This window comes from Thalassospira indica (assembly GCF_003403095.1).
Taxonomy (GTDB): Bacteria; Pseudomonadota; Alphaproteobacteria; order Rhodospirillales; family Thalassospiraceae; genus Thalassospira; species Thalassospira indica.
The window spans coordinates 1,033,774-1,090,672 of record NZ_CP031555.1 but is presented as its reverse complement, the minus strand read 5'-3'; the positions used below and the strand labels follow the sequence as shown (position 1 = coordinate 1,090,672).

Annotated in this window: 56 protein-coding genes and 1 tRNA gene (2 of these 57 running past the window's edge); 34 read left to right on the top strand and 23 right to left on the bottom strand. The window is 53.1% G+C overall.

Annotation, left to right across the window (positions count from 1 at the left end; all coding sequences use genetic code 11):
• The 3 genes from DY252_RS05205 to DY252_RS05195 form a co-directional block, all read right to left on the bottom strand.
• Positions 1–620, bottom strand: the start of a protein-coding gene (locus DY252_RS05205; RefSeq protein ID WP_231959610.1) for an ATP-binding protein. The gene continues 715 nt to the left of window position 1, outside the view; only the first 620 of its 1,335 coding nucleotides appear in the window; it begins with the start codon at positions 618–620; its stop codon lies beyond the left edge, outside the window.
• A gap of 45 nt (positions 621–665) precedes the next feature.
• Positions 666–1,394, bottom strand: coding sequence for a response regulator (locus DY252_RS05200; protein ID WP_064787377.1), 729 nt, complete (start codon positions 1,392–1,394; stop codon positions 666–668).
• A 104-nt stretch (positions 1,395–1,498) separates the two neighbouring features.
• The gene (locus DY252_RS05195) at positions 1,499–2,014 is read right to left on the bottom strand and encodes a MarR family winged helix-turn-helix transcriptional regulator (RefSeq protein WP_008889456.1); all 516 of its coding nucleotides are present in this window, start codon (positions 2,012–2,014) and stop codon (positions 1,499–1,501) included.
• 113 nt (positions 2,015–2,127) lie between these two features.
• Here DY252_RS05195 and DY252_RS05190 point away from each other — a divergent pair, with 113 nt between their 5' ends.
• The 3 genes from DY252_RS05190 (at position 2,128) to DY252_RS05180 (ending at position 5,039) form a co-directional block, all read left to right on the top strand.
• On the top strand, positions 2,128–3,024 hold the full coding sequence (locus DY252_RS05190; protein WP_064787378.1) for a branched-chain amino acid aminotransferase: 897 nt from the start codon (positions 2,128–2,130) through the stop codon (positions 3,022–3,024).
• 186 nt (positions 3,025–3,210) lie between these two features.
• Positions 3,211–4,164 carry a hypothetical protein gene (locus DY252_RS05185; RefSeq protein ID WP_064787379.1) on the top strand — a complete coding sequence of 318 codons (954 nt, stop codon included), beginning with the start codon at positions 3,211–3,213 and terminating at the stop codon, positions 4,162–4,164.
• A 314-nt stretch (positions 4,165–4,478) separates the two neighbouring features.
• Complete coding sequence (locus tag DY252_RS05180) at positions 4,479–5,039, top strand: type 1 glutamine amidotransferase domain-containing protein (RefSeq protein WP_064788224.1); 561 nt, start codon at positions 4,479–4,481, stop codon at positions 5,037–5,039.
• A gap of 101 nt (positions 5,040–5,140) precedes the next feature.
• Here the strand turns inward: DY252_RS05180 and DY252_RS05175 are convergent, their stop codons facing one another.
• Together DY252_RS05175 and betC are read right to left on the bottom strand one after the other, a co-directional pair.
• Positions 5,141–6,790, bottom strand: a complete 1,650-nt coding sequence (locus DY252_RS05175; protein ID WP_064787380.1) for a BCCT family transporter — start codon at positions 6,788–6,790, stop codon at positions 5,141–5,143.
• Between the two features lie 224 nt (positions 6,791–7,014).
• Positions 7,015–8,529 carry a choline-sulfatase gene (betC, locus tag DY252_RS05170; RefSeq protein ID WP_064787381.1) on the bottom strand — a complete coding sequence of 505 codons (1,515 nt, stop codon included), beginning with the start codon at positions 8,527–8,529 and terminating at the stop codon, positions 7,015–7,017.
• 508 nt (positions 8,530–9,037) lie between these two features.
• Here betC and DY252_RS05165 point away from each other — a divergent pair.
• From DY252_RS05165 to DY252_RS05145, 5 genes are all read left to right on the top strand, one after another.
• On the top strand, positions 9,038–9,922 hold the full coding sequence (locus tag DY252_RS05165) for a choline sulfate utilization transcriptional regulator (RefSeq protein WP_082923326.1): 885 nt from the start codon (positions 9,038–9,040) through the stop codon (positions 9,920–9,922).
• Between the two features lie 237 nt (positions 9,923–10,159).
• On the top strand, positions 10,160–13,267 hold the full coding sequence (locus DY252_RS05160; RefSeq protein ID WP_064787383.1) for an SIR2 family NAD-dependent protein deacylase: 3,108 nt from the start codon (positions 10,160–10,162) through the stop codon (positions 13,265–13,267).
• A 119-nt stretch (positions 13,268–13,386) separates the two neighbouring features.
• The gene (speB, locus tag DY252_RS05155; RefSeq protein WP_064787384.1) at positions 13,387–14,340 is read left to right on the top strand and encodes an agmatinase; all 954 of its coding nucleotides are present in this window, start codon (positions 13,387–13,389) and stop codon (positions 14,338–14,340) included.
• Positions 14,341–14,447: 107 nt separating this feature from the next.
• Entirely contained in the window at positions 14,448–14,699 is a 252-nt protein-coding gene (locus DY252_RS05150; RefSeq protein ID WP_064787385.1) for an antitoxin, read from the top strand.
• A complete protein-coding gene (locus DY252_RS05145; protein ID WP_064787386.1) occupies positions 14,696–15,004 on the top strand; it encodes a type II toxin-antitoxin system RelE/ParE family toxin in 309 nt (102 codons plus the stop codon). The genes DY252_RS05150 and DY252_RS05145 overlap by 4 nt, the downstream gene beginning before the upstream one ends.
• Before the next feature lie 118 nt (positions 15,005–15,122).
• Here the strand turns inward: DY252_RS05145 and hemF are convergent, their stop codons facing one another.
• Together hemF and DY252_RS05135 are read right to left on the bottom strand one after the other, a co-directional pair.
• A complete protein-coding gene (gene hemF, locus DY252_RS05140; RefSeq protein WP_064788225.1) occupies positions 15,123–16,001 on the bottom strand; it encodes an oxygen-dependent coproporphyrinogen oxidase in 879 nt (292 codons plus the stop codon).
• 37 nt (positions 16,002–16,038) lie between these two features.
• On the bottom strand, positions 16,039–16,527 hold the full coding sequence (locus tag DY252_RS05135) for a tRNA (cytidine(34)-2'-O)-methyltransferase (protein WP_064787387.1): 489 nt from the start codon (positions 16,525–16,527) through the stop codon (positions 16,039–16,041).
• Positions 16,528–16,919: 392 nt separating this feature from the next.
• Here DY252_RS05135 and petA point away from each other — a divergent pair, with 392 nt between their 5' ends.
• Genes petA through DY252_RS05120 form a run of 3 tightly spaced genes read left to right on the top strand, consistent with a single transcriptional unit; the run spans position 16,920 to position 19,520 of the window.
• On the top strand, positions 16,920–17,471 hold the full coding sequence (gene petA / locus DY252_RS05130) for a ubiquinol-cytochrome c reductase iron-sulfur subunit (RefSeq protein WP_008889443.1): 552 nt from the start codon (positions 16,920–16,922) through the stop codon (positions 17,469–17,471).
• 11 nt (positions 17,472–17,482) lie between these two features.
• Entirely contained in the window at positions 17,483–18,751 is a 1,269-nt protein-coding gene (locus tag DY252_RS05125; protein ID WP_063088700.1) for a cytochrome b, read from the top strand.
• The gene (locus tag DY252_RS05120; protein WP_064787388.1) at positions 18,744–19,520 is read left to right on the top strand and encodes a cytochrome c1; all 777 of its coding nucleotides are present in this window, start codon (positions 18,744–18,746) and stop codon (positions 19,518–19,520) included. Before DY252_RS05125 ends, DY252_RS05120 begins: the two co-directional genes overlap by 8 nt.
• A gap of 99 nt (positions 19,521–19,619) precedes the next feature.
• On the opposite strand, the gene DY252_RS05115 is transcribed toward DY252_RS05120, so the two are convergent.
• Together DY252_RS05115 and DY252_RS05110 are read right to left on the bottom strand one after the other, a co-directional pair.
• Positions 19,620–20,459 (bottom strand): substrate-binding periplasmic protein, encoded by an 840-nt coding sequence (locus DY252_RS05115; protein ID WP_064787389.1) that lies wholly within the window; start codon positions 20,457–20,459, stop codon positions 19,620–19,622.
• Between the two features lie 76 nt (positions 20,460–20,535).
• Positions 20,536–21,366, bottom strand: coding sequence for a methyltransferase domain-containing protein (locus tag DY252_RS05110; RefSeq protein ID WP_064787390.1), 831 nt, complete (start codon positions 21,364–21,366; stop codon positions 20,536–20,538).
• 378 nt (positions 21,367–21,744) lie between these two features.
• Here DY252_RS05110 and gloB point away from each other — a divergent pair, with 378 nt between their 5' ends.
• Positions 21,745–22,515 (top strand): hydroxyacylglutathione hydrolase, encoded by a 771-nt coding sequence (gene gloB / locus DY252_RS05105; RefSeq protein ID WP_064787391.1) that lies wholly within the window; start codon positions 21,745–21,747, stop codon positions 22,513–22,515.
• Between the two features lie 12 nt (positions 22,516–22,527).
• Here gloB and DY252_RS05100 read toward each other — a convergent pair whose 3' ends face one another.
• Entirely contained in the window at positions 22,528–23,775 is a 1,248-nt protein-coding gene (locus tag DY252_RS05100; protein ID WP_008889437.1) for an ROK family transcriptional regulator, read from the bottom strand.
• A gap of 226 nt (positions 23,776–24,001) precedes the next feature.
• Here DY252_RS05100 and DY252_RS05095 point away from each other — a divergent pair, with 226 nt between their 5' ends.
• The 4 genes from DY252_RS05095 to DY252_RS05080 all read left to right on the top strand — a co-directional run bounded on the left by DY252_RS05095 (position 24,002) and on the right by DY252_RS05080 (position 27,741).
• On the top strand, positions 24,002–25,030 hold the full coding sequence (locus tag DY252_RS05095; RefSeq protein ID WP_064787392.1) for a sugar ABC transporter substrate-binding protein: 1,029 nt from the start codon (positions 24,002–24,004) through the stop codon (positions 25,028–25,030).
• A gap of 173 nt (positions 25,031–25,203) precedes the next feature.
• Positions 25,204–26,286 (top strand): ABC transporter permease, encoded by a 1,083-nt coding sequence (locus DY252_RS05090; protein ID WP_064787393.1) that lies wholly within the window; start codon positions 25,204–25,206, stop codon positions 26,284–26,286.
• Positions 26,283–27,077: an ATP-binding cassette domain-containing protein gene (locus DY252_RS05085; RefSeq protein ID WP_064787394.1), complete on the top strand. Its 795-nt coding sequence runs from the start codon at positions 26,283–26,285 to the stop codon at positions 27,075–27,077. The genes DY252_RS05090 and DY252_RS05085 overlap by 4 nt, the downstream gene beginning before the upstream one ends.
• Positions 27,078–27,111: 34 nt before the next feature.
• Positions 27,112–27,741 carry a nucleoside triphosphate hydrolase gene (locus DY252_RS05080; protein WP_064787395.1) on the top strand — a complete coding sequence of 210 codons (630 nt, stop codon included), beginning with the start codon at positions 27,112–27,114 and terminating at the stop codon, positions 27,739–27,741.
• Here DY252_RS05080 and DY252_RS05075 read toward each other — a convergent pair.
• On the bottom strand, positions 27,728–28,612 hold the full coding sequence (locus DY252_RS05075; protein ID WP_064787396.1) for a LysR family transcriptional regulator: 885 nt from the start codon (positions 28,610–28,612) through the stop codon (positions 27,728–27,730). The two genes, DY252_RS05080 and DY252_RS05075, sit on opposite strands and share 14 nt — an antisense overlap.
• A gap of 114 nt (positions 28,613–28,726) precedes the next feature.
• Here DY252_RS05075 and DY252_RS05070 point away from each other — a divergent pair, with 114 nt between their 5' ends.
• A complete protein-coding gene (locus DY252_RS05070; RefSeq protein WP_064787397.1) occupies positions 28,727–29,320 on the top strand; it encodes a cysteine hydrolase family protein in 594 nt (197 codons plus the stop codon).
• 76 nt (positions 29,321–29,396) lie between these two features.
• Here DY252_RS05070 and phbB read toward each other — a convergent pair whose 3' ends face one another.
• The 6 genes from phbB to DY252_RS05040 form a co-directional block, all read right to left on the bottom strand.
• Complete coding sequence (phbB, locus tag DY252_RS05065; RefSeq protein ID WP_008889427.1) at positions 29,397–30,119, bottom strand: acetoacetyl-CoA reductase; 723 nt, start codon at positions 30,117–30,119, stop codon at positions 29,397–29,399.
• Between the two features lie 247 nt (positions 30,120–30,366).
• Positions 30,367–31,539 carry an acetyl-CoA C-acetyltransferase gene (locus DY252_RS05060; protein WP_008889426.1) on the bottom strand — a complete coding sequence of 391 codons (1,173 nt, stop codon included), beginning with the start codon at positions 31,537–31,539 and terminating at the stop codon, positions 30,367–30,369.
• 312 nt (positions 31,540–31,851) lie between these two features.
• On the bottom strand, positions 31,852–32,292 hold the full coding sequence (locus DY252_RS05055) for a DUF411 domain-containing protein (RefSeq protein ID WP_008889425.1): 441 nt from the start codon (positions 32,290–32,292) through the stop codon (positions 31,852–31,854).
• Between the two features lie 41 nt (positions 32,293–32,333).
• The gene (locus DY252_RS05050) at positions 32,334–33,845 is read right to left on the bottom strand and encodes a multicopper oxidase family protein (protein ID WP_008889424.1); all 1,512 of its coding nucleotides are present in this window, start codon (positions 33,843–33,845) and stop codon (positions 32,334–32,336) included.
• Between the two features lie 130 nt (positions 33,846–33,975).
• The gene (locus DY252_RS05045) at positions 33,976–34,206 is read right to left on the bottom strand and encodes a hypothetical protein (RefSeq protein ID WP_040822757.1); all 231 of its coding nucleotides are present in this window, start codon (positions 34,204–34,206) and stop codon (positions 33,976–33,978) included.
• Between the two features lie 195 nt (positions 34,207–34,401).
• Positions 34,402–34,863, bottom strand: a complete 462-nt coding sequence (locus tag DY252_RS05040) for an Lrp/AsnC family transcriptional regulator (protein WP_064788226.1) — start codon at positions 34,861–34,863, stop codon at positions 34,402–34,404.
• Between the two features lie 185 nt (positions 34,864–35,048).
• On the opposite strand from DY252_RS05040, the gene DY252_RS05035 reads away from it, so the two are divergent.
• The gene (locus DY252_RS05035; RefSeq protein WP_064787398.1) at positions 35,049–36,023 is read left to right on the top strand and encodes a nucleoside recognition domain-containing protein; all 975 of its coding nucleotides are present in this window, start codon (positions 35,049–35,051) and stop codon (positions 36,021–36,023) included.
• A 10-nt stretch (positions 36,024–36,033) separates the two neighbouring features.
• Here the strand turns inward: DY252_RS05035 and DY252_RS05030 are convergent, their stop codons facing one another.
• Positions 36,034–37,227, bottom strand: a complete 1,194-nt coding sequence (locus DY252_RS05030; RefSeq protein ID WP_231959612.1) for an alpha/beta fold hydrolase — start codon at positions 37,225–37,227, stop codon at positions 36,034–36,036.
• Entirely contained in the window at positions 37,124–37,939 is an 816-nt protein-coding gene (locus tag DY252_RS05025; protein WP_082923329.1) for a hypothetical protein, read from the bottom strand. Before DY252_RS05025 ends, DY252_RS05030 begins: the two co-directional genes overlap by 104 nt.
• A gap of 341 nt (positions 37,940–38,280) precedes the next feature.
• Here DY252_RS05025 and phaR point away from each other — a divergent pair, with 341 nt between their 5' ends.
• The 3 genes from phaR to DY252_RS05010 all read left to right on the top strand — a co-directional run bounded on the left by phaR (position 38,281) and on the right by DY252_RS05010 (position 40,110).
• Positions 38,281–38,898 carry a polyhydroxyalkanoate synthesis repressor PhaR gene (phaR, locus tag DY252_RS05020; protein WP_008889414.1) on the top strand — a complete coding sequence of 206 codons (618 nt, stop codon included), beginning with the start codon at positions 38,281–38,283 and terminating at the stop codon, positions 38,896–38,898.
• Between the two features lie 290 nt (positions 38,899–39,188).
• Positions 39,189–39,533 (top strand): hypothetical protein, encoded by a 345-nt coding sequence (locus DY252_RS05015; RefSeq protein ID WP_064787400.1) that lies wholly within the window; start codon positions 39,189–39,191, stop codon positions 39,531–39,533.
• Positions 39,534–39,714: 181 nt separating this feature from the next.
• Positions 39,715–40,110 carry a helix-turn-helix domain-containing protein gene (locus tag DY252_RS05010; RefSeq protein ID WP_008889412.1) on the top strand — a complete coding sequence of 132 codons (396 nt, stop codon included), beginning with the start codon at positions 39,715–39,717 and terminating at the stop codon, positions 40,108–40,110.
• Between the two features lie 147 nt (positions 40,111–40,257).
• Here the strand turns inward: DY252_RS05010 and proB are convergent, their stop codons facing one another.
• From proB to rplU, 4 genes are all read right to left on the bottom strand, one after another.
• Complete coding sequence (gene proB, locus DY252_RS05005) at positions 40,258–41,382, bottom strand: glutamate 5-kinase (protein WP_008889411.1); 1,125 nt, start codon at positions 41,380–41,382, stop codon at positions 40,258–40,260.
• Positions 41,379–42,416, bottom strand: a complete 1,038-nt coding sequence (obgE, locus tag DY252_RS05000; RefSeq protein ID WP_064787401.1) for a GTPase ObgE — start codon at positions 42,414–42,416, stop codon at positions 41,379–41,381. Before obgE ends, proB begins: the two co-directional genes overlap by 4 nt.
• A 167-nt stretch (positions 42,417–42,583) precedes the next feature.
• Entirely contained in the window at positions 42,584–42,844 is a 261-nt protein-coding gene (rpmA, locus tag DY252_RS04995) for a 50S ribosomal protein L27 (RefSeq protein ID WP_008889409.1), read from the bottom strand.
• Positions 42,845–42,879: 35 nt separating this feature from the next.
• On the bottom strand, positions 42,880–43,191 hold the full coding sequence (gene rplU / locus DY252_RS04990; protein ID WP_008889408.1) for a 50S ribosomal protein L21: 312 nt from the start codon (positions 43,189–43,191) through the stop codon (positions 42,880–42,882).
• A gap of 315 nt (positions 43,192–43,506) precedes the next feature.
• Here rplU and DY252_RS04985 point away from each other — a divergent pair.
• The 13 genes from DY252_RS04985 to asnB form a co-directional block, all read left to right on the top strand.
• Positions 43,507–43,596: transfer RNA gene (locus tag DY252_RS04985), tRNA-Ser, on the top strand.
• Positions 43,597–43,886: 290 nt separating this feature from the next.
• Complete coding sequence (locus tag DY252_RS22110; RefSeq protein WP_156518935.1) at positions 43,887–44,024, top strand: hypothetical protein; 138 nt, start codon at positions 43,887–43,889, stop codon at positions 44,022–44,024.
• A gap of 56 nt (positions 44,025–44,080) precedes the next feature.
• Complete coding sequence (locus tag DY252_RS04980; RefSeq protein WP_064787403.1) at positions 44,081–45,838, top strand: ABC transporter ATP-binding protein; 1,758 nt, start codon at positions 44,081–44,083, stop codon at positions 45,836–45,838.
• Positions 45,839–45,919: 81 nt separating this feature from the next.
• Entirely contained in the window at positions 45,920–47,020 is a 1,101-nt protein-coding gene (locus DY252_RS04975) for an N-acetylneuraminate synthase family protein (RefSeq protein WP_082923330.1), read from the top strand.
• 24 nt (positions 47,021–47,044) lie between these two features.
• Entirely contained in the window at positions 47,045–48,043 is a 999-nt protein-coding gene (locus DY252_RS04970) for an SDR family NAD(P)-dependent oxidoreductase (protein WP_064787404.1), read from the top strand.
• 50 nt (positions 48,044–48,093) lie between these two features.
• Positions 48,094–48,834 (top strand): hypothetical protein, encoded by a 741-nt coding sequence (locus DY252_RS04965; RefSeq protein WP_064787405.1) that lies wholly within the window; start codon positions 48,094–48,096, stop codon positions 48,832–48,834.
• On the top strand, positions 48,831–50,894 hold the full coding sequence (locus tag DY252_RS04960) for an aminotransferase class III-fold pyridoxal phosphate-dependent enzyme (protein WP_082923331.1): 2,064 nt from the start codon (positions 48,831–48,833) through the stop codon (positions 50,892–50,894). Before DY252_RS04965 ends, DY252_RS04960 begins: the two co-directional genes overlap by 4 nt.
• 99 nt (positions 50,895–50,993) lie before the next feature.
• Positions 50,994–51,749 (top strand): class I SAM-dependent methyltransferase, encoded by a 756-nt coding sequence (locus tag DY252_RS04955; RefSeq protein ID WP_165374895.1) that lies wholly within the window; start codon positions 50,994–50,996, stop codon positions 51,747–51,749.
• Positions 51,739–53,172 (top strand): hypothetical protein, encoded by a 1,434-nt coding sequence (locus DY252_RS04950; RefSeq protein ID WP_064787407.1) that lies wholly within the window; start codon positions 51,739–51,741, stop codon positions 53,170–53,172. Before DY252_RS04955 ends, DY252_RS04950 begins: the two co-directional genes overlap by 11 nt.
• An 88-nt stretch (positions 53,173–53,260) precedes the next feature.
• Positions 53,261–54,556: an O-antigen ligase family protein gene (locus DY252_RS04945; protein ID WP_165374894.1), complete on the top strand. Its 1,296-nt coding sequence runs from the start codon at positions 53,261–53,263 to the stop codon at positions 54,554–54,556.
• A gap of 367 nt (positions 54,557–54,923) precedes the next feature.
• Positions 54,924–55,148: a hypothetical protein gene (locus DY252_RS04940; protein ID WP_064787409.1), complete on the top strand. Its 225-nt coding sequence runs from the start codon at positions 54,924–54,926 to the stop codon at positions 55,146–55,148.
• A gap of 132 nt (positions 55,149–55,280) precedes the next feature.
• Positions 55,281–56,429, top strand: a complete 1,149-nt coding sequence (locus tag DY252_RS04935; RefSeq protein ID WP_064787410.1) for a glycosyltransferase — start codon at positions 55,281–55,283, stop codon at positions 56,427–56,429.
• Positions 56,430–56,432: 3 nt separating this feature from the next.
• Positions 56,433–56,899, top strand: the 5' portion of a protein-coding gene (asnB, locus tag DY252_RS04930) for an asparagine synthase (glutamine-hydrolyzing) (protein WP_064787411.1). It continues 1,405 nt past the right edge of the window; only the first 467 of its 1,872 coding nucleotides appear in the window; the start codon lies at positions 56,433–56,435; its stop codon lies off the right edge, out of view.

The window sequence follows — 56,899 nt, the reverse complement described above, 5'->3', positions numbered from 1 at the left end:
TCAACCCCGCGCCCGAACTGATCGGCGGCCTTTGCCAGACGTCGGATCGGCCGCACCTGATTGCGCATGAAGATCACCGCTACCCCATACAGGATCAATGCCGATCCCGCGATCCACATAAAGAAGATATAGGTGGTCGAATTGTACAGGCGCTTGCGCGGGGCGATGATCGACATCACCCCGTCTTTTAACTGTACGCGGATTTCAAGTTTGCGGTCATCAAGGTCAAGATCAAAGAAGAACGGCCGCTGCAGGCGTTCATCCAGCGCGACATACAATTCCTCGGACACCAATCCAAACGGCGGTTCCGTAATCTGGCGCTCAAGGATCGCGTCACGCTCGAAAAACAGGTCGAGCTCCATACGTGCGCGTGCCGTGTTCTGAATCCACTCGTAATGGTCCGGATCAGGATACTGGCCCAGATAGTCGATCACGAAAACAACATCACCGGCAAGCCCCCGGCTCAGTTGGCGGGCAACTGTGTCCCAGTGCCGTTCAAAGAAGATCAGCACCGTAACAATCTGCAACAGCAGCATCGGCGTCATCAGGATCAGAAGCGACCGGCCCAAAAGCCCCGTCGGCATCAATGACTTGATCCGTCCGTTCTGTTCGCTACCCACGCTGCTTATCCCTGTCCGTTTTCATGGTCGCTCATTTTGCGTTCCTCAATCCGTATACAGGACATAGCCCTGACCACGTACTGTCTGCAAGTATCTTGGTTGCTTCGGGTCTTCTTCGAATTTGCGCCTAAGGCGGGTGACCTGCACATCAATGCTGCGCGACGCGCTAGGATCAATGGCATTGCCGCTGATCATGTCCTGAAGTTGCTCGCGCGATGTGGTCTGACCGCGGCGTTTGATCAGGGCTACCAGCAAGGCCTGCTCAGCGGTCGTCAGATAGACATGCTCATCACCGCGTTGCAGGATCATGCGTGTCATATCAAACCGGAACGCGCCAAAGCATGCCATGGTATCATCAGGGTCTGGCGATGATGGGCTTTCGGGTTCAGGCAGTTCGCCATAGCGACGCAGGATTGCCTCAATGCGAAGCACCAGCTCGCGCGGCTCAAACGGCTTGGCCAGATAGTCATCCACGCCGGCTTCAAGACCTGCGATGCGGTCTTCGGTCTCGGACAGTGCGGTAAGCAGAAGGATCGGAACCTTTGATCCGCTTTCGCGCAGGCTGCGCGCCAGATCAACGCCCTTTTCGCCGGGCATCAGAACGTCAAGAACGATCAGATCAAACTGCAATCCCGCAAGACTGGCACGCGCAGTCGCAGCATCTCGTGCGGCAGATACGTTAAAGCCGTTCTCGCCCAGATAGCGGGTAAGAAGGTCACGCAAACGGTCATCATCATCGACCACAAGAACATGTGGCTGATCAGCACCGGTCATCGGATTTCCCTGGGTTCAGGATCGCTGGAGAACAATTTGGCTGCAAAGTCTTTCAAAAGCGTAAGCATGACGACGTCAAAATTATGACAGATCTCACAACCGCCTCATCCGGCACGGCGGCGCAGGCCACCGGGGCCATCATCCTCGAACCGCTTGCGGTCCTTTTCATCCATCATGCCCATCATGACCTTGCGGAACCCCTCGACCGATTCTGCCCCGGCCTCGCGATAGGCCGCCGCAATCAGGGCACGTTGCTGTTCGGTCAATTCGCGCTCAAGCGCCTCGCCCTTTTCAGTCAGGGTCAGCAAACGCTGACGGCGGTCCTGCACACCGGTCTTTTGTTCGATGAAACCTTCACGCACCAATTGACCCAGCACGCGCGACAAGGACTGCTTGGTGATCTTGAGAATCGACAACAGGTCACTGACCGTAATACCGGGGTTTCGGCTGACGAAATAGATGACCCGATGGTGGGCGCGACCAAAATTATATTGCGCAAGCATCTGGTCCGCGACTTCGGTAAAATCACGATAGGCATAGAACAGCAATTCAATGCCTTGCCTAAGCTCTTCTTCCCTCAGGAAAAGAGGGTTGACCTTGCGTGTAGAGATATCTGCCATGCTTATCCGTTATGTCAGTTATATTGACACATTAATCTATGAATGTTACCCCGACCAGACAAATAAGGACATAAAGTTACGTCCAGGAACGTTCTTGAAATGGAATTTGGCAAATGACAGCTCCGACCTTTGATAACCGTGATGGTTATATCTGGTATAATGGTGAACTTAAACCATGGCGTGAAAGCACTTTGCATGTGCTGAGCCACGCTGTCCATTACGGGAGTGCGGTTTTTGAGGGCGAACGTTCCTATAACGGCAAGGTCTTCAAGCTGGCCGAGCATGGTGAACGCCTGATCAAATCCGGCGAAATCCTGGACATGAAAATCCCCTATAGCGCCGCGGAACTCGATGATGCCGTCATCGAAACGCTGGCAGCGAACGACATTACCGATGGCTATATCCGCCGTATTGCCTGGCGCGGCAGCGAAATGATGGGCGTTTCGGCCCAGACCACGCGCATCAATGTGGCGATTGCCTGCTGGGAATGGCCGAGCTATTTCAAGCCCGAAGAACGCCTTAAGGGCATTCGTCTTGATCTGTCGAAATGGGCCCGCCCGGCCCCGAACACCGCACCGACCAATGCCAAGGCTGCCGGTCTTTACATGATCTGCACCCTGTCCAAGCACGAGGCAGAGCGCAAAGGCTATGCAGATGCCCTGATGCTTGATTACCGTGGTCAGGTTGCCGAGGCGACCGGTGCCAACGTCTTCTTCATCAAGGATGGCCAGATCCATACGCCGAAGCCAGATTGCTTCCTGGATGGCATTACCCGCCGTACTGTCATTGGCCTTGCCAAGGCGCGCGGCTATGAGGTGATTGAACGCGCGATCATGCCAGAGGAAATGGAAGGCTTTGAAGAATGCTTCCTGACCGGTACCGCGGCCGAGGTCACGCCGGTGGCGGAAATCGGGCAATATAGCTTCACCCCGGGTCAGGTCTGCAAGACCATGATGGAAGACTATATGGCGCTGGTACGCGGCGAAAATACCGCGGTTGCCGCTGAGTGATTTTTTTTGAATAATCAGATCGATTATTCACATTTTTTGAAGAATACCCCGGTCATCATGGCCGGGGTATTTTTGTTGGGATTTTTGTTTCGTGTTAAAAATTTCACCTCACAAAGGATGAAATCACATGTGCGCGTTCTCACATATTGGCGGTCGTGAACACAACCATCGTCACCGGACCACCGCATGAGCCCCAAGACCTTTGCCACCAGGTCGACAGACAAAGCCAGATTTGGCATTTTTGTCGCCCTGAGCTTTACGCTTTGCGCGCTGGCTGCTTTTAGAAGCGTCCCCGCAAACGCCACAGAGACCGTCGATATTCGCTTCCCCGTGCGCGAAGCCGAGTTCGATGCGGTTCTTTCCTGCCAGAATGACAACAACCCGGATTGCCGGTCCTGTCTTGCATACAGGCCCAACAGCACGTCGCTTGTGATGTATTCCATTCTGGAGAAAGCCCTGCAGGCGGGCGGGCTTGCCGCGAGGGTAGAGGTGGTGCCATCGCCCAATTCCGAACGCAGCCGCATGATGGTCAGCGAAGGCTTTGCCGATATCAAATCGGACTGGGATTTCAATATTGATGCCGACCCGGAAGCGCTGAAATCAGCGCCAATCCTGCGCCGGGGCGCTGTCGAGAAAGGCATCTATGTCCGCGAGGACAATTTGACGCTGAGCGATAACAAGCCGATTTCGAATGTGCATAACATGAGTGCGGTATCGATCCGCACCTGGCGTCTGGATTGGGACGTGCTTGAAAGCCTGGCGCCTGCAAGCCTGACCAGTGCAGCCACCAAGCAACAAATGTATGCAATGATCAATGCCAATCGCGCCGATTTTACGTTGCTGGAATTTTCCAGCACGCCGGCGATGGTGCGCGAAGTTGAGGGGATCCGCCTGTATCCGGTGCCCGGCGTCAAGGTGACCTTGCCCGCAAGCCAGCATTTCATGATATCGCGCCATCTGCCGGACGCAGACAAGATCGTTGGGGCCTTAAATAGCGGGATAAATGCGCTGCATGCCAACGGGTTCATTCACCAGTGCCTAACCAATAGCGGCATCATCAATGAACAGGTGAAAGACTGGCGCATCCTGAACGCGGCAGAAGACCAAATGGCGCCCGAAAAAACGACCCCGTCAAACTGAGCTGGTTCCTTCGGCAGCCCCCATTAATCCGACCCTATTAAATATGAGGATTAGAAACCGCCTGTTTTTCAGACGGATATCTGGGTTTCGACGACCTTTAATCGGCAACCAGCCAGCCCCCTGACAAGGCGACACATAAATCCTCATACAATTAAAAAGCATGCTGACGCGCTATCGATTGCGCAGGGGAAACTCGACGTTTCACGGCGCTTCTGCGCCCTTGCCACAAAATGATCACATTAAAATTTGGAACGAGAGCAGGTCGCAGCCGTTTGAAAGGTGTAATGCCCGACACCAATGAAAGGAGCGACATTATGCCTGCGATTGATACCGCAAAGATTCTGATTCTTGCCACCGATGGCTATGAACGGTCTGAACTGCGTGTTCCGCTTGAAAAATTGTCAAACCACGGGGCCGACGTCAAAATCGCATCCCCCAAATCCGAGCCGATCAAAAGCTGGGATAAAAGTGACTGGGGCGATACGGTCGATGTCGATGTCGAGGTCAAAGATGTCGATATCAAAGACTATGACGCGCTGGTCATCCCGGGCGGGCAGATCAACCCTGACCTGCTGCGTAATGACGAAGCGTCTGTCAGTCTGGTGCGCGAGTTCGTCGCATCGGGCAAACCGGTCGCTGCCATTTGCCATGGCCCGTGGCTTCTGATTGAAGCCGGTGCACTGCGTGATCGCCACGCAACGTCATTTGCATCGATCAAGACCGATATGCTGAATGCCGGTGCACTGTGGCGCGACGAGGCCGTGGTCTGCGAAGACGGCATTGTGACGTCGCGTTCGCCCAACGACCTTGATGTATTTGTCAGTAAAATCGTCGAGGAAGTCAGCGAAGGCACGCACCACCAGCGTGCAGCATAAGACCGACCAGGATGGCCTAAACACCATCAAAGCAACGGACGGATGGCGTGTGCCATCCGTCCGTTTTTGTGTTTGATCGTCACCGGAAGTCTTCGGCGCGCCTATTCAGCATGCCTTGGTGATGTGATCGAAGGCCCCGGGTGAACGTCGGGGAGTTCGTCTTCGTCGACATAGGCGTCAGGCAGATTATGGTCGGCCTCATGTTCGGTCTCGTACCACTGCTTGTAGCGATAGAGCACGAGTGAGTCGCGGCCAAGACCACGCAACAGCCCATACATCATGACCAGAATGACCGCGGCAAACGGGAAGCCCGCCACCACAGCTGCGGCCTGCAAGGCCGACAGCCCGCCTGCCACCAGCAGGACGGCAGCAATCACGCCTTCCGTCGTTGCCCAGAACAGACGTTGAATACGGGGCGGATCGGCATCGCCACCGGCGGTCAGCATGTCGATGACAAAGGACCCACTGTCAGATGACGTGACAAACCAGATCACGATCATCACGATCACAACAGTAGTGACAAATTTGGTCAGCGGCATGAATTCCAGCAACTTGAAGATCGCGCTGCCATAACTGGCCTTGGTGGCCTCGATCAAACCGGGATCGCCAATCATTTCCATATGGATCGCAGCCCCGCCAAAGGCGGTGAACCAGAAGAACAGAATGAAGACCGGGATAAACAATACACCGAGGGTGAATTCACGCACCGTACGGCCCCGCGAAATGCGGGCGATAAAGATGCCGACAAACGGTGACCACGACACCCACCAGGCCCAATAGAAGATCGTCCAGCCTGCCTGCCAGTTGCTGTCAGTGTAGGCTTCGCTCCAGAGACTGATCTGGACCAGATTGCTGACATAGTTGCCGACATTTTCAACGAAGCTGTCGAGGACGAAAAGCGTCGGACCAAAGAACAGAACAAAGGCCAGCAACACAAAGCTGAGCTGTATGTTGAGGTTACTGATCCGCTTGATCCCGCCATCAAGGCCCGCCATGACCGAAATGGTCGCAAACAGGGTAATGATGGCAATCAACACGATCTGAACCGGCACCGTATCAGGAATGCCAAACAACGTATTCAGACCAGAACTGATTTGCATCACGCCAAGACCAAGGGTGGTGACAATGCCAAACATGGTGCCAAACACCGCAAGGATGTCTACGACGTGGCCCCAGGTGCCATAGATCCGTTCACCAATGATCGGATACAGGGCGGAGCGGATCGAAAGCGGCAGGCCCTTGCGGTAATGGAAATAGGCCAGTGACAGGCCGACAATGCAATAAAGTGCCCAACCATGGATGCCCCAATGCAGGAACGAAATCGTCATCGCCTGTTCGGCGGCCTCAATGCTTTCGGGTTCGGCCATGGGTGGCGCGAAATAGTGATACAACGGTTCGGCGACCCCCCAATAGAGCAACCCGATGCCGATGCCGGCACTAAACAGCATCGCTGTCCACGAAAACAGACCATATTCCGGCTTGTCAGTCTGACGTCCCAGACGCACCCGGCCATAGGGACCGATGGCAAGATAAAGACTGACCACGACGGCCAGATTGGCAACGATGATCAGAAACCAGCCAAAGTAGCTGGCGATAATTGCCTGAGCGCCGGTAAAGATCGCGCCTGCCGTTTCGGTAAAGACCGCCCCGAATATGATGAACCCGACGATCAGGATTGCCGAGACGGAAAAGACCGGCTTACTGACCCGCGGGAAGGGCCCGAGTGGGCCCACCTTCATTTTTTCGTCCATGATTACCTCACTGTTTCGGGTACCCAACTTTTCGTTGTTTATGCCTCCCGATCAGCGCCGGGGGTCTCCCGAACGACAAACTGATCAAACATGCGGTCCGTACCCGAGCCGGACTGCAAGGCGGCTTTGATAGGCACTTCTGGTCTTCCTTTCTTCAGCTCTTGCTACACAAGAGTTGAGGCAGCGCCGGCCCGCCGTCCCACATGGCTGGCCGACGCTGCTTCTTACTCCCCTCGCGGGAAGCGCTGCTTGTCTTCGACCTCGTTGAGGTCCATGTGATTGCGCATATAGCGTTCGGATGCCTTTTGCAGCGGCTGGTAATCCCACGGGAAGTAGGAGCCGTTGCGCAGCGCCTCGTAAACGATCCAGCGACGTGCCTGACTTTCGCGGACCGCAGAATCAAATGCCTCCAGATTCCAGCGTGCGGCCCGCTGGGCACGGAAGACCTCAAGCTGGTCGGCGCACGCCGGATCGGTTGCAAGGTTGGTGAGTTCCCTGGGGTCGGCTTCAAGGTCAAACAGCTGTTCGGGATCGAGCGTGCAATAGGTGTATTTCCATTTGCCTTCGCGGATGCAGACCAGCGGGGCATAGGACCCTTCGGCGGCATATTCCATCAGGACCGGTTCTGTACGGGCCTTGCCTGCCAGCATGCCACAGAGCGACATGCCATCGGTCCAAGGGGCGACTTCATCCATCGAAATGCCGGCAAGATCGGCCACGGTCGGGGTGACATCAAGGCTTGAAACCGGATCGGTATAAAGGCCCGGCGTAATGTTTGGCCCGGCCATCATCAGCGGCACACGCGCCGAGCCTTCAAAGAAGCTCATTTTGAACCACAGGCCGCGTTCGCCCAGCATATCGCCATGATCGGAAACAAAAATGATGATGGTGTTGTCGAGCTGACGGGTGGTTTCAAGCACCTCCATGATCTGCCCGACCTTGTCATCAATATAGGAAATGTTGGCGAAATAGGCCTGACGGGACCGTCTGACATCTTCGTTTTTGATGTCAAAGGCAGTGTAGTCACTGGCCTTCATCAGACGCTGCGAATGCGGATCCTGATCATCGAAATCAAACGGTGCGACATCGGGTTCAAGTTCCGGGCAGTCTTCGTACAGGTCCCAGAATTTCTTGCGCGCGACATAAGGGTCATGCGGATGGGTGAAGCTGACAGTCAGGCACCACGGGCGTTCATCCTGGCCGCGCGACAGGTCATAAATCTTGTGCGTCGCGTTGTAGGCAACCTCGTCATCATATTCCATCTGGTTGGAAATCTCGGCCACACCGGCACCGGTGACCGAGCCAAGGTTATGATACCACCAGTCGATGCGCTCGCCGGGCTTGCGATAATCCGGGGTCCAGCCAAAATCGGCCGGATAGATATCGGTGGTCAGGCGTTCTTCAAACCCGTGCAGCTGATCGGGGCCGACGAAATGCATCTTGCCCGACAGGCAGGTGTAATAGCCTGCGCGGCGCAAGTGATGGGCATAGGTTGGAATGTCTGAGGCAAATTCGGCGGCATTGTCATAGACCCGCGTGCGATTGGGCAGCTGACCGGCCATAAACGACGCCCGTCCCGGCGCGCACAGAGGCGATGCCGTATAGCAGTTGCGAAAACGCGCGGAACGTTCAGCGAGCTTGCGCAAGTGGGGCGTATGGAGAAAATCCGCAGGGCCATCCGGGAACAGGGTCCCGTTCAACTGGTCGACCATCAGGATCAGGATATTCGGGGACGTCATTTATTATGCACTCCTTCACAGGGTGCAATCCGCCGATCACCGGGACGGCAGTATTGACAAGAAAGCACCCCTGGGTCGTTTGATGCGATCCACGCCAGCAAAAACCCCGTGCCCCTTTTCGGGTGCGTTTTATCGGGCCTTGTTGTTATTCCGCTTGACGCAATTCGCGAGGGTCAGGGTCCATTCATTTGATTTGAATGACAGAGATTATATTTGTGAAATCCCAGGAAATGGCCGCTGGGCGGGTTGGTATCCCGTCCTAGGGCTTTGACGCCGGAGTTCGCAAATATAATCTCTGTCCTTCGGATCAATCGGATTTGCACGGGCTACTTTGTCGCAAAACCTTGAAAGATACTTATCTTCCGGCGATTTCGCTCCGCGTATCCGCACAAATCTGATTGACCATTCAAGTCAAATGAATGAATCCTGACCCTTCACCATTAAATCCACAAATCAATACTCAAAGAAACACGGTGTTTTTTAATCACTTCCATAAAGAATTTTTATAATGCAAAGACCGCTCGACATTGGCTGGCTGAGAATTTTTGAAGCGGTTGGGCGGCTTGGCAGCCTGACGCGGGCGGCCAATGAACTGGGATTGACCCAGCCTGCCGTGACCTATCAGATCAAGCGGGTCGAGGATCAGCTGGGTGTTTCCCTGCTGCATCGATCGCAAGGCGGCAGTCGATTGACCGATGCGGGCGAAATCCTGTTTGAGGCGGTGAAAACCAGTGTCGAGAGCATCGACAAGGCTGCGCGGGACACCCGGCGCACCACGCAGGATCATGCAGTGCGGATCTTTACCGATTTCGGTTTTGCCGCCTTTTGGCTGATGCCACGTGTGACCGATTTCCGCCGTCTTCATCCCGAGGCCGAAGTTCATATCATCGCATCCCAGGGTCTTGATGATGCGATGGCACGCGAAACCGATGCCGCCATGCTGTTCGGGGCGGCGGACAATTTCCCCGATACCGCACGGCTTCTGATCCCGGAACGGGTAGTGCCGGTTTGTACACCGGGCTTTCTGGAACGCTATGGTCCGTTTGACGATCCGGCGAAGTTTGCCCGCGCCCCGCTTTTGCATCTGGAGGTCGCCGGCAAGTCACGTTGGCTGACATGGGAAAGCTGGCTTGCCGATCACGGAATTGACCGCAAACCCGCCCAGGGCGATCTTGGCCTCAATACCTATGGCTTTGTCATTCAGGCGGCCCTTGCCGAACAGGGGGTGGCACTTGGCTGGCGCGGACTGGTTGATCATCACCTTGAACAAGGCAGTCTCGTTGCGGTTGGCCGCGAAGTGGCGCGCGCTGATCGCGGATACTGGGTGGTGCCCGGTGCCTCGGTCAGCAATACCACCACCACGCTGCTTGATTGGTTGATCAACGAGACTTGATTGCCATCAACGCGACATACTACGAAGAATGATATCCAACCGAATTCAACATTAAACAGAACTGAAAACAATCCAAGATTGTATTTTTTCCCAATAAATTCTAAAAAAGCTAATATGCTACGAGAAACTACCTGAGAGCAATTGAGACTTCTGGTCAAAGATACCCACTAACTCCTAGGTGGCTCAGTCGCCACCCATGCCTCGGGGCTTCAAACAACGTTTCTGAGGGATTTATTGATGGCAAATGAACTGCCCGACATTCCCGCGAGCCTGCTCGCTGCTATTGAAGCAAGGAGAGCCGTTTTATTTCTCGGTGCGGGTGCCGCGATGGAATGTAGCTCGCCAGAAAACCCAAAACATAACCCTCCTAGCGCCAACGCACTCCGGGACGCAATCTGTGACCACTTCTTCAACGGTGAGTCGAAAGATTACGATTTACAATCTGCAGCCGACTTTGCAATTCAGGCAGCAGGAAACGGAGTATTCTCTGCCTTCATAGTTGAACAATTTAAGCAGTTTGTCCCAAGCGAGGCATATAAGCTCATAACGGAGTTCCACTGGAGGCTTATTGCAACAACTAATTATGACACCCTTTTAGAGCAGGCATATCAAAATAATAAAAAAAACTGTTCTCAGAATTTAGTCCGAATCGTTAAAAATTCGGAACCAATCAATGAAATGGTAAGGAATACTGAAAAACCAGTGGAGTACTTAAAACTCCATGGATGCTTAGACAATGCATTCGACAACAGCGTACCACTAATACTGTCTGGTGACAGTTATGACGAAATTAAAAAAAATAGAACTAGATTATTTGACAGGCTTGAAGACAAGTCATTTGACTCGATATTTTTATTCTGTGGATACAGCTTAAAAGATACTCATATCAAAAAACTTGTAAGCAAAGTATCTCCTAATTCTGAATCACGCGGAACATTTTACATTATATCTCCAAATCCAAACAAAGTAGAGATAGATTACTGGTCTGAAAGAAAAGTAAAATTGATAGACTCAACATTTATCAATTTTATGAAATCGATAGATGAAAAAATACCTAAAATTAAACGTAAAATATACTTTAGCGAAAAAGAAAAAAGACACCCAATATACAATTTCATTTTAAATGAAAATGAACTATCTGACAGTACTATAAACTACCTCGACAACGACGTATGCTTTGTATCAACGGGCATGATGCATAAACAGCAAGATCCACAGTTATTTTACCAAGGATTTGATACAGGTTTTGGATGCATATTACAGAACCTAGCAATCGAAAGAAAAATCGTAGAAGACTGCCTTCTCAATATTCTAGAGGTTGATGAAAACAACAACCGACCTCGTTTACTTGCTTTCAAAGGTCCTGCGGGTAACGGAAAGACTATCACTCTCAAGCAAACGGCTTGGGGGCTCGCAACGTCTTTGAATAAGCCCGTTATATATTTGAATGAAGCTGGGCATCTGCGCTGGGAAGCGATTGAAGAAATTTCCGAGGTTATAAATGATCGACTATATATATGCGTAGATAAGACTTCACAGCACAAATCAAACATCCAATCCGTACTTGCCAAATCAATTGATCATGGAAGACCGATCACGATCGTAACGTCTGAAACGGACAGTGAATGGTTTACCCACTGCCGTGACCTTGATGTATTTCATCCTGAAGATTTTCGGGTTCGCTACCTATCCAGAAAGGAAATACTCGCACTTCTTGAAAAACTGAAACAGCACAAGTGCGAGGGTGTTCTTGTTGACTTAACTGAAGAAGAAAAAATAAAACGCTTTGAAGATAAAGCAGAAAGGCAACTCTTAGTTGCGCTTCACGAAGCAACTCAAGGCAAGCGATTTGAAGAAATAATCTTAAATGAGTACAATAGAATACAGCCTAAAGAGGCGCGCGATCTGTACTTGAGCATCTGCACAATGAGCCAGTTCGGCATAGGGGCTAGAGCTGGGACCGTACGCCGCCTCTCTGGAATTGACTTTAAAGAATATGAAGCAAAGTTCTTCCTACCACTGGAAAATATCGTCAAGTCTACCCAAGACAACTATACTCGCGATGTTATTTACACAGCGCGGCACTCAAAAGTTGCAAGTTTAGTTTTTAGAGGGGCTTGCGAGACAGATACCGAGAAGTCTCAAAATTTGGTGAGACTGCTTGATGCTCTCGACATAGGCTATACAGCCGATAAACTAGCTTTCGATCTTTTGACTAAAGGACACAATTTAATAAAAAACATGTCCTCTCCAGTTGCTGTAAGAAACATATACAAAAAAGCAACAGAAATTGCTCCGGAAGCTTTCGTGTTTCAACAGTGGGCGATTTTTGAGTCTACTCACATCGCAGGAGATACGGTGCTGGCCAGAACTGCAATTGAACATGCCAGAAAACTTGCACCGAACAATCCCACCATAATTCACACGCAGGCAGAAGTCGCACGCAAGTCGGCCAATGAAGCAAATTCGGCAATTGAAAAGAAGCAGTTAAGGAACACTTGCAGAGAACACTTAAATGAACTGAAAAGTAGTAATAATGAATACAAAGCTTCCTCTAGCATCAAACTTTTGATTGATGAACTAAGCGATACTCTTACTAGTGATGTACCCGAAGAAGAAATTAACGATAAGATCGTCGCCGTCGAAGTCGCCCTAGCAAATGCACAACAGCAATTCCCTGACGAGGCGACTTTTTTTGAGTGCGAGTCTAGACTACATCAAATAATTCCGGATGTGAGGAAGTCTAATTTCGCTCTTGAAAAAGCTATACGCAAAGGAACCCGCAGTGACACTGTATGGGTACGTTTAGCCAACGGATATGCGAAAGCTAACGAACCAGAAAAAGAGATAGAAACACTGAGTAGAGCTCTGGAAATCTACCCAGAAAGTAAGCTAATTCATTCGTCGATTGCAAAGTTCACTCTTAGACACGCCCCAACCGATTTAAATAAGATTGAGCAGCACCAGAGCCTCGCATATGACACCATAGACAGGAACTATGAGGCTAGGTTCATTCACGCTGAAATTTTGTTCGCTCTGGCTCGTCATGAGGAGTCTGAGAAGCTTTTCCTAGCAGCCAACAAGCTGTCGCCAAGTACATATAGAAAGTTCCCACAGATTTCACCCGATGCTGTGGAAAAAATCATTCCTAGATTAAGCGGAGCAGTCCTTTCACGAACAGAGTCATATTTGTTTGTCAGCCACAATGACATCCCCACAGGAATTTACGCCAATGAAGCAAACTCGGCCCCGAGGACTTGGGATAAGATACGAGAAGGAATGCAGGTATCGTATGAGGTTCGTTTTTCGCGTCGGGGTGCAAATGCTGTCCGCATTGAGATTTAAATTAGGGCGGCTTTGAAGATGTGAGTGCTGCCAAGCACCTGAATTGTTTTGCTGTATTACAGGCGGCCCGTCCCCTAGAGTGGTGGTTTGCGCGCACCACTTTCGACAGGGGATTTTTCATGTCTGAACATGGCTATAACAGCGGGCGGTTGAACCTGCCTTTTGTGGGGATTTCGACTTTTTCCAAAAGCCCCTATGTCGAGAACTGGGATGCGATTGATGCCGATGTTGCCATTCTTGGTGCGCCGTTTGACTTTGGCACCCAGTGGCGATCAGGGGCGCGGTTTGGGCCGCGCGGCATTCGCGAAGCATCGACACTTTTTGCCTTTGGCCATGCCGGGGCCTATGACCATGAAGATGACATGACCTATCTTGAAGGAGTCCGGATGGTCGATATTGGGGACGCCGATATCATCCATACCGACACGATCAACAGCCATGCCAATATCGAGTTTGGCGTGCGCAAGATTTTGGCCGCCGGTGCCCTGCCCGTGGTTCTGGGCGGGGATCATTCGATCAATATTCCCTGCATCAATGCCTTTTCCGATCAGGAACCCGTGCATGTCGTGCAGTTTGACGCCCATCTGGATTTCGTTGATGAGCGCCACGGCGTACGCAATGGTCATGGCAACCCAATGCGCCGTGCGATTGAAAAGCCGTGGGTGACGGGCATGACCCAACTTGGCATTCGCAATGTGTCCTCGACCGCCAAGGAGGGCTATGACTATGCCCGTGAACAGGGTTCCGACATCCTGTCCGTCCGCCAAGTTCGCAAGCTTGGTGTCGAGGGTGTGCTGGAACGCATTCCGGCCGGGAAGCGGTATTACCTGACGATTGATATTGACGGGTTTGATCCGTCGATTGCGCCGGGCACCGGCACGCCAAGCCATGGCGGGTTCCTGTATTATGACGTGCTGGAAATCATCGCAGGTCTTGCCAAGCGCGGCGATATTGTCGGTATTGATCTGGTCGAAGTGGCACCGGATTACGATCACACCGGATCGACGAGCATTCTGGCAGCGCAGATTTTGCTTAATACCATCGGGCGGATTTTTGCTGCGCGGGACAAATAATGGCCTACATCGATGGAAAACGTCCATTCAATCAATAGGACCACGCAATAGCAATAAACCCATATATGTGGTAATGTGGGTTTGTACATTTGTTGGGAGATTGCCCTATGAGCCGCTTGACGATCGACATCACCGACCAGCAGCATCAAAGCCTGAAGGCGATGGCCGCCTTGCAGGGCAAGACCATCAAGCAATACGCACTCGAACGGTTATTCCCGGACGATACCAATGCTGATAAGGCATGGATGGAGCTGAAAACCTTGCTTGAAAACCGTATCCACGATGGGGTTGCAGGGAAGGTGTCTGCCAAAAGCATCGCTGAAATCCTTGATGAAGAACTGAGCGAGAAGCCCGCGTGACGGGGTATATCCTTAGCGCAGAGGCAGAAGCCGATCTGCGCGGGATCATTCGCTATACCAACAAGGAATGGGGCCCAGAACAAGTGCGGCGCTATGTCGCCACGCTGGAAAAGGGCATTGATGACCTTGCCGCCGGACGTGGTTCATTCCATGACATGAGCGAACTTTTTCCAAATCTTCGGATGGTGCGCTGCGCGCAACATTACGTCTTTTGTCTTCCGCGCGAAAATGCGCCCGCACTGGTCGTGGCGATTTTCCATGAGCGCATGGACCTTATGACGCGATTGGCGGACAGAATTCGATAGCGCGTTCAGGGCAAGCAACACGAGATCCCCGCCTGCGCGGGGATGACGGAGGTTCCCCTCACCCGTTTCTCGTCACGTCATGCCCGCGCAAGCGGGCATCCATGCAGAACCATCAGCTTTACGGCCAGTTTGCTTCGGGCGGGAGCGACATCAGGATGGCTTCGGTGTTGCCACCGGTCATCAGGCCGAAACGTGTGCCGCGATCATGGAGCAGGTTGAATTCAACATAGCGGCCGCGCTTGATCAGTTGGGCGCGACGTTCATCATCGTTCCAGGGCTTGTTGTAATGGCGTTTGACCAGTTCGGGATAGATATCGCGGAAAGCCCGCCCGACATCCTGGGTAAAGGCAAAGTCCTTGTCCCAATCGGCATCCAAGTAGTCATAGAAAATCCCGCCAACGCCGCGTGGTTCGTTGCGGTGTGGCAGGAAGAAATATTCATCGCACCATTTTTTGAAGCGGTCGTAATAGTCATCGCCGTGGGCATCGCAGGCGGATTTAAGCGCGCCATGGAAATCAGCGGTGTCTTTTTCCTGCGGGAAGACCGGGGTCAGATCGGCACCACCGCCAAACCATGCCTTGGTGGTGACGATATGGCGGGTATTCATGTGTACGGCCGGAACATGGGGCGAGCATGGATGGGCGACCAGTGAAATGCCCGCGGCCCAGAAATTGGGGTTTTCATCGGCACCGGGGATTTCCTTGCGGAATTTTTCTGAAAATTCGCCATGCACGACCGAGATATTGACCCCGACCTTTTCAAACACCCGGCCCTTCATGACCGACATTTCGCCGCCGCCCTCATTTTCGCCGCGCTCCCAGACGGTGCGCTCGAACCGCCCCGGTGCACGGTCAGAAAGTGGTCCTTCGTAGCTGTCCTCAAGCGCCTCGTAACTGGCGCAAATGTCATCACGCAATTGGCGGAACCAGTCCTGGGCGATCTGTTTGCGTTTGGCAATCACGGCATCGTCGACCTTGTGGTCCGTGCTCGTATTCATTGCCTGTTTTGCAGCAATTTTTGCGTCCGTCATTGCGTTACTCACTTGGTTCATTCACTCGGCTTGCAGGAAAGCCATCGGTCTGTCGGAGCGCCTCACCCAATGTCATTGCGGTTGCCATGGCGACATTCAACGAGCGCATTTGCGGCTTCATGGGAATGACGACGCGGGCATCGACATAATCATGGACGCTGTCAGGTACCCCTTTGCTTTCGGAACCCAGCATCAGGATATCATCGGCGCGAAATTCAAAATCGCAATAGGGTTCGGCCCCCTTGGTCGTCAGTAACACCAGACGCCCCGGCAGGGTTCCGTTTTCACGGGCGGCAACAAAGTCGCGCCAGTCGGCGTGGCGTATATAATCGGCCTTTTCGAGATAATCCATCCCGGCGCGCTTAAGCGCACCGGACGTCAAAAGAAATCCGCACGGTTCGATGATATCGACCGGCAGGCCAAAACAAGCCGCCATGCGCAGGATGGTGCCGGTGTTTTGCGGAATGTCAGGTTCGAATAAACAAATTCTCATGGCTTCTTTTAGAATCGTTGGTGAACAAATGTCGAATCAGTTCATCAGCGACATATAATTACCCGTTAACGCCGCTATTAGACTTTTTTGGAATATGAAGAACTAAAGCCACAAGTCCTTGGCGCACAAAGGGCGCGATACCCGCAATTACGCTATGTTTTACCGAATTGTGCAGCGCAAAACCCAATGATCTTGTTGAATGCAAACAATTTGCAACTCCAAGTTCTCCTTAACAAACCGAATTTTTGTTAGTATACGGACCGTCAAACAGGCCTAAGGGCTTTTAGCGGCAAGATTGTTTGATTTTCATCAATGGAATGTAAACATGAATGCCCTAAGTCTTGGTTTGGCATTCCGCATGCCTGTTTTGGGGGCAGAAAGAGGGATTAATTATGTCGCAAACGGTGCATTCCTCCGGCGAACACCAGCCGGACGAGAACCGCAGGGATTTCCTGACCTTGGCGACCACAGCAGTTGGCGCCGTTGGCGTTGGTTGCGCGTTGTTGCCGTTCGTGGACAGCATGAACCCGTCCAAGGACGTTCTCGCACTTGCCTCGGTTGAGGTTAATCTGGCCAACATCCCGGTTGGTCAGGCAATTAAGGTCATGTGGCGAGGCAAACCTGTCTTCATCCGCCATCGTACCGAACGCGAAATCAATGAGGCTGAAGACGTCGCATTGAACGAACTCGTCGATCCGCAGACCGACGATGCGCGTGTCGAAAAGAAAGAGTGGCTGGTTGTCGTCGGCGTCTGCACCCATCTGGGCTGCATTCCGATGGGCACTGCCACAGGCGAAACCCGTGGTGATTATGATGGCTGGTACTGCCCATGCCATGGCTCGCACTATGATACGTCGGGCCGTATCCGCCGCGGCCCCGCGCCGTTGAACCTTGTCGTTCCGGAATATGAATTCCTGACCGACACGTCGGTCCGGATCGGGTAAGGAGCAGGTTTATGAGCGCACCTCAGTGGAACAACAAAGTGGTCAAGTGGGTTGACGACCGTCTTCCGGTCATCTCCATGTTGCACCACTCTGCATACGAATATCCGACCCCGAAAAACCTGTCCTATATGTGGAACTTCGGTTCCCTGGCCGGTTTTGTTCTGGTGACGATGATCCTCACCGGGATTTTCCTGGTGATGAACTATACCCCCCATACCGATATGGCCTTTGAGTCGGTCGAGCGCATCATGCGTGATGTGAACTATGGCTGGCTGATCCGCTATATCCATATGAACGGCGCATCGATGTTCTTCATCGTTGTGTTCATTCACATTTTCCGTGGCCTGTATTACGGGTCATACAAAGCACCGCGCGAGATGTTGTGGTGGATCGGTATCCTGATCCTGCTTGCGATGATGGCAACCGCGTTCATGGGCTATGTCCTGCCGTGGGGCCAGATGTCCTTCTGGGGTGCGACGGTTATTACCAACCTGTTCTCTGCCTTCCCGATCATCGGTGATCCGCTGGTGACCTGGCTTTGGGGTGGTTTCTCGGTTGATAACCCGACCCTGAACCGGTTCTTCTCGCTGCACTATCTGATGCCGTTTGTCATTCTGGGCCTTGTTGTCCTGCATGTCTGGGCACTGCATACCGTGCGCTCGAACAACCCGACCGGTGTTGAGATCAAGACCCCGGCGGATGCCATTCCGTTCCATCCGTACTACACGATCAAGGATCTGTACGGCATGGGCGTGTTCCTGATCTTCTTCTCGGTGTTTGTGTTCTTTGCACCTGACTTCCTGGGCCACCCGGATAACTACATCCCGGCGAACCCGCTGGTCACACCGCCGCACATCGTGCCGGAATGGTACTTCCTGCCGTTCTATGCGATCCTGCGGTCGATCGACTTCACCATCTTTGGCATCCCGGCAAAACTGCTTGGCGTGCTGGCGATGTTTGCCTCGATCGTGATCCTGTTCGTTATTCCGTGGCTTGATACCTCCAAGGTGCGCAGCTCGAAATTCCGTCCGGTTTACAAATGGTTCTTCTGGCTGTTTGTGATCGACACCTTCATCCTCGGCTATTGCGGGGCGAAGGCACCGGATGACTACTTCCTGGGTATTCCGGGTCTGAAAGTCATCGTGATGGGTCAGCTTTCGACGCTGTATTACTTCGCACACTTCCTTGTGGTCATGCCGTTGGTTGGAAAAATGGAACGAACCAAGCCGCTTCCTGCAAGCATCAGCGAATCTGTTTTGAAGGAGGGTGCAAATGCGTAAGTTCGCACTGACCGCAATTGCTGCCGCCTTCGCGGTAACCGCATTCACTGGTGGTGCAGCCAAGGCTGCCGGCGACGCGCCGGTGCCCGAGGCACAGGACTGGAGCTGGCAGGGTCTGTTTGGTACCTATGACCGTGCCCAGCTGCAGCGTGGCTTCCAGGTCTACAAGAACATCTGTGCCGGCTGTCACAGCCTGCGCTTCATTGCCTTCCGTAACCTTGAAGGCATTGGGTTCAACGAAGACCAGATCAAGGCGATTGCCGCCGAGTATGACATCGAAGACGGCCCGAATGACGATGGTGACATGTTCACCCGTCCGGGTCTTGCTTCGGATTACTTCCCGTCTCCGTTCCCCAACGAAAAGGCGGCTGCCGCATCAAACGGCGGCGCTATTCCGCCGGACCTTTCGTTGATGAACAAGGCACGCGTGGGTGGCCCGGACTATGTGTTCGGCCTTCTGACCGGCTATGAGGAAGAAGCACCAGAGGGCTTCGACCTTGCAGACGGAAAGTATTACAACCACTACTTCCCGGGTCATCAGATCTCTATGGCTCCGCCGCTTTATGATGAAGCGGTCGAGTACACGGACGGCACCCCGATGACCCTGGAACAGCATGCACGCGATGTGACGGCCTTCCTGAACTGGACGGCACAGCCGGAGCTTGAAGCCCGCAAGGCGCTTGGCATGAAAGTGATCCTGTTCCTGCTGGTTCTGACGGCAATGCTGTATGCGGTCAAACGCAAGATCTGGCGCGACGTCGAACACTAAGACGTCCTGATCTGCCCGATATTGAAACAGGCCACCGACATTCGGTGGCCTGTTTTTTTGTGTGCCGGTCAGACGCCCCGAAGCCTATGGCGGGCGATATCAATAAGAGAAATAGGAAACAACCAGCCGGTCGATCTCGCCGCTTGCGAGCATGTCACTGAGCACGCGATCTAGGGCGCCGGCAAACTGGTCGCGATAGGGCCATTTGCCCTCCGGGTCCGGGCCATAGGCAACATAGCCAAATTCGTGCCCGATGATCGCGGCCTCGTCAAACAGGCGGGCGACTGCCTTGTCGACGGCCAGTTCGCGCATCCCGGCCAGAATGGCCATGCGTTCATTGACGTAACAATCAACACGACCAGCCATCAGGAAACGCAGGTTGCTTGCGGTGGTGTTGGCTTCTTCAAGGGTAATCTCGCCCGCCTCGACCATGTCAAAGAATTCCGGCCCGGCCAGACGATATCCGGCGTTGTTGGCAAAACGCGCCCCTTTGAAATCATCGGGGAAGTGCTTCAGATCATTGCTTTGCGCGTAATCCTTGCTGCAGATTGCCACGACGGTTTCGCGTAGGATCGGGATGGAATAGCGTTCGATCCAGTCGCGATCGCCGCGCGCGTAAGGCGGAAAGAACCCCATGATCTTGCCATCCTTGAGCAGCTCCATCCCGCGGCGAAACGGCACATTGACAATATCAAGCTGATAACCCGGCAGACGATCAAATGCTTCCTGGAGGATGCGGACATAAATGCCTTCGGGGCTCACCCCATCGAGAAACGCGTAGGGTGCGTTGCTGTCTTCGGCGTACAGCGTAATGGTTCGGGGCATGTTGCTGTCTTGCACCGGCTCTGCGAGGGCGTGCAATGGCAGAAACAGCGCGCCGACAAACAGCGCGCGTCCGGTAAACCTGACTGTGTTTCGCAAAACAGATTTCAATGACATGACGTTATTATGCAGACAATCATGGCGTGCCTGTCAATTAACATCATGTAACAAAACCTGCCGTGATTTTGAGGACTTACTGGTCTGAGGTGGAAGGCTGTGCTGGTTTGTCCTCGTCCGATGGGCTGTTTTGACACGCGTCGGTCTGGTCGTGCGACACACGGTGCTGTTGATTGCCATCGGCCGGACGCAGAGGCGGGACCGTCACCGGGATATGCACCAGACGACGTTTGCGCTGTGGCGTGCCGGAGCTGGCGTAAAGCTGCTTACCGGCTTCGACAATAGAGACCCCGGCAAAGGCCTTGAACAGGCGCGATCCGATATTTTCAAATACCTGCGACCAGCGCAGCAAAAGCCGCATGTTGGTCGGCGGCATGAAAAGGGCGCGGCTGTGCTGGATCGGCAGGAACATGTTTTCGCGCAGCAGGTTTTGCAGCTGTGAGACGCTATGGGGATGGCCATAGCCAAAGGGCGTTTTTTCCGACCAGGACCAGAGCGAGCTTCGGTTCGGTGTCACCACGACAATCCGGCCATTGGGCGTCAGTACCCGCCAGCATTCGCGCATCAGGCGACGCATCGAGTCCGTATGTTCGACCAGATGCACGACCAAAATGCGATCCACCGAACTGTCAGGCAGCGGCAACATGGTTTCTTCGGTCAGCGCCACACGGTTGTCTTCACCGGCAGGCCAATGAACGCAGCCCTGCTGGGCGGGCATGAAGGCCATGACACGCTCCGCCTCGCCAATAAACGGGCGCAAGTACGGCGTGGCATAGCCAAAACCAAGGACCCGCATGCCCCGGACATCCGACCACATGACGCGCAAACGCCTGCGGATCAGACGCCGGGCGGCTTGTCCGATACTGCTGGCATAAAAACGGTGAAGATCAACGACATCCTGACGCATGAGATCAGCCTATCATTCCCGATCCGGCACGGGAATGTTTTTGCGTGATTGTTTCAAGACACTAGGCTCAGGACCTATTAATTTGATTGGAATGGCGGACGTTATATTTGTGAAATCCAAGGAAAGGCCCGCCGGGCGGGCTGGTATCCCGGCCAAGGGGTTTGACGCAGGAGTTTGCAAATATAACGTCTGTCCTTTGGATTCACGGGGTTTGCACGGGCTACTTTGTCGCAAAGCCTTGAAAGATACATATCTTCCTGAGGTTTTGCTTCGCGTATCCGCACAAACCCGGTGAACCATTCAAACCAAATTAATAGGTCCTGAGCCTACATCCTGATAGTCTTGCCCCAACAGATAAATTACATTTTGAGGTACGCCATGGCTGCGGGTGAAGTCATCGTCATTCCCTGTCTTTCAGACAATTACACTTATCTTGTGCGCTGCCATCGCAGTGAAGTCACCGCCATCGTTGATCCGGGCGAAGCAGGCCCGGTGATTGCCGCTCTTGAAGAGCGTGACTGGAACCTTGATCTGGTGATCAACACCCATCACCACCACGATCATATCGGCGGCAATGCCGAATTGATCGAGAAATACGGTGCGAAATTGCTGGGCCCGACGGCCGAAACCGCGCGCATCCCCAACATGGATGAAACCTGCGCCGAGGGCGATCAGGTCCTGATCGGCGATCTGGAAGGACGGGTATTTGATGTGCCGGGCCATACCAGCGGGCATATCGCGTTTTATTTCCCGGCCATCACCGCGCTGTTTTCCGGCGACAGCCTGTTTGCGCTGGGCTGCGGGCGTTTGTTTGAGGGCACACCCGAACAAATGTGGCATTCCTTGCAGAAGTTTCGCGATCTTCCGCCCAGCACGCAGGTCTATTGCGGCCATGAATATACCCAGTCCAACGCCAAATTCGCCAAAACGATCGAGCCCGACAACGCCATCCTGATCGCACGATGCCAGGATATTGACGGGCTTCGCGCACGCAACCTGCCGACCATTCCATCGCGTCTGGATGTCGAGCTTGCGACCAATCCGTTCCTGCGCGCCGATGAGCAATCGGTTGCCGCGGCATTGGGGATGAGTGGCGAAAGCCCGGTTGCGATCTTTACCGAGATTCGCAAACGCAAAGACAATTTCTAAGTTGATGTTGGATCAGGCCATCTGTTTGAACAGAACGTTCTGATCAAGCAGATATCGCGAGAACAAGGGCAGACTTGCCGCACCGATGGCGCGTGCGGCACTGCCCACCCGCCCCTGTTCGATGCGGGGACGTTCGATGCCTTGCAGATCGAGCTCGGAAATCGCGGCACGGGTTGCGGCAACCACCCGTTCGCAGACGTCGGCCGGGAAGCCGCCATCGACAATGACAGCTTCGAAGTCAATCACCGAACAGACCGAGGTGATGGCAATCGCCAGACTGCGCGCGGTGTGTTCGATCCAGATATCAAGCGTCTTGCCAAGGCCATGCCAGTAATCGGGATCGCGCCATAGCATCGCCGGATCACCGCCTTCGCGGGTCAGCATCTGTTCAAGCACAAAGATCGAGGCCTGATCGATCAACTGGCTGGGATGGCCGCTGCGCGAGGAGACCGGCATGGAGCCAAAGGCGCCTGCATTGCCCGTCCGCCCGGCATAAAGCGCCTGATTAAGCACCACCCCGCCGCCAATAAACGACCCGATAAAGAAATAGGCGAAATCGGAATAGTTCGGGCCAAGGCCAAAGACGAGCTCCGCCCCGCAGGCCGCCGTCGCGTCATTTTGCTGAAAGACCGGGAACGGCACGATGGCGGCGATTGCGTCGACCAGATCAACCTCGCGCCAGGCATTCATGTCTTCGACCGGGGCGCCGACCTCATCGACCCAGTTCCACAATTCAAAAGGGGCAGCGATGCCAACCCCGGCAATGCGGTCAATCTGGTTTCGATCAAGGCCGGTCAGGATGTCATCGACAGCACCACGCACGAACCGGCGAATGCCATCGGGGGTGGGATATTTGTACGCTTCGCGTTTGGTTGCCCGCACCGATCCGACAAAATCCATCAGGATCAATTCCGTGCTGCGTCGCCCGATCTTGAGCCCAAAGGAATAAACCCCGTCGGGATTAAGCGCCATCGGCACCTTTGGTTTGCCGACATTGCCGCGCACCGGTGTGCCGCGCATCAAAAGCCCATCCTTTTCAAGGGCGCGCATGATGACGGAAACGGTTTGGGCCGAAAGCCCGGAAAGCCTTGCGATTTCGGCCTTTGAAAGACCGGCGTTACGGCGCACGAGCGACAAGACAAGCCGTTCGTTATAGGCGCGCACACGCAGCTGGTTTGCGCCCCCGCCCGGATGCAAGGGACGCGCGTTGCGATCATCCGCCCCGATATTGTCCGGGTTCGCAGAGATGCTGTCAGTCATTGGTTCCTCCCACTCGGGATCCTTAATGCCCGATTAGGGATCATGGTGACAGGAATAATTAATAAATCAATCGGATTTATTAATTGACAGGATCGCCGGTTTGGTGTGTCGTAAGGCCATACAGATTGAAGACCCGCGACAAAAAATGTGCGTCACGATCTGTTGGAAAACAGCAAAATCAGGCCAAAATGGCCAAATATTCAGGTTCAGTCCTGGGAGGAAACAAATGAAGAAAGCATTTCTTGGCGCCGCCCTTGGTGCGCTTGCACTGGGTATGACCGCGGCCCCGAACGCCGCAAAAGCCGACGAAATCGGCGCCTGCCTGATCACCAAAACCGACATCAACCCGTTCTTCGTGAAAATGAAGGAAGGTGCGTCTGCCAAGGCCGAAGAACTTGGCATTAACCTGTCGACCTATGCCGGCAAGATTGATGGCGACCATGAAACTCAGGTTCAGGCCATCGAGTCTTGCATCGCATCGGGTGCCAAGGGCATCCTTCTGACCGCATCGGACACCAAGGCGATTGTCCCGGTTGTCAAAAAGGCCCGCGATGCCGGTCTGATCGTGATTGCGCTTGATACACCACTTGAGCCGATTGATGCCGCCGATGCCACCTTTGCCACGGATAACTTCAAGGCCGGTGAACTGATTGGTCAGTGGGCCGCGGCCAAGCTTGGTGACAAGGCAGCAGATGCCAAGATCGCCCTGCTTGACCTGACGCCGAGTGCGCCGTCGGTTGATGTGCTGCGCGATCAGGGCTTCCTGAAAGGTTTCGGGATTGACATCAAGGACCCCAACAAGATCGGGGACGAAGATGACGACCGGATCGTTGGCCATGATGTGACCAACGGCAACGAAGAAGGCGGCCGCACTGCGATGGAAAACCTGATGCAGCGCGATTCCGACATCAATGTGGTTTACACCATCAACGAACCGGCCGCTGCCGGTGCCTATGAGGCACTGAAATCGTTTGGCATGGAAGATGGCGTTCTGATCGTGTCGGTCGATGGCGGTTGCCCGGGTGTTGCCAACGTCAAGGATGGCGTGATTGGTGCAACCTCGCAGCAGTATCCGTTGCTGATGGCGTCCAAGGGTATAGAAGCGATCAAGGCATGGGCGGATAGCGGTGAAAAGCCGCAGAACAGCCAGGGCCTTAACTTCTATAACACGGGTGTCAACCTTGTGACCGATCAGCCGGTTGACGGCGTTCCGTCGATTGACGTTGCCGAGGGCATGGATCGCTGCTGGGGTTAATCCGGGATTTATCCTGACCTGCTTCGAAGGAGGGCAGCATTATCCCCTGCCCTCCTTGTCCCACTTTGCTTTACACTTGGTATGTCATCCGAACCCGCCGCAAGAGCCGGGCGGAAGACAGCGAACGGATCAGGAATGCCTGATCCTGTTTTCGACCAGGTCCGGAGGAAACGATGAGCGAGACACCCAAATCGTCGCGCCAGAAACAGGAATTCGAGCACGCGCTTGAATCCAGCGACCGCAATGTCGCGCAATTCGAACATAAACACCGCAGTCTTTTCGGCAACGTGCAGCATTTTTTGCACGGCAACCCGACCATGGTGCCGGTGATTGTTCTGATATTTTCGATCATCATTTTCGGCTTTGTCGCCGGCAGTAAATTCTTTTCGCCCTTTAACCTGTCGCTGATCATGCAGCAGGTATCGATCATCGGCATTCTGGCGGCGGCGCAAAGCCTTGTGATCCTGACCGCCGGTATCGATCTTTCGGTCGGTGCGATCATGGTTCTGATGTCGGTCATTATGGGCCAGCTTGCCGTCACCATCGGTATTCCGGCGCCGATTGCCATCATCATTGGCTGTATCGGCGGGATCTGTGCCGGGGGGCTGAACGGGTTCCTGGTGACCCGGATCAAGTTGCCGCCGTTTATCGTGACGCTCGGTACCTGGAATATTTTCTTTGCGCTCAATCTTTGGCTTTCGGGTGCGCAGTCGATCCGAAGCCAAACACTTGATGAAATCGCCCCGCTTTTGAAGTTCTTTGGCGAAAGCATCGCGCTTGGCGGGGCCAGGATCACCTATGGGTCGATCCTGATGCTGGTGATTTTCGGGGTGCTTTGGTACATCCTTAATCACACCAGTTGGGGGCGGCATGTCTATGCCATCGGCGATGACAAGGAGGCGGCTGAACTTTCGGGCATTCGCACCAACCGCACCCTGATTACGGTTTATTGCCTTGCAGGCCTTGTTTGTGCGATTGGCGCATGGGCATCGATCGGGCGTGTTGGGTCTGTCTCGCCACAGAGTTTTCAGGAAGCCAACCTGCAATCGATTACGGCTGTTGTCATCGGGGGCATTTCGCTGTTTGGCGGGCGCGGATCGATCATTGGCCCGTTGATCGGGGCGTTGATTGTCGGCGTGTTTAATTCTGGCCTTCGCCTTGCGGGGGTGGATGTTCTTTGGCAGGTCTTTGCCATCGGCTGGCTGACCATTATTGCTGTCGCCATTGACCAGTGGATCAGAAAGGTGTCGTCATGAGCAACACTTCCCAATCTGTGCAACCTGTTCTGAAAGCACGCGGCATCGTCAAACGATATGGTCGTGTCACCGCCCTTAACTATGCCGACTTTGATCTTTATCCCGGCGAGGTTCTTGCCGTGATCGGCGATAACGGGGCGGGGAAATCATCCCTGATCAAGGCGCTTTCGGGGGCTGTCACCATTGATGAAGGCAGTATCGAGCTTGATGGCAAGCCGATCCAGTTCACATCGCCAATGGAGGCCCGCGAAGCCGGCATTGAAACGGTGTATCAGAACCTTGCACTTTCGCCCGCACTTTCGATTGCTGACAACATGTTCATGGGTCGCGAGCTTCGCAAGAAGGGCATCATGGGCAAGTATTTCGGGGCGCTGGACCATAAGGAAATGCAGCGGCTGGCGCGTGAGAAGCTGACCGATCTTGGTCTGATGACCATTCAGAACATCAATCAGGCGGTTGAAACCCTTTCGGGTGGTCAGCGCCAGGGGGTTGCGGTTGCCCGTGCAGCGGCGTTCGGATCGCGTGTGGTGATCATGGATGAACCGACCGCCGCATTAGGCGTTAAGGAAAGCCGTCGCGTGCTGGATCTGATTGCCGATGTGAAGGCGCGCGGCATGCCGATTGTGCTGATTTCGCACAATATGCCGCATGTCTTTGAGGTCGCCGATCGCATTCATGTGCATCGGCTTGGCAAACGTCTTTGCACCATCAAACCCGATGATTACAGCATGTCAGACGCGGTTGCCTTCATGACGGGGGCCAAAGAGCCACCGGCAGAAGACGCCGCATAAAACATCGCACCCCGGATATGAGAACCATAGTTTCATGACACCTGATCTCGACGCGTTGGCAGACGCCATTCGCGCCAAGCACGCCGCCAAGGGCCGCATTCTTGTGGCCATCGTCGGCGCACCAGCCTCGGGCAAGTCAACCTTGTCCGACCGGCTTTATCACCATCTGGGGGGTGATAAAGCCGGGGCTGCTGTGGTGCCGATGGACGGGTTTCATTTTGACAATGCCATTCTGGAAGAACGCGGCCTTCTGGCCCGCAAGGGTGCGCCGGAGACATTTGATGTTGGCGGGCTCAAGCGCACCTTGATGGCCCTGCGTGACACGCCAAACGAAGACGTTTACGTGCCGCTGTTTGATCGCACACTCGAGATCTCGCGTGGCTCAGCCAGGATTATTGCGCCTGATCACAAGATCATTCTGGTCGAGGGCAATTACCTTTTGCTTGATCAAACACCCTGGAACCAACTCCACGGCCTGTTTGATCTGTCGATCTATCTTGATGTGCCGGAAGAAAAACTGCGTGCGCGACTGATGGATCGGTGGCGGTCGTTTGGCTTTGATGATGATGGTGCCAGCGCCAAGGCAGAAACAAATGACCTGCCCAATGCCATAACCGTTGCACGCCTCAGCAAACTGGCCGACATCGTGGTTACGGGCGGCTAATAAACTCCCCATCCATAAGAATATCTAACAGCCAGTCCGCAACCGCACGGACCGGTGGCAGGTGGCGTTTGTCCTGATGGGTCAGAAGCCAGACCTCGCGACCAACCGGATGATAGCCATCAAGCAAGGTTAGGCCATCAATCCGCGCGCCCACGCACACCGGTAGTAGCGCACAACAGGCATGGCCTGCCATCATTGATACCATGATCGACCCACGATTGGCATAGCCGATGGTCTTGCGATCCGGGAAATGATCCGACAGCCATTTCTGTTCGGGCTTATCAGCAAAGAATTCATCAAGATCGATCCACGGCAGTTCGGTCGGATCAAGCGCAGCAAGCGGCAAGCCATTCGGGTTGCAAAAGACGCCATATTCCAAACGACCAAGAAGGCGGATATGAAACGCGCCGGTTTCAGGACGGGCAAGGCGGATGGCGATATCGGTTTCGCGTTGTGGCAGACTGAGATTGCGATTGGCTCCGATCAGTTCCAGCGCAATGCCCGGATATTGCCGATGCAAGGACGCCATGTGCGGGGCGACACAATCTTGCAAAATCGCATCCACCCCGGTCAGCCGGACGATGCCGCTAATTTGATTGGTATCCTGATCGGTCTGCGGATCCCCGACCAAAAGGCCAGATACCGTTTCCTGCATCTGTAATGCGGTTTTTAGCAAGGATTGTGCGCGCGTGGTTGGCGCAACGGCACGGCCATCGCGATGGAGCACACTGTACCCCACCCATTCTTCAAGACGGGCAATACGGCGCGCCACGGTGGTTTGGTTGATACCAAGCTCACGGGCGGCGGCACTCATATTTCCAGCCTGACAGACCAAGGCAAAGGTCCGCAGTCCTTCCCAATCAAGGGACATAACGAGCTCCCGATATCTGCGTATTTGCAGATATTAGCCGAATTAACGCCGATGGATAATGCAAATTCGCAGGTTGATAATGGGGCATCAAAACGATAACCCAAGGATCCAGACATGACTGCAAAGACCATCTTTGATATTGCCGGTGCCGTTCTACCGACCGGAACGCCCAAGGACGCCGCATTGATTGTGATTGATGCGCAGGAAGAATACCGCGATGGCAAATTGAAGCTGTCCGGGCTTTCGCCTGCCCTTGCCAATATCCAGACGCTACTTGCCCATTGGCGCGATCAGGGCGGCACCGTGATCCATGTGCAGCACCATGCAGAAGGCCTGTTTGATCCAAGCGGCCCCTATGCGGCGATCATGCCCGAAGTTGCGCCGCGTAACGGTGAAGCGGTCCTGACCAAGGCCGTACCGAGCTCTTTTGGCAATACCAACCTTGAAGAGCTTCTGACAAAAGCTGGCCTCAAACATGTTGTTCTTACGGGCTTTATGACGCATGTCTGTGTGTCGACCACCGCACGGGTTGCCGACGAAAAGGGGCTGGCCGTGAGTGTTGTTTCAGACGCCACCGCGACACGCGACCTGCCCGATGCCATTACCGGAACCACTGTTCCGGCTGCTGATATTCATAACCACGAACTCACCATGCTGGCCGACACCTTTGCCAAGATTGTCACCACAAAAGACATCCTTGCCGCATAACCGCACAAGCCCGCCTCCGAAACAAAAAACGCCCCGCAAAATCTGCGGGGCGTTTTGTATTTTGGCCCAATGCCGGTCAAAACATATGCTGACCGCCGTTGATCGACAGGCAGGAACCAGTGATGAAGCCCGAATTCGGGCCGCAGAGATAGAGGATCGCCTGGGCGATCTCATCGGCTTCGCCCAGTCGTCCGACCGGGATTTTGGAAATGATGCCTTCAAGGACCTTTTCCGGAACGGCTGCCACCATGTCGGTATTGATATAGCCCGGTGCGATGGTGTTGACCGTAATCCCCTTACGCGCGACTTCCTGCGCAAGCGCCTTGGTAAAGCCGTGCACGCCTGCCTTGGCAGCGGAATAGTTGGTCTGGCCCAACTGACCGGCCTGCCCGTTGATCGAGGAAATATTGACGACACGGCCAAAGCCGCGTGCACGCATGCCTTCAAGGACCGGTTTGGTCATGTAAAAGAGCGAGCTCAGATTGGTGTCGATCACCGCGTTCCATTGCTCGGTCTCCATCTTGTGCATGAAACCGTCGCGGGTGATGCCGGCATTGTTGATCAGAATGTCAATCGGGCCGACTTCAGCTTCGACCTTGGCGATGCCCGCGGCACACGCATCGGCGTCCGCGACACTCCATTTATAGGTCGCAATGCCGGTTTCGTCGGTGAAGGCCTTGGCGGCCTCGTCATTGCCAGCATAGTTCGCCACAACGGTGTAGCCCGCGTCCTTGAGTGACAGACTGATTGCCTTGCCGATCCCGCGTGTTCCACCGGTTACCAGTGCTGTTTTTGTCATGGTCGCCTCCCTAAACTTCGTTCATCAAACGTGTCATCATCGCGATTTCCGTAGCTTGCCCTTCTACGACTTGCGTAACTTTAATCCATAAATTGCGTTATATACGTAACTTTATTACTTCTCCATCCTCGAATTCTACAAAAGCCCTTAGTCTTTCGTCGCACTGCAGCAAATTCTGCATCAATGCAAACGGGGCATCCCCATCAAGAGGACGCCCCGCATATGTTATTTTCCGGCAAAAGGTCGCTTAGCGTTCAACGCAAAGCGCAACCCCCATACCGCCACCAATGCAGAGCGTCGCCAGACCTTTTTTGGCATCGCGTTTCTGCATTTCATGCAGCAATGTGGTGAACACACGGGCGCCGGATGCGCCGATCGGATGGCCAAGTGCAATCGCACCACCATTGACGTTAACCTTATCGGTATCCCATCCCATGTCGCGGTTAACCGCAATCGCCTGGGCGGCAAAGGCTTCGTTGGCTTCGATCAGGTCAAGGTCGGCGGCCGACCAGCCGGCCTTTTCAAGCGCCTTTTTCGAGGCCGGGATCGGGCCGGAACCCATGATTGCCGGATCAACACCCGCCGTCGCCCAGCTTTTGATTGTCGCAAGCGGGGTCAGGCCACGCTTGGATGCCTCAGCCGCCGACATAACGACAAGGGCGGCCGCGCCATCATTGATGCCCGATGCGTTACCAGCCGTCACCGTGCCTTCCTTATCAAAGGCCGGGCGGAGTTTGGCCATGCCGTCGACGGTGGCGCCGTGACGCGGATATTCATCGGCATCAAAGATGGTTTCACCCTTGCGATGCGCGATGGTTACCGGGGCGATTTCATCGTTGAAACGACCGGCTTTCTGGGCGGCCTCGGCCTTGTTCTGGGAGGCAGCGGCGAATTCATCCTGCTCTTCTCGCGAAATGCCCCATTTCTTGGCAATGTTTTCAGCGGTGTTGCCCATGTGATAACCGTTAAAGGCACACCACAGGCCGTCCTTGATCATGCTGTCGATGAATTTTACATCGCCCATTTTGTGCCCGGCGCGCAGATGCGCGACATGGGTCGAAAGCGACATGTTTTCCTGACCACCGGCAACGACGATATTGGCATCCCCGGTCATGATCTGCTGGGCTGCAAGGGCAACGGTACGAAGCCCCGAGCCACAAACCTGGTTGATCAGAAACGCGGTTGTACGATCAGAAATGCCAGCACCAATGGCGGCCTGGCGTGCCGGGTTCTGACCCTGACCACCTGCCAGGACCTGACCAAGGATCACTTCGTCAACAGCATCGCCTTCGACACCTGCGCGTTCGAGTGCAGCCTTGATGGCAATAGCACCCAGATCGTGCGCCGGTGTATTGGCCAGCGTGCCACTGAATGCGCCGATTGGTGTCCGTGCGGCACCCACAATTACGACGTCGGTCATGAGATCCTCCGATTAATCCTGATTACGTTTCCAAAGATCGGGCGAAGGTCGTTACGAGCCTTGCTCAGATCCTGCCTCAATCTTACCGCGCCGCAGCAAATTTCCAAGCGCTGATACCTACCACTTTCGGGTCAGTCGAATATGTACAACTTGCAAGCGAGGAGCATCAAAGGACTCCCAGCAGGCGATACATAGAGTGTGTGCCTATAGCGGCGAGATCGCAAGCCCTGTGCGCAACTTTAAGGGCAATGTCATGCATAATTTCGACTTATAAGGCCCGGCCCCATCGTCGGGGCCGGGCCTTACAGGCGGTTAGCGGATGTCGTAGACCTCGGCGGTGCTGTCCTTGATCTGATAGACTTCGAACGGGGCATTCTTGACGCCGCCCATACCCGGCGAGCCCATCGGCATGCCCGGCAGGGTATATGCCTTGGCCTCAGGCCGTTCTGCCAAAATGCGGTCGATGGTTTCTAACGGGACATGCCCGGAAATGGCATAGCCTTCGATCATGGTCAGATGACAGCCCTGCATTTCTTCGGGAATTCCCATCATGCGTGACATCTGAACAACCTGATCGCTTTCGATCACTTCGACCTCATAGTCCCGCGCGACAAGATAATCGGCATAGATCGCACAGCAGCCGCAATTGGGATCCTTGTAGACTTTTGCCTGCAAGGGATTGGCGTGGCTGTGGCCGGTCAAACTCATCGTTGCGAGACCAAGGGTCAGCATAAATGCAAAGAAACGTTTCATGGTTTTGATCCTGTCGTTTTTCGATTGCAGCATTGGGGCGGTCAGGCGGTCCGGATGAAGCCGGACATGCCGCCGAATTTGTGTTCGAGAATGTGGCAATGAAGCATCCAGTCGCCGGGATTGTCGGCAACAAACGCGATTTCGGCCTGTTCTGCCGGGGCAAGAAGGACGGTATCCTGCCATTCCTGATAACGGGTCGGTTGCCCGTCGCGTGAAAGCACACGGAAGGCATGACCATGCAAGTGGATCGGGTGATACCAGGCCGTGGCATTGGTGACGGTCACGACACAGCTTTCCCCGCGGCCGAGTGAAAAGAGCGGGCCAAGTTCATCCCGTTCGGGATCGCGGCCATTGACCATCCAGATACCGCCGCCGGTCATCATGCCCATCATTGATTGCGCCATGCCGCGCACTTCCCCAAGGAAGCCGGCATCAATTTTGCCGGTTTCGACAAGATGACGCAGCACACCACCGCCCATCATGCCGCCGGTATAAAGCAACTGTTCGCGCCGGGCATTTTGCAGATCGGGTTCGGGCAACGGGTTATCGGGCAGGGTCATGCTGGTTTGCGCGATATCACCGCGCACCGGATTCCCCGCAACCCGCAGGCTTGCCAACGGGTTTTCAAGCCCGTCATAAAAACGGTCGATCAGGGAAAACAGGCCACTGGCATCGGGTGGGACATCAACAATAAAATCAGCCCGCATGCCCGGTGCGAACAAAAAGACCGGCAGGTCCGGCACATGCGGAGTGACCGGATGACCATCAAGGGCAATCAGATGCGGTGCCAAACCCGCAAAATCGATGGCAAAAACCCGCGCATTGGCCGTGTTGATCATGCGCAACCTGATCCGTTCGCCGGGGCGCACCGAAATATCGGGATTTGCCACACCATTGATGGTGACAAGCCCGCCCAGCCGCCCGGCATGACCAACATCGTGCCCGGCGTTAAACACCGGATCGATTTCGCCATTTTCCCCAAGACGCCAGTCATCGATCAGCCAGATAAATTCCCGATCGACGCTGATCGGATCGGCCTCCTCGACGATCAGGGCACCATAGAGGCCGCGGGCAAGCTGGGTCGGTGAATTGATATGCGGATGATACCAATAGGTCCCGGCATCCCGGGCGTTAAAGCGGTAATCGAACGTGTCGCCCGGTGCGACCGGCTTTTGGGTCAGGCCGGGCACCCCATCCATGGCATTGGGAACACGGACCCCGTGCCAGTGGATGCTGCTGGGCTCCGCAAGCTGATTTTCAAAGCGGACATGGACGTCTTCGCCCTGTTTAACGCGCAAAAGCGAGCCCGGCACCGTGCCGTTAAACGCCCATACTGGTGTTGACATGGCACCCCCGGGGATAAGGCGGGCCGTGGCGGGTGCGGCGGTCACTTGCTGGACGCCCCCGGTCTCAACGGCGTGGGCCATGCCGCGCCCGAAGCCCGGAATCATGGCGGGCAGACCGGCAGACAGGGCCGCGGCGGTGACGCCACCGGCACCCAGCGTTTGCAAGAAACGGCGCCGTGACGGGCGCAAAGTGGAAAGGTTCTTCATGAGGATGACTTTCCTGACAGATGACAGTTTCCCGGCATTGCACATGCCGGAATGGTTGGCGCGCAGCACCTTCGTCAGGGCGTGCGCACTTGGCCGGTCTTTGGGCAATGCCGATACAGACCGGGTCGGGTCAGGAAAGAAGGCGCGGCGGGGCGATTTCCGGGCGTTGCGTAATGCCGGCCGCACGATGGGCCACGGGCAGGATATGAAGCTGCTTGTCCGAAAGGAGGTTTGCCAGCGGTTCCTTGCGGGCAATCACGGCCGGAACAGCGCAGATGATATCGCAGGCATCGGCCACCTGTGGCGACGCCGCGCAATCATCGCAATCCGCCATCATCTGTTCCATGGTTCCATGAGACATGCCGGCCCCTGACATCGGCATTGCGGAGGCCGAGGCAGATATAGCAGATATATGTGTCATGCCCGCGACCGAGGCGCTGAGCAAACACAGGGTCATGAAAATATGGAGCAGCTTGTTCATAAGCCAAAAACTATCGCGATCCGGTTGGCGCGTCCATGATCTTGATCATATCGACCAATGACATTCACGTTGGGGCTAGATCGCCGGTCCGAATTCATCCTTCAGCGTTTCGGTGATGATATAGGTGCGGTACCAGACGATGTTGTCATCGGCATCAAACAGGGTTTCGCAAAGGGCGGTATATTCCGCCATGTCGCGCATGTGCAAAATCATCACCCCGGTGACTTCGCCGGTGACGACATGGCATTGGCGTACGGCATCAAGTTTACGGACCTTGCGGATGAAGTCCTGGCGGTACTGATTGCCGTGGCGATGAAATTCAAGATTGATCACGGCACCCAGCGGACGTCCGACCTGGGCCGGGTCAATCACCGCCACGGTTTTGCGAATCACCCCTGATTGGCGTAACTTCGTCACACGCCGCAAACAGGCCGAGGGCGACAGGCCGATACGATCTGCCAGTTCGGCATTGGGTATACCGGCGTTTTCCTGCAACTGGCGCAGGATTTTGGTATCGATCTGATCCAGTTCGGACATATTACGCAACTCCACCGCGCCAATCAGCTTAATAACGCCTTCATATTGCATGAAGATGCGTAAATACGCTGCACAAAAATCAAAAACCCGTGGCATGATCGCGGCCTTGAACGACCTTACATGCGCACACCACCGACGATCTAAACACGCTCGACACCCTCGACACCTAATCGGATTGCCGCCCCATGCATCGCTATGCCTTTGACCTGATCAACCGCAGCCAGAAACTGTTCATCACCCTGATCAAGGTGATGTTGCCCGTGATGGTAATTGTCCGCATTGCCGAGGAATTCGGCGCGGTTGAACTGGTTTCCAACTGGCTGGCGCCGGTCATGGCGCTGATTGGGCTGCCGCCGGAGGCCGGGTTGATCTGGGCGACATGTGTGTTGGTCAGCATGTATGGCGCAGTCGGGGCCTTTATCGGGCTGGCAGCACACCTTGATATGACCGCGGCACAACTTAGTGCGCTGTGTGCGATGATGCTGTTTGCCCACGGCCTGCCGGTGGAACAGGCTATTGTCAAACGGGCCGGGGCGAGTTTTTGGGCAACCACCGCCCTTCGCGTGGGTGCCGCGATCGGATATGCCGCATTGGTGACTTGGCTGAGCGATTTGACCGGATGGCTGTCCGAGCCGGTTGATTTTTCCTGGATGGTCGGCAGTGAAGCTGCGACCGCCGCTACCAGCGGGCTGGCCGCGTGGATGGATTGGTCCATTCAGGTGGTCAAATCGCTTGTGGTGACCTTTGGCGTGATTGTCGGCTTGTTGATCCTGCTGGATATCCTGGAGAAAACCGGAATCACGGCGCGCATCACACAGGCCATGATGCCGGTCCTGCGGATTTCGGGCATTTCGCGTGATGTGGCACCAGTGACCACCATCGGTGTGTTACTCGGCATTACCTATGGCGGGGCGCTGATCATTGATGAGGCGCGCAAGAACAATTACCCCAAACGCACCCTTTTCCTGTCGCTCAGCTGGTTGTCGCTGTCACATTCCCTCATTGAGGATACGGCGATCATGCTCGCACTTGGTGCGGATATCTGGGTGGTGCTGGTGGGGCGGGTCATCCTGACCCTGATCATCATCGCCCTTCTGGCGCGCCTGACCCTGCGCTGGGCGCCGGAGCGCGCCCAACTTGCCACCGAAAGTGCGGAGTAACGCGGGTGCACTAGTTCTTTTTCGCCAGCCAGTCGACCAGCGGTTTCCACGTCGATTTTTCCGCGCGCGATCCGACCATCATGCCGATGTGGCCGGCGGATGGATGAAGTTCGTTGCGGAGATCTTCGGGGCAGGCATCAAACAGCGCCTGCGCGCTTTCGGGTGGGACGATGCGGTCATTTTCCGGGATCACGGCCAACACAGGGCAGGACAAGTCCGCCGGATTGATATCAATGCCGTCAATCTGCCACTGGCCCTTGGCCGGGCGGTTTTCGACATACCAGCCAATCAGGCAATCGACCGCGACCCGTCGCGGCAAGGGCACGCCGTCATTGAGCCAGTCTTCAAGGGCGACAAAATCCTGTGCTTTGGTTGAATCCATTGCCATGGCCTGAAAACGCCGGAATTTTTCACCCATCATGAAGGGATCGAGGCTGGCAAACAGGCTTTGCAGCACGTCCACGGGCAAAGTGTCATGGATTGCCAGCATTTGCGGCAGCGAGGGCGCAAAGGCCGCAGCAATGCGTGACTGGGTCGGACCGGCGGCCATGAAGTCCCAAGGGGTTGCCAGCAGGACAAGCTTTGAGACCTGTGCCGGATCGAGAAGTGTCGCCGCAAGGGCAACAACCCCGCCCATGCAATAGCCCACCACCGGCACCGGCCCGCCATTTATATCGGCGACATCCTGAAGGATGGTGACCAGACGGCCGGCAACATAATCATCAAGGCCAAAGTTGGCTTCATCCATGCCGGGATAGCCCCATTCGACCAGAAGCGGACGATAGCCGCATTTGGCGAGATAGCGCGCAAAGCTTCGCTTCTCATTGAGGTCAAGGATATAGCCGCGATTGACCAGCGACGGCACAAGCAGGACGACTTCGCCGGTTTTTGCCGCCTTGTTGTCAGAAGTCGCGCCATAATCATATACCCGTGTCGATCCCTCTTCCCAGACGGTCGGGATATCTTTGCGGTCCTGATCACGCGGGCGGCGATAGGGATGGCGTTGATAGGCGCGCACCCCGTCATGGAACCCAGCGTGGCGATCAAAGGCGACCCGATCAAGCGCCTGGGCGACATCATCGGGGTGATAGGCCTCAAGCTCAGCCAGAAGACTTTCCGCCTGATCCTTCAGTTCCGGCTTCCAGGGCAGCAATTGTTTCAGAAAGATCGGCAATGCGGCGCGCGAGCTGAGCCAGCTCGTCATCTCGACTGCCAGATGCATCGGAAGCGGTCTTGGCCCCGCCCGCCTCTGATTTTCGCGTTTTGGCGGAAGCGGCTTTTGTTTTGGCGGACTGATCATTCTTCCCCTGCCCCTTTGCAGCATTTTTTGCAGCACGTTTGGTTTTGGAAGTCTTGTTGGCTTCATCTGCGGCGGATGTTTGTGCGCTGTCTTTATCGGATGTCTGTCCATCCGCATCACCGGCAGCATTACCGGCAGCATCCGGTTCGGCTTTTGCCGTGTCTGGTTTGGGCGTCATCCCGGCCATACCGGCCATCGCCGACATATCTGGCGCAAACGGCATGCCTGCGAACGGCGATGCGGGCAGTTCGCGTGCGGCCTTGGCCATCTGATCCATCATCGCCTGCAACGGGTTGGCGGCTGCCATGGCATCGCCCATCGGGTTGTTGATTGGATTTCCGGGCCCGGCGGCCGGATGTTGGCCCATCGCCATTTGACCGATCAACTTGCCCCAGGCTTCAAAGCCTTCGCCCATGCGAGTGGTATCGGCACCAAGGGATGCATAGAGACGTCCGATGGCACTGGCGGCATGGGCGCCATCAGCCGTTGCGGCGACCTGTTGGCGCCAGAGTTCAAGAAACTGCCGGGCAAGTTGGTCAAGCCGTTCGTCATCGGCGTCTGATGACGAAGCCCCTGTGGTTTGTGATTGGTCGGGGTCGTTCGTAGCCTTGGCCATCGGCGATACCCTTATTGTTCCCAGTATTGTTCCCAGATGCGACGCATATCTGTTGGCGACCACTATAGGAGGTTGAGGGGCGCGGGAAAACGAATTCCCGTGCTGTGGCGCAACAAACGGTATCCAAAGTTGTTTTTCGCACTGCACTTCGCGTTGAATACTGGACACATTGGAAAATTCGCGGCACTCTCACAGTCTTCTGAGCGAATGCAAAATCGAAAATGCTGCGCAACATCGTAAACGCAACAATGTGAATTGCCGGGGCGCAAAGCAGGTGGAACGACACCACCAGAAGGTTCGCCAGACATACGTCCGGGAAACAGGGAAGCAGGAAAGACGCCATGACCAACAAGAAATCAGATGATCAGGACCGCATCGTTATCAAGAAATATGCGAACCGCCGCCTCTATAACACGGCGACCAGTTCCTATGTGACGCTTGATCACCTTTCGCAGATGGTCAAAGACAATACCGACTTTGTTGTCTATGACGCGAAATCGGGTGAAGACATCACCCGTCCGGTCCTTACCCAGATTATTGTCGAGGAAGAAAACAAGGGGCAGAACCTTCTGCCGATCAGCTTCCTGCGCCAATTGATCGGTTTTTATGGCGACAGCCTTCAGGGGCTGGTGCCGAGCTACCTTGAACAGGCAATGCGCGCCTTTGGCCATAATCAGGAACAGATGCGCGAATATATGCAGGGCACCATGCAGGGCATGTTCCCGTTTGGCCAGTTCGAGGAAATGAACAAACAGAACATCGCGCTGTTTGAACAGACGATGAAGATGTTCTCGCCCTTCATGCAGGATGAAAATGGTGAGCCGACCGGCGAAGGCCCGAAAAAGCCAACAGCACCCGGTGCTGCGAAATCAGATGCGTCATTGGATGAGCTGAAAAGCCAGCTTGAAGCCATGCAGGCGCAGCTTAACAACCTTGCCGGTGGCAAGTCCGGCAAATAAGGCCCCCGGCCCGCATCCCGGGCACTGAGATCAAAAAGGCGAAGCTGCCATAGCGCACTTCGCCTTTTTTCATGCCCGCATCAGATGTTTGGCCGGGCGGCAAACAATGCCCCGCCGAACGCCCAAGCCGTCCGGCACCAATCCTGCATAAATTTTTCGTTAACACTTTCAGAACGCCCGGCACCGCCGAAAGGCGGCAATTTTTGCCGGGTGATTGCCATGACCACAGACCAAAACCCACGGAGTCCCGAAATACACAGGCAACAATGACCCAATAAACCGAAAAACACATGACCGCGATCACACCGATTTCCATGCTCCCGGCCCGCAGGACCGAAACTGCGAGCAGTGGAACCGATGGTCCTGCCGGGATCGGGATCGAGCAACTGACGCAATTTTCACCTGTTGAAAAAATTGCGCAGGGTGGTGGCGCGTGGCTGCAACCCCATGATCTTGTGGGCAGTGCAGCATTCTGGACCCAGCTTCTGGGTCAGATCCTACCTCAGGAAAACCTTTTGCAACCGCCGGTCATTCAGTCTGCGCATGCCAGCTATGCGCTTCATCACAAACCAGACAGCGTAGAAACGAACGTCTTTTTTTTCGCCTTCTGCACTAGACAAAGACAGCTCGATTGACCTATATAGCTAGCTTCTGGCGGAAAGCTGTAATGATTATCTGACCAATGTTCAGGTACAGGTCATCAAAATCGCAGTGCCTGAAAGGTGCCGCGATGGGTGTGACATATCGGGAAAAACAACGAACCCGACAGCATCCGAAGTGGGGAATAATAACTGGCGGTTGATAACGGATTATAACATGACTGAGAACACACAAACCGAAGAACCGAAACGCGCAAACCGCGCCACAGACACTGACCGTTATGTTGGTCAGCGCATCCGCGAACGTCGCATCATGCTGGGCCTTTCCCAGCAGCAGATGGCGGACCTGATTGGCGTTACCTATCAGCAGGCTCACAAATACGAGCGCGGCATTAACCGCATCTCTGCTGGTCGTCTTTACGAAATCTCTCAGGTGCTGGGCGTTCCGGTAAGCTATTTCTATGAAGGCCTGGAAGGCAATCAGGAAACCGAGCTCAATGCGCGTCAGCGTATGTGCCTTGAACTTGCACGTAACTTTGCAAGCATCAAGCACGAGAAGCATCAGGAAGCACTGAGCCAGATGGCCCGTGCCCTTGCCGATCAGGCTGCCTAAGTCCGCATATCCGGACCATAGTGCCACCGCAAAAAAGGCTGTCCTCTGTATTCCGGAGGCCAGCCTTTTTTATGATTGGTTCGCAGACGCAAAAAAAGGGACACGAACGTCCCCTTTGGGTCTGCTGAAATTGTGCAGCGCTTGCGCCTAGCCCTCGACCAGCACCAGATCATCGGAATGAATGATGGCGTTACCGCGGGTAAAACCAAGGGTGGCTTCGATATCAGCCGATGCATGGCCCATCAGAAGCCGGGTTTCTTCCGCGCCATAAGATGTGATGCCGCGCGCGATCTGCGCCCCGTCAGGCCCCAGCACCCGCACAGCATCCCCATGCTTGAACCGGCCATCAACGCCGGTTATTCCGGCCGCCAGAAGGTTCTTGCCCGCCGCCAGAGCCTTTGCCGCACCGGCATCGACAATGATGGCTCCTGACGCCTTGAGCGAGGTCGCAATCCAGTGACGACGTGCCGCCAAAGGACTTTCGCTCGGCAGGAAGACGGTATTGGGTGCGCCTTCAAGCTGGGCTTTGAGCGGATGATAGATGGTGCCGCGCGCAATGATCATGCGGCACCCGGCCTTCATGGCGATTTCGGCGGCCTGAAGTTTGGTCACCATCCCGCCGGAGCTATACATGGTCGGCGCAACACCGGCCATATCGAAAATCTCGGGCGTCAGTTCGCGGACTTCAGGGATCAGTTCGGCATCCGGGTTCTTGCGCGGATCGGCGGTATAAAGACCATCGATGTCCGAAAGCAGAACCAGCGTATCGGCCGAAATCATGTGCGCGACCTTGGCCCCCAAGCGATCATTGTCGCCAAAGCGGATTTCCTCGGTCGCAACGGTATCGTTTTCATTGATCAGCGGAATGGCGCCACGGCCAAGCAGGGCATTCAGCGTCCCGCGGGCATTCAGGTAGCGACGACGGCCTTCCATGTCCTCAAGTGTGACCAGCACCTGTGCCATGGTCAGGCCATTGCGGCCAAGGGCCTCTTGCCAGACTTGTGACAGGCTGATTTGCCCGGTGGCGGCGGCGGCCTGTTTGTCGGCCAGACTGATCGTGCGGTGATCAAGGCCGAGCAACCGACGACCAAGGGCGATCGCACCACTGGAGACCACAATCACCTCGACCCCGCGTTCGCGCAGAAGGGCGATATCATCGGCCAATGCTTCAAGCCAGGCACGACGCAGCTTGCCGGTATTTTCATCCACCAGCAGGGCCGAGCCCACCTTGATGATCAGGCGCTTCGCATCCGCCAGGGCATTGCTTGTCACGGCTGGAAGCCCTCTTCTTCGCGGCCTTCCCTCGCACGGCGTTCACGCTCCCCATCAATATAGGCGCGGATTTCGCGATGGATTTCCTTCAAGCCCTGCTGGGTCACGCCGGACACGACATAGACCTTTTTGCCGATACCCTTTTCAAGGATCTGGCGCTGCTCCTCGACCATTTCGGGCAGGAGCTGATCGGCCTTGGACAGAACAACGATTTCGGGCTTTTCGACCAGTTCCTCGGCGTAGCCTTCAAGTTCTTCACGCACCGTCTTATAGGTCGCGACCGGATCTTCTTCGCCGCAGTCGATCAGATGGACCAGAACTTCGCAGCGTTCGATATGACCAAGGAAGCGCGTGCCGATGCCCTTGCCTTCGGATGCGCCTTCGATCAGGCCGGGAATATCGGCCAGAACAAATTCATGATCATCGACATTCACCACACCCAACTGCGGATGCAGGGTGGTGAAGGGATAATCGGCAATTTTCGGGCGCGCATGCGAGGATGCGGCAAGGAAGGTCGACTTGCCAGCATTCGGCAGACCAACAAGACCGGCATCGGCGATCAGCTTCAGGCGCAGCCAGACCCACATTTCCTCTGCCGGCCAGCCTTCTTCGGCACGACGCGGTGCCTGGTTGGTCGAGGATTTGAAATGCGTGTTACCACGGCCGCCATCGCCACCGCGGCAGAGCATGTAGGTCTGACCGGGTTCGATCATATCAACAATCAGGGTTTCGCGGTCTTCGGCAAGGACTTGCGTTCCGACCGGGACTTTGATGGTGATGGATTTGCCCGAACGGCCAGTACGCTGTCGGCCCATGCCATGCATGCCGACTTCGGCCTTGAAGTGCTGCTGATAACGGAAATCGATCAGGGTGTTCAGGTTCTCGACCGCCTCGAGGATGATGTCGCCACCCCGACCGCCATCGCCGCCGTCCGGCCCGCCATACTCGATATATTTTTCACGGCGGAAGCTGACCGAACCGGCACCGCCACGGCCACTGCGCACATAAATCTTGGCTTCATCGAGAAACTTCATAACCGGTCCTTCGGGCGCACCCGTTTATCACTTTATATTGGCTCCCCGGTGCGCGAGGCACGCGCAGCGACGGGGTCCGAAATTCTATATCACATAAAACAAGGGAGGAATGATTGCTCATTCCTCCCTCGAAAATCTTGCTACGTATCGCGCAGCCGACGGGAGGCTTACGCCTCGGCCGGAACGACGGTTACGTAGGTACGACCCTTGAAGCCCGACTTGAACTGGACAGAACCGTTCACAGTCGCAAACAGGGTGTGGTCTTTGGCGAGGCCAACATTGTCACCGGCATGGAACTTGGTGCCACGCTGACGAACGAGAATGTTGCCTGCAACAACTGCCTGACCACCGAATTTTTTAACGCCGAGACGGCGACCTTCGGAGTCACGACCGTTGCGCGAACTACCACCAGCTTTCTTATGAGCCATGAAACTCTCCTAAAACTGCATCTCAACCTGATAAATCAGGCTTTGATGTCCTTGATGCGCAGAACAGTCAGGTTCTGGCGATGACCATTTTTGCGACGGTAGTTATGCCGGCGCTTTTTCTTGAAAACGATCACCTTGTCGCCCTTGGCCTGTTCGAGAACTTCTGCAGTTACAGAAGCACCTTTGACCAACGGAGCACCAACCTTCGGCGCACCGTCGCCAGCAACCATGAGAACTTCTTCAAGTTTCACGGTATCACCGGCCTGGGCAGCGATCTTTTCGACTTTGATAACGTCGTTGGCAGCAACTTTATACTGTTTGCCGCCAGTTTTGATGATTGCGTACATCTAAAAGTTCCTGAAAAACATTCTGGAAACACAAACGCGCAGCTCGGTGCCGCTGCTAACAGATACCGAACCGCTGCGAAGAACGGGTGAATTACCGCTTTTGCCCCCAAGAGTCAACCACAGAGTGACCTTTTACGCCGCCCGGGACCGCATGGCAAAGCCGCAGATTTGCAAGAACCTGCACGCCTTCCAAACCGGGGCAAACAGCGCGGCCCAAAAGCCCAGGCAAAAGAGTCCATGAAATTTGAGATTTCCCTCTTGCAATCTGGCGCTCATCCCGGTAAACACCGCCTCGAACGCCAAGACCACACATGCGGAGAGGTGCCGGAGTGGTCGAACGGGGCGGTCTCGAAAACCGTTGTACTAGCAATAGTACCGTGGGTTCGAATCCCACCCTCTCCGCCATTTTTCAAATGAACCTCTCAAGAACGTAGTTGTTAACCTAGCGCTGAATGCGATTGGATAAAGAAAATCGTGTGCATTCCTATTGCGCCGCAGCCGCCTTCACATCAAATCCAATTTCCTCTATTTTCGTCTCGACAATGTCTTTCTGCGGAAAACAACGCAGTCCCAAGCACTCTATGCGGCCAGCAAGAAATCGCATAAACTGACGGCGCACACATACAGCCACATGCGCGACCTCCTGACCACCGGCCTACGCATTTACTAAGCACACCTGCTGGGAACCTCCCGACATGGCGCTACTTACATTCACCACTGCGACTACCGCCGATACCCCGATCAAGGTCCTCAACCATCGCAAGCACCGTCGCGATTTCACCTATGATCTTAAATGTCTTTTTGATATTGGTAAGACTAATTTGTGTGTTTGACCCAAGTTTTTAGACCTTGAAAATTTAGCTTCAATAGAAGATTTTACGGAAAAACTTTGCCCCAATTACTTGCATCTTTGTGGAAATTTATACCTGCTGGTCGTAAAAAACAATTGGCTTGGCTCATGGCATTGATGCTCTTAGGGACTGTTTCTGAAGTGGTCTCGCTGGGTATGGTTTTGCCATTTTTAGGAGCTCTAACGGCCCCAGACGAAGTCTTTTCCCATGCCTTGATGCAACCGCTTATAAACTTGCTTGACCTAAATTCTTCTGCGGAACTTGTTTTGCCACTGAGTATTTTGTTTGCTTTGGCTGCCATAATATCAGGCTTAATCAGGCTAGCCTTGCTGTGGGTGCAAACCCATCTAGGGAACGCTATAGGTAACGACCTAGGATCGGCCGCTTACCGAAAAACGCTCTATCAACCATACGCCGTCCATTCTGCGAGAAACAGCAGCCAAATAATTGCGGTATTGATGACGAAGATTAATACTGTTGTGTATTTTGTTATTATACCTTTTCTAACCCTGATCTCAGCATCCATTATAGTTGCTACGGTTGTCGGGTTCATGTTTTTCGTTGACCCCCAAATGACCACGGTTGCGTTGCTTAGTTTCGGATTGATCTATTTTGCTGTTGCTTATTTCACCAAGAAACATCTGGCATCTAACAGTCAGCTAGTCACGCTGAGGCAAAACGAAGTGGCCCAGGTTGTCCAGGAGGGGCTAGGAGGGATTCGGGATGTAATTATTGACGGCCTTCAGGAAACGTACTTTCGAATATATCGGCGAGTCGATTGGCAAATGCGCAGAGCGTTGTCTATAATTGCCATTCTGGGCGGGGCTCCGCGACCGGTGATCGAGGCCTTTGGTATGGTTCTGATCGCGATACTTGCCTATATTCTGACCCAGCGTGAAGAAGGTTTAGCAGCTGCCCTGCCTGTGCTCGGGACGTTGGCCTTGGCGGCTCAGAGGTTATTGCCGCTAGTTCAGCAGGGATATGCAAGCTGGGCATCCATGGCGGGCGGCAAGGCTTCCCTGGTCGATGTGTTGGAACTCCTAGAACAGGAAGCGCCGCCTCCCTCAGCACAGATACGTCATGAGCCTTTACTGTTTAATGACCGAATTCAGGTGAGCGACCTGACCTTCAGTTATCATCCACAGGAAGGCAAACCGGTCTTGCAAAAACTTGACCTGACCATCGAGCGCGGGGCTAGGGTAGGTTTTATTGGAGAAACGGGAAGCGGGAAAAGTACCCTACTGGATCTCATCATGGGCCTACTTTTCGCGAGTTCCGGGGAGATAAGCATAGACAACACGGCACTCGATCTGAAGACCCAAAGGTCGTGGCAGGCGCGAATCGCTCACGTTCCGCAAAGTATTTTTCTAACGGATGGTTCGATTGCAGAAAACATCGCATTTGGTGTGCGCAAAGAACATATTGACTGGACCAGGCTGAAGGTAGCAGCCGAGAAGGCCCAGATTTCCGGGGCAATTGAGGCATTAAACGACGGATATGATACATTTGTTGGGGAGCGCGGAATCCGCCTTTCCGGCGGTCAAAGACAAAGAATCGGCATTGCCCGGGCGCTTTACAAGAAAGCGGATGTTCTAGTACTGGACGAGGCGACTAGTGCGTTGGATGTGGAAACCGAGGCAGCAGTAATGAAATCGTTTGAAGACATGGATGAAACACTGACTATATTGATGGTGGCGCATCGTGTAAGCACATTGAAGAATTGCGACTACATTGTCGAGTTAAAATCCGGAAGAGTAAGTAGAGTGGGCAATTTCCAAGAAATAATCGGTGGTTAGTTTTCGCTTGATCAAGAAATCTTACCAATTGCTGGCAACCTACGCACCGAGAATGAATGCGCGTGCAAATGAATTTGGGGAATGAATGACGTGAATACTCAACCGAATTCCGTTATCCATATAGACGGCAAAAGGATTAGTCTCGATGATCCTGTATATTTTATTGCCGAGATAGGATCCAATTTTGATCAGGACTTGGAGCGAGCTAAAGATCTCATTTATCTCGCTAAGGATGCTGGCGCTGATGCGGTCAAATTTCAGCACTACACCGCAGGAGCCTTGGTTAGCGACGAGGGTTTCAAACAGCTCGGGGGGCAACAGTCGCATCAATCTGCGTGGAAAAAATCGGTTTTTGACACCTATGACGATGCGTCATTAAATCGCGACTGGACCGCTGCACTAAAAAATGCTTGCGACGAGGCTGGTGTGAGCTTTTTTACCAGTCCTTACTCATTCGAGTTGGTGGATTATGTCGACGAGTTCGTTCCTGCTTACAAGGTTGGTTCGGGTGATATTACCTGGGTTGAAATTATCGAGCGCATGGCAGGAAAGAAAAAACCCGTATTGGTGGCGACCGGTGCTTCTGATATGAAGGACGTTAAACGCGCAACTGATGCTTTGCTTAAGATAAATCGTGATGTGGTTCTGCTCCAGTGCAACACCAATTATACCGCAGATCATAAAAATTACTCGAGCCTGCAGTTGAATGTCCTAAAAGAGTTTTCCTCGATGTATCCTGGGATAGTACTTGGGCTGAGCGATCATATGCCGGGGCATGTTGCCGTCTTGGGTGCGGTCGCCTTGGGTGCGAGAGTGATCGAAAAGCATTTTACAGATTCTACGGAGAGAGAGGGCCCCGACCACGGATTTGCGATGACCCCGGAGTCATGGCGGGAAATGGTGGACCGGACTAGGGAACTGGAAATGTCGCTCGGGAACGGGGTCAAAAAAATCGAAGACAACGAGAGAGATACCGTGGTTTTGCAACGCCGTTGTATCCGCGTCAACCGTGACATCGATCAAGGTAAGGTATTGTCCAGAGATGACCTATCCATGTTGAGACCGTGTCCGACTGATGGCATCCCACCCCACGATGTCGACAAGGTAGTTGGAAAAAAATTGCTCAAAAGTATCGTTTCCGGTTCGCATGTAACGCTGAACGATATCAGCTCATCAGAATGAAATTCAACTTGGTTTACTTATAACATGACTACAAAGAAACGTATTTTGGTTACAGGAGCCTGCGGCTCTGTCGGTTCCGCTCTGGTCGAACGACTGCTAGAGAATGGCGACACGGTATGTGCTTTTGATCAGAGTGAAAATGGTCTGTTCAGACTGGATCAGGAGTTCAGCGACTACAGCTCCCAATTGAGGCTTTTTCTCGGCGATATTCGTGACAAGGAGCGCTTGCAACTGGCAATGGAGGGAGTTGATGTTGTCTACCATTGCGCGGCACTAAAGCATGTCTACCTGTCCGAATACAACCCGTTTGAAGCAATGCAAACCAATATAGTTGGCACGCATAATGTAATCCAAGCCTCGGTCGCAACAGAAGTCAGCCGGGTAGTCTTGACGAGCAGCGATAAATCAGTCAACCCCACCAGTACGATGGGGGCCTCAAAATTACTCGGTGAGCGCCTTTTTACCTCGGCAAATAATTTTTCGGGCAAACACAAAACTAGGTTCGCAAGTGTACGTTTCGGAAACGTGCTAGATTCAAACGGGTCTGTCTTGCAGATTTTCAGACGACAGATTGAGAAAGGCTTGCCCCTAACGATCACAGCAACCGGCATGACGCGCTTTTTCCTTTCGATGTCGCAGGCTGTTGACTTGTGTATCGAAGCGTCGGAACGCATGGTGGGGGGCGAGATTTTCGTAAAGAACATGGGTAGCTGCGATATTATGAGCCTTGCTAGGGCTGTTTCGGGTAAGACCGCATTTGATTTTACCGAGATAGGGAGCAAGCCGGGCGAAAAGCTGTTCGAAGAGCTTGTTACCGAGAGTGAGGCTCCGCGGACGGCCATTGATGGACATTTATACATCGTATTGTCCGACTTGCTCGACATGCTTTCCGATGAACTGAAAGAAGAATATTCCGTTTATGATTCTATGCCGAAATTGTCGGCTCCGTTACGCTCCGATGAACAGCTTTTATCCGATAAGGAGGTGGTCGAAATGCTAGAGACCGCCGATTTGCTTAGGTAAGCGGTTTTCATTTCGTCCAAGGTTAAAATGGCTTTGAGGAGCATAGTTAAATGAACGCGCACTTCCAGTCTCTCGACAAATCTTACCGTGATGTCGGGGATATGACTTGGGCTACTGAGGATTTCGTTGAAGAGAAGCTCGAGATTTCCAGAAGTTTGTTCGTCGATCAGAGTCTTGCTGACGGTGACCCAAGACCGAAACAACTGGAGGTATATGCATTGGTTTCCGGTTTGTCGTTCGAACCGAATTTCATGCAAAACCTTGTTGAAGCCAGGGACGAAGTGGATGAGATTATTGGTGACGCCCTGACCTACTGGGTCAAACCCGAAAATCTCGGAGTTGAATATTGCGTGTTCAAATGGCCGACCGATGATTGGGACGATAATAATCTGCCTATAGTCAAAGATGCGACTGCAAATATTTCCGCGCCTGCCTTCGAGTTTACGATTAAGGGCATCCAGATAAATCCCGATGGGTGTGTTGTGGCCAAAGGCTTCGATCAACCTTCGAGTATTTTCAAGGTTCGAGAGGAGTTGAAGAAGAATATTTCATTCCTTCCCAAGCGACAGTCTGGGTGGGCGCATGTTCCCTTGGGTCGCATCCTCGAGCCTATCGGGGTGAATAAATTTGCGCGCTTGCGTGAAAAAATGAAGGAAATGTCGAATCGAGAGATCGCGCAGACAAGGATTGACGTCATGCGCCTTGTCCATGAAACCCGCTGGTACATGGAGGAGAAGACCGTGATCAAGGAAATATCGCTAGATTCCCATGTCGGTGGTGCTACGCGATGAGCAACCAGCAACGCGTTATTGCAGTGATACAGGCCAGAATGAGTTCAAGCCGGCTTCCCGGAAAATCGATGAAGGATGTGGGCGGAATCCCTATGCTCGGGAGGCTGATCAACCAAGTTCGAGGCGCCCATTCTCTGGATGGGTTCATCATCGCAACCAGTACCGGACCTGAAGATGATGAGATCGAGAATTACTGTAATTTCAATGATTTACTCGTTGTTCGCGGCTCGCGCGATAACGTGCTGAGCAGATATGTACTGGCAGCGGAAGTCACTGACGCCGATGTCATAGTCCGACTCACCGGGGACTGCCCGCTGCATTCGCCTGATACCATAGACGAAGTGGTGAACGCGTATCTTGGCGCCGGGGTGGACTATGCCTGTAACACCAACCCCTACACTAGACCTGACGGACAGGATGTCGAAGTGTTTTCCCGCCAAGTTTTACGGCAGGCCTTGGAGAATGCCGAATTCGAGAGCGATCGCGAGCATGTTACCCCGTGGATACGCCGGTCTTCTGAACTCAGACGGCTGGATTTTTTTCATGCACCACCTCACCTGCGGTCAGCAAGATGGTCGGTTGATCATCCTGATGACCTTGAGTTCGTGCGTTCTGTTTGGTCAGTCCTAGACCATGGCGGTCCGGGCCCTTTCGATTTTGAGGAAATTATGTCTGCTGTAAAAGAAAGTAATGCCCCGCAGGGAAAATCAATTATTAACGAAGGTTTTTACCTGTCGCTTTTAAACGAAGCCACCGCCGAAGCGGCTGCGCCCTTGGACCTCGATGAAAGCTTCCGTTGGCTGGAACGCAGTGACCAAGTTATACCTGGTGGCGCACAGACCTACTCGAAAAGCTGGCGGCATCATATTCGCGGCGTGACACCAATCTTCTTAAGATCGGGGAAAGGTGCCATGGTAAAAGATGTGGACGGCAACGAATATGTCGACCTAATCCAAGGTTTGCTGCCCAATATACTTGGGTATGCCGATGATGATGTCAATGAAGCGGCAGCTAAACAGGCGCAAAGCGGCCATAGTTTTTCACTGGCCCATCCGATAGAAGTCGAGCTTGCCGAGCGACTTTGCCGGATCATTCCTTGCGCAGACATGGTCAGGTTCGGTAAGAATGGCTCTGATGCAACTGCTGGTGCGGTACGGATAGCTCGTGCGTATACTGGCCGAGAGCATGTCGCAGTATGCGGATATCATGGATGGCAGGACTGGTTTATCGGCACCACCTCGAGGAATGCGGGCGTTCCCAAGGGAGTGCAAGAACTTGCTCATACCTTTCCCTATGGTGATGCCCAGGCACTGGACGCGCTTCTTTCAAGCAGAAAAGATCAATTTGCTGCCGTCATTATGGAGCCGGTTAACTTTAACTGGCCAGAGGCCTCATATCTTGAGAGCATAAAGCAGATTGCCCATAAACATGGCGCATTGCTGATCTTTGATGAAATCTGTTCGGGCTTTCATTTCGGATTGGGTGGTGCTCAAAAAATATTTGGCGTCACCCCAGATCTCGCCACTTTTGGTAAGGCGATGGGCAATGGCTGGCCCATTAGCTGCGTGGTTGGACGCAGAGACGTTATGAAGGTATTTGAGGATGCCTTCATGAGTTTCACCTTTGCCGGCGATGTTTCAGCTATGGCAGCTTCCATGAAAGTTCTGGACATACTTGAATCCGGTGATGCTTATGCGCGTATGACGGCCGCAGGCACCAAGTTATTCGATGGCGCCAAGGTGATGGCTGATCGCTTGGGACTTGGGGAGCGTTTCCAGATTAAGGGACACCCGCACTGGTCGACATTTTCTTTCGTCGATGAGAACGGCAAGGATGACGCGGCTGCGAGAGCATTGTGGTTGCAGGAACTGACGCGAAGAGGTGTATTGGTCCTGACCACGTTTAACATTTCTTCTGCGCTCGATGAAAACACAGTAACCAAGGTCCTCTCCGGTTTCGCGCATGCATTTAAACGGGTTGCGCTTGCCCAGGAACAAGGTATCTCACCTGCCGAATGGGTTGATGGTCCATTGCCTATTCCAGCATTTAGGGCTCGGTGAAGAATTAGTGCACATTAGTGTTATTGTTCTCCAATAGTCGCTAATTTTTCTAACTTTTACGAAGTTTCTATTCTCAATTCTTACGGTCAAGGTGCTAACTTGAACTTGAATGACCCCAGATCTACTGGCTACAGCAAAAACTATCATGATCGGCAATTGCAAACCCCTTATCAAAGCACTATCGATTTTGTTGATTGGCTGGAACAGATAGGAGTGATCGGGGATGCGGAGAAAAGAATCTGCGACATTGGCTGTGGAAAGGGTGCAAATCTACATTATTTGTCAAAGCGCTTCCCTAGTCACACGTTCACAGGTGTCGATATTGATGAGCAACTTATTTCGGAGGGACGAAAACTCCTAGGTGACCACAATTTAACAAATTGCAAGCTTGTTACCGGAGATATTCATGATCTAAAATCACAGTTTAAACAAAATGAATTTGATGGAGTGATTAGCTTTCAAACCTTATCGTGGCTCCCAGGATATGAAGCAGCGATTGATTCGATTTCGTTGATTTCCCCGTCCTGGATTGCGATTACTTCCTTATTCTACGACGGGCCGGTTGAAACCCGAACTGTCATTGAGCAGTTTGATTCTTCCGACAAGATTGAAGCAAATCTTTTTTATAACACCTATTCCCTCCCAAAATTCAAAAAGTATCTCTTTAAAAAAGGCTATACCCAATTTAAATCGATGCGATTTGAAATTCCATTTGATTTACCTCGGAATAGTGATGGCCGTATGCAAACATATACTGAAAAAACCGTAGATGGAAGAAGACTTCAAGTCTCTGGACCTTTGCTTATGAATTGGCATTTCATATTTGCAGCAAAGGAAAATTTTGATGTCTACTAGCCCAAGCATTCCCTTTACAGTGTGTACTATTGGCTGGGAACCATGGTTCATCGACTATTTACTTGGACCTGTTACCGAGAAAACAGGTATCCGGTTTGTTAATGGAATTGTTGGGGATTCGACGCGCATTGATCGCGCGAAGAACAAATATCCAGAATACGAGTTTTTTGCGCTCTCCAAATCAAAGGCAGAAAGCTTGCCTTCGGCTGATTTAAAATTTTTAAGTCAATTTGAGCATCCTGACGTCCCCACGATAAAAAGCATGATTCAAGGAGACAGAGTTCTCCGACACCGGCCTATCGATCAGTCATTGGGGTATGCAACTTTGCTAGCAAAGAATTTGCAAAAATTTTTTGATAAATATCAACCGGATTTAGTGCTTGGTTCATACGATAGTTTACATGCCGGTTTAGGGTTCGCCGTGGCAAAGTCACACCGGATCCCGTGGGTAGCGATGGCTTTTACGGTTATTCCAGATAATCTAACTGGATTTTGCAACGCTCTTACCCCTGACAACCTAGTGCCGTTAGAAAGGGAAGAAGATGAAAAGCTAAAAGACCTCGCTCAGGAACTGATGAACAGCGTTAGAAAGAAAAGGCAATCGGTTTTAGCATATAAACCGCCCGGATCTGTCTTACAGTGGGTCAAGCAATATAGCATAAATATTTCGAATTTTTTTCGACGACAAATTGCTTCTAGTGATCTCGGTATAGACCTATACACATTTAATACCTCTTTTGAAAGAGCGCGAGATATTGTTCGGAGATTTAAAAATAGAGCGCTATTACCGACCAAAAAACTATTGATGGAGCCCCCTCAAGGGAGATACATCTACTTTCCACTCCACATGTCGCCGGAATCAATGCTCGACACTTGGGCACCTTTCTACCAAGACCAACTTGCATTTATCGCGACATTATCTTTGTCGGTCCCTGTTGATGTGAGTTTGGTCGTCAAACTGCATTTTAGCGACCCGGATAATTATACAAGAACCCAACTTTGCTCATTAATGAGGAGGCCAAATCTTTTTATTGCCCATCCAAATGCCTCTGGTCACGAATTCTTGATTAATTCTGATTTGGTTGTTGGCATCCAAGGCACCTCTAGTCTTGAGGCAGCTTTGCTTGGGAAGCCCGTTTTGCTTTTTGGTGATTCTCCTTATCAGCACTTTCCACAAACCGAACGAGCTAAAACTCCAGACAAGCTGCACGCTCAAATTTTGGCCATGCTCTCAAAAGATGCTTCTTCTGATGAAGAGATTTTAAAAGCCTATACCAAGTATTTATCCCGATATCAGCCAGGACGTATTAATGATTGGTCGCGGGAAATTAGTGCTGAAGATGCTGAAAGATATGCAAACTGCTTTCAGTTGTTGAAAAACCATATCTTGAGCTCAGGCGTTCGAGATACTTGGTATGAATAAAACAAAATTTAACTAGGATCGAAGTGAACTTTAGTCGGTTTTTCACATGATAATCTCACTTCGGGCATCTGCAACTGAGCGTGTATTCATGGTCCTCACCCTGCTTTATGCTGGGGTGATGCCGTGTCTTCCCGTGCCTCATTCCAATGAAGTTGCAATGCTGTATCCATGGTGGGGCAAGCCCATTGGCATAGGGAATGTCTATCTACATGAAATCGTTTTCCTTGCGTGGATCGCTCTTTACGGGCGAAATTTCCTAGTGCGGGTTCTGTTGAACCCTGGATTTCCGGCTAGGAAAACGGCTATTCTCTTGGTGGTCTTGGCTATTTGGTGCGGATTGGTATCGCTGACTGCGCCGCTGTTCATGCTTGATATTGGCCGCACCTTGAGGCTGCTTGTGAATTGTCTGATGCTGTTCGCCGTGGTGAGATGGACAGTCCAGTCGAACAATTTACCAATAGTGACTCTTATCTTCGGCTCCCTGATTGGGACCATGATCAATGTTTACCTGTCGCTAAGCTATCCGCTCGTAGTTCATGAAATGTTTCGCATGTCGGGTCAAAACACACCAGGTGTGATGATGGGGATTGCGGTCCATTTAACGGCATGGCTGTTTCTACACGCAGACAGATTTTCGCATCGTATGTTCGCCCTGATCGCCGCAGTGTTTTTTTCGGTTACTTGTGCATTCAGTTATTCGCGTATCGGCTGGTTCGCCCTCGGAACGGGATTGATTGTCTGGGCGTATGCACTATTGTTCGCCACCTCGTTAAATCTTCCCCATATACGTTCGCTGCGAAAGTTTAGGCTTTACCTGGTTCCGGCGATTGTTTTTTTGCTCGCTATAGCGACGGTTTCTCCAGTTACTCAAAGCGGACTGGAGAAGCTGTACAGCCTGATCGAGTTGAAAATTTCCCAACAGGGTAGCAGCAATTCTGTTCGCTGGGCTTATGTGGTCGGGAGCTCCGAAATACTGCAGGAAAATCCTTTCGGGGTCGGGTATTCAGGGTTTTATGATGCGATGCGGGGAACCGAGATTTACCGCAGTGGGAAAGCGGCTGACGAAGAGTCGATTGAGGACGCCAATCCTCACGCGACCTTCTTGTGGTATGCGACCGCTGGTGGTGTGCCTGGTCTTTTCTTGAATGTCATTCTGTTCATTATGTTCATGAATAATATCAAATCGGGTTTGAGGTCGGCCTTCTCCAAACCTGGCCGGGTATTTTTTATACTGTTGGCCCCGGTTTATTTGCTGATTGCTTCCTCCGTACCTTATTTATTCAATTCGCTTGTGCTGGTCGTGCCGACTGCCTTCGCATTGGGGTGGGGCTTGAGAGCGCGCGCCCAGTCTCAATCCCCCCCTCCTGCCCTTGCCTTAAAGTAAATCCGGAGAAATGTTCGATCATTTTGCCGTCCAATGTATATTTGTTAATTCTGCTTCAGGGATAACGGTGTGTTACGATTTTAAAGAGTCGACAATTGTGAGAAGCTATTCAAACTCAATACAAAAAAAATTATCTGTCCCCATGCTTCAGGCTAACGTGGTGCCGGTATTTGAAAGTCACCGCAGCGATAATGTCACCCGCCCTCCCCTATTAATCGGACCGTGCAGATAGGAACCCATTGGCTGCCGAGCAGTTGTCTAAAAGTACCCCTCGAATTAGTCTAAACTTAGGGTTATCAATTTACAGCTTAAATTATAATTCTATAATGTATAGATTTTTGAAGTTAATAGTCAGATTAACTGTGACGTGAAAGCGAATCTCAACGGCATAGATAAATTACCGCTCGAAAATGGAGCCTTTGAGCTATTTTGTGCATTTGATTTGCTGGAACTCCTAGAAAACTTTCACCTGATGAACGAAAAAATGTACCTTCTGGCTGATAATCACTTGCTGGCATCATTGCATGATAGCGCGCCCGAAATATTGTTCGGTCCTTGTAAGAAAAAGGCCACAACAGCGAAAAGGTCTTAATCGAGGAGTGCTTTCAACATTCTGCAGAATTCCGATGATAGCACCAGTTGATACGTGCCGTTGATGGGTGTACTTTCACGACATAATTCGTTTTACTATTATTTTTCCTTATAAAATTGTTTGAATGACGCAATGAATAAAAACACTCGAACTGCCCAGTTAACTTTCTTTCTCATGGATTTGGATGGTGGCGGAGCAGAGCGTGCCATAATTTCATTAGCTGGAGAGATTGCAAAACGCGATGTGAATGTCGACTTGGTGGTCGGCGATGCTTCCAGCAGATATCGTTCGGAGGTTTCTCCTGATGTGAACTTGATTGACTTCGATACGCGGTCTAAATGGCGTGTGTTTATCAAACTGTTGGATTATCTGAAGACAGGAAGACCATCAGCTATTATGTCCGCTCTGGACTGGGCTAATGTTTTTCTGGTGTTGGCATCGAAAATCGCTTGTTATCGGGGGAGGGTCATTGTCAGTCAGCGCGCCGTGATTGATGCGACCCTCAATGAACTTCGGCCTAGCCGGAGGTTTATCATGAATAGCCTGCTGAAATTTTGTTTTTCTCGTGCAGATAAGGTCGTAAGTAATTCATTTGCAGCGAGTTCAGAAGTGGTTGAACGTTGGAACGTATTGCCTTCAAAGTTGGCTACCATCCAAAACTCAATTGACCTGAAGCGCATTCAGTCGCTGGCAAACGAACCTATAGAAGATTTGAAGGGCGTTGACCCTTCGGTTCCGTTAGTGGTCGCGGTCGGAAGTTTGAGTGAGCGAAAGGATTTCATTACCTTGATTCGTGCTTTTGCGTTAGTTTTAGCACAAAAGGATGTTGAACTCCTCATTTTAGGGGAAGGCCCTCAGCGTTCCATGCTGGAGACTATCGCTCGTAAGTTTGAAGTAGCACATAAAGTGCATTTACCGGGCTTTGATCAAAATCCTTATAAATGGATAAAAATCTCCTCGGTTTTCGTCAGTTCGTCTACAGGTGAGGGCTTCCCCAATGTACTTGCTGAAGCCTTGTCGCTTGGACGACAAATTGTTGCGACCGATTGCCCTGGCGATACTTGCAGGCTTCTGGAAAATGGGAAATGGGGGCGTTTAGTGCCTGTTGGAGATCATTCAGCGATGGCGACAGAAATTATAGCGGCGTTGGATTTTCCATTGAGTAACGTTGGCACTGCACGGGCAGCGGACTTTTCACCATCTAGGAACGCGGATCAATATATTAGAGTTTTAATGCCTACAGAGCGTATGAATAGTGTTTCCACGCAGGAACATAGCTGAGCCATGTGCGGATTGATCGGTATTGCTTCACGCACCAGAGTCGAGAACAGGGATTGGCTGACTAAGGGTCGGGATGCTATGTCGCATCGGGGCCCAGATGATGCTGGTGAATGGTGGTCCAAGGATTTTCGCGTCGGGCTTGGTCACCGAAGGCTCGCCATTATTGACCTGTCTGAAAAAGGGCACCAGCCCATGGTTGATGACGGGAAGCGAATAACAGTCGTTTTTAATGGAGAAATCTACAATTACTCGGAACTGCGCTCAAACTTAATAGCTAAAAACTTTGTTTTTCAATCTCATAGTGATACTGAGGTTTTATTAAACGCATACGCAGCCTGGGGAGAAAATTGTCTTTCTCATATCGAAGGCATGTTTTCTTTTGCGATTTATGATGACAAGGAGAAGAAAATTTTTCTCGCGAGGGATCGAGCCGGCGAGAAGCCCATGTATTATCGCTTGAACGAAGGGGT

Excerpts from the sequence above, each read along its gene's own strand:
- DY252_RS05200 (WP_064787377.1), bottom strand. The coding sequence starts at position 1,394 with ATGACCGGTGCTGATCAGCCACATGTTCTTGTGGTCGATGATGATGAC.
- DY252_RS05195 (WP_008889456.1), bottom strand. The coding sequence starts at position 2,014 with ATGGCAGATATCTCTACACGCAAGGTCAACCCTCTTTTCCTGAGGGAA.
- DY252_RS05190 (WP_064787378.1), top strand. The coding sequence starts at position 2,128 with ATGACAGCTCCGACCTTTGATAACCGTGATGGTTATATCTGGTATAAT.
- DY252_RS05185 (WP_064787379.1), top strand. The coding sequence starts at position 3,211 with ATGAGCCCCAAGACCTTTGCCACCAGGTCGACAGACAAAGCCAGATTT.
- DY252_RS05180 (WP_064788224.1), top strand. The coding sequence starts at position 4,479 with ATGCCTGCGATTGATACCGCAAAGATTCTGATTCTTGCCACCGATGGC.
- DY252_RS05175 (WP_064787380.1), bottom strand. The coding sequence starts at position 6,790 with ATGGACGAAAAAATGAAGGTGGGCCCACTCGGGCCCTTCCCGCGGGTC.
- betC (WP_064787381.1), bottom strand. The coding sequence starts at position 8,529 with ATGACGTCCCCGAATATCCTGATCCTGATGGTCGACCAGTTGAACGGG.
- DY252_RS05165 (WP_082923326.1), top strand. The coding sequence starts at position 9,038 with ATGCAAAGACCGCTCGACATTGGCTGGCTGAGAATTTTTGAAGCGGTT.
- DY252_RS05160 (WP_064787383.1), top strand. The coding sequence starts at position 10,160 with ATGGCAAATGAACTGCCCGACATTCCCGCGAGCCTGCTCGCTGCTATT.
- speB (WP_064787384.1), top strand. The coding sequence starts at position 13,387 with ATGTCTGAACATGGCTATAACAGCGGGCGGTTGAACCTGCCTTTTGTG.
- DY252_RS05150 (WP_064787385.1), top strand. The coding sequence starts at position 14,448 with ATGAGCCGCTTGACGATCGACATCACCGACCAGCAGCATCAAAGCCTG.
- hemF (WP_064788225.1), bottom strand. The coding sequence starts at position 16,001 with ATGAATACGAGCACGGACCACAAGGTCGACGATGCCGTGATTGCCAAA.
- DY252_RS05135 (WP_064787387.1), bottom strand. The coding sequence starts at position 16,527 with ATGAGAATTTGTTTATTCGAACCTGACATTCCGCAAAACACCGGCACC.
- petA (WP_008889443.1), top strand. The coding sequence starts at position 16,920 with ATGTCGCAAACGGTGCATTCCTCCGGCGAACACCAGCCGGACGAGAAC.
- DY252_RS05125 (WP_063088700.1), top strand. The coding sequence starts at position 17,483 with ATGAGCGCACCTCAGTGGAACAACAAAGTGGTCAAGTGGGTTGACGAC.
- DY252_RS05120 (WP_064787388.1), top strand. The coding sequence starts at position 18,744 with ATGCGTAAGTTCGCACTGACCGCAATTGCTGCCGCCTTCGCGGTAACC.
- DY252_RS05115 (WP_064787389.1), bottom strand. The coding sequence starts at position 20,459 with ATGTCATTGAAATCTGTTTTGCGAAACACAGTCAGGTTTACCGGACGC.
- DY252_RS05110 (WP_064787390.1), bottom strand. The coding sequence starts at position 21,366 with ATGCGTCAGGATGTCGTTGATCTTCACCGTTTTTATGCCAGCAGTATC.
- gloB (WP_064787391.1), top strand. The coding sequence starts at position 21,745 with ATGGCTGCGGGTGAAGTCATCGTCATTCCCTGTCTTTCAGACAATTAC.
- DY252_RS05100 (WP_008889437.1), bottom strand. The coding sequence starts at position 23,775 with ATGACTGACAGCATCTCTGCGAACCCGGACAATATCGGGGCGGATGAT.
- DY252_RS05095 (WP_064787392.1), top strand. The coding sequence starts at position 24,002 with ATGAAGAAAGCATTTCTTGGCGCCGCCCTTGGTGCGCTTGCACTGGGT.
- DY252_RS05090 (WP_064787393.1), top strand. The coding sequence starts at position 25,204 with ATGAGCGAGACACCCAAATCGTCGCGCCAGAAACAGGAATTCGAGCAC.
- DY252_RS05085 (WP_064787394.1), top strand. The coding sequence starts at position 26,283 with ATGAGCAACACTTCCCAATCTGTGCAACCTGTTCTGAAAGCACGCGGC.
- DY252_RS05080 (WP_064787395.1), top strand. The coding sequence starts at position 27,112 with ATGACACCTGATCTCGACGCGTTGGCAGACGCCATTCGCGCCAAGCAC.
- DY252_RS05075 (WP_064787396.1), bottom strand. The coding sequence starts at position 28,612 with ATGTCCCTTGATTGGGAAGGACTGCGGACCTTTGCCTTGGTCTGTCAG.
- DY252_RS05070 (WP_064787397.1), top strand. The coding sequence starts at position 28,727 with ATGACTGCAAAGACCATCTTTGATATTGCCGGTGCCGTTCTACCGACC.
- phbB (WP_008889427.1), bottom strand. The coding sequence starts at position 30,119 with ATGACAAAAACAGCACTGGTAACCGGTGGAACACGCGGGATCGGCAAG.
- DY252_RS05060 (WP_008889426.1), bottom strand. The coding sequence starts at position 31,539 with ATGACCGACGTCGTAATTGTGGGTGCCGCACGGACACCAATCGGCGCA.
- DY252_RS05055 (WP_008889425.1), bottom strand. The coding sequence starts at position 32,292 with ATGAAACGTTTCTTTGCATTTATGCTGACCCTTGGTCTCGCAACGATG.
- DY252_RS05050 (WP_008889424.1), bottom strand. The coding sequence starts at position 33,845 with ATGAAGAACCTTTCCACTTTGCGCCCGTCACGGCGCCGTTTCTTGCAA.
- DY252_RS05045 (WP_040822757.1), bottom strand. The coding sequence starts at position 34,206 with ATGTCTCATGGAACCATGGAACAGATGATGGCGGATTGCGATGATTGC.
- DY252_RS05040 (WP_064788226.1), bottom strand. The coding sequence starts at position 34,863 with ATGTCCGAACTGGATCAGATCGATACCAAAATCCTGCGCCAGTTGCAG.
- DY252_RS05035 (WP_064787398.1), top strand. The coding sequence starts at position 35,049 with ATGCATCGCTATGCCTTTGACCTGATCAACCGCAGCCAGAAACTGTTC.
- DY252_RS05030 (WP_231959612.1), bottom strand. The coding sequence starts at position 37,227 with ATGACGAGCTGGCTCAGCTCGCGCGCCGCATTGCCGATCTTTCTGAAA.
- DY252_RS05025 (WP_082923329.1), bottom strand. The coding sequence starts at position 37,939 with ATGGCCAAGGCTACGAACGACCCCGACCAATCACAAACCACAGGGGCT.
- phaR (WP_008889414.1), top strand. The coding sequence starts at position 38,281 with ATGACCAACAAGAAATCAGATGATCAGGACCGCATCGTTATCAAGAAA.
- DY252_RS05015 (WP_064787400.1), top strand. The coding sequence starts at position 39,189 with ATGACCGCGATCACACCGATTTCCATGCTCCCGGCCCGCAGGACCGAA.
- DY252_RS05010 (WP_008889412.1), top strand. The coding sequence starts at position 39,715 with ATGACTGAGAACACACAAACCGAAGAACCGAAACGCGCAAACCGCGCC.
- obgE (WP_064787401.1), bottom strand. The coding sequence starts at position 42,416 with ATGAAGTTTCTCGATGAAGCCAAGATTTATGTGCGCAGTGGCCGTGGC.
- rpmA (WP_008889409.1), bottom strand. The coding sequence starts at position 42,844 with ATGGCTCATAAGAAAGCTGGTGGTAGTTCGCGCAACGGTCGTGACTCC.
- rplU (WP_008889408.1), bottom strand. The coding sequence starts at position 43,191 with ATGTACGCAATCATCAAAACTGGCGGCAAACAGTATAAAGTTGCTGCC.
- DY252_RS22110 (WP_156518935.1), top strand. The coding sequence starts at position 43,887 with ATGGCGCTACTTACATTCACCACTGCGACTACCGCCGATACCCCGATC.
- DY252_RS04975 (WP_082923330.1), top strand. The coding sequence starts at position 45,920 with ATGAATGACGTGAATACTCAACCGAATTCCGTTATCCATATAGACGGC.
- DY252_RS04970 (WP_064787404.1), top strand. The coding sequence starts at position 47,045 with ATGACTACAAAGAAACGTATTTTGGTTACAGGAGCCTGCGGCTCTGTC.
- DY252_RS04965 (WP_064787405.1), top strand. The coding sequence starts at position 48,094 with ATGAACGCGCACTTCCAGTCTCTCGACAAATCTTACCGTGATGTCGGG.
- DY252_RS04960 (WP_082923331.1), top strand. The coding sequence starts at position 48,831 with ATGAGCAACCAGCAACGCGTTATTGCAGTGATACAGGCCAGAATGAGT.
- DY252_RS04950 (WP_064787407.1), top strand. The coding sequence starts at position 51,739 with ATGTCTACTAGCCCAAGCATTCCCTTTACAGTGTGTACTATTGGCTGG.
- DY252_RS04945 (WP_165374894.1), top strand. The coding sequence starts at position 53,261 with ATGGTCCTCACCCTGCTTTATGCTGGGGTGATGCCGTGTCTTCCCGTG.
- DY252_RS04935 (WP_064787410.1), top strand. The coding sequence starts at position 55,281 with ATGAATAAAAACACTCGAACTGCCCAGTTAACTTTCTTTCTCATGGAT.